Below are 57,671 nucleotides of genomic sequence, written 5' to 3' on the forward strand. Positions count from 1 at the left end.
CTGCGCGTGCGTGAACGCACGGCGGTTCGCGACCCAGTCGTGGTAGCGCAGGGGCTCCTCGTCGGCCAGCGGCACGACGACGACCCGGCGCAGCTCGCCACCACCGGCGGGACGCACGGTCAGCTCGACGGGCTTCCCGGCGGTGCCGACCAGCAGCGGTCCGGGCCCTGCCAGCTCGACCGGGCGGCCGTCGACCGCCACCAGCGCGTCCCCCGCCCGCACGGCCACGCCGGGAGCGGCCAGCGGCGAGCGCGCGTGCGGGTCGGAGGTCTCGCCCGGGATCACCCGCTGCACGACCCAGGAGCCGTCGACCCTGGCGAGGTCCGCGCCCAGCAGGCCCTGGCGGCGGGACGCGGGCACGTGCGGCGGCGAACCCCAGACGTACGCGTGGGAGGTGCCGAGCTCGCCCTGGACCTCCCACAGCAGGTCGACCAGCTCGTCGTGGCTGCCGACCTTCCCGACCAGCGGCCGGTAGCGGTCGAGCTCGCCCTGCCAGTCGATGCCGCCCATGTCGGTGCGCCAGAAGTGGTCGCGCATGAGCCGCCCGTTCTCGGCGTACATCTGCGCCCACTCCTGAGCGGGGTCCACCACGACCCGCACCCGCGAGAGGTCGATCTCCACGTGGTCGGCCGAGTCCTCGTCGGCCTTGCTGTCGGTCGGCACGACCCGCAGGTCACCGCGGTCCTCGACGACCATCCGCTTGCCGTCGCCGGACACCGCGAACGCCTCCGCGCTCTCGGCCAGGCACTCGGTCTTCTTCTTGGCGAAGTCGAACCGCTCCAGCACCGTGCGCGGCGGGCGGGAGTCGGGTGTGGCCAGGGTGTCGCCCAGCACGCCGAGCAACGGCCGGCGCAGCCACAGCAGGCCACCGCGGGCCGCCTTCAGCGACACGTACTCGGCGGCCTCGACGGGCACCGGCACCACGCGGTCCGCGAGGCCCTCGATGTCGACCTTGGTGACCGGGGTCTTCTCGTCGTCGTCCTCGGAGTCCTTGTCCTCGTCGCCGACCGGGCGCCCGGCGTGCGTCGGGGCGAACGGCGACGGCGTCGTGGCGGCCAGCGGCACGAGGTGCGGGCGGCAGCCGGTCGGGAACGACAGGTCGAACACGTGCGCGTCGTAGACCGGGTCGAACGTGCGGATCGACAGGAACGCGAGGTACTTGCCGTCCTCGGTGAAGGTCGGCGCGAAGTCGGCGAACCGCAGCGGCGTCACGTCCACGACGGACAGGTCCGTCGCGTTCACCATCTTGATGTGCCGCAACGGGTTCGGGCCGGGGTGCGACCACGCGAGCCACGCCGAGTCCGGCGAGAAGGCGAGGTTCGTGATGTGCGCGTTCGCCCCGTGGACGACCTCGCGCACCTCACCGGAAGTGATGTCCACCAACAGCAACCGGCCGTCGTGCGTGGCGACGCCGACGCGCGAGCCGTCCGGCGCGGCGGCGAGCGACATGACCCGGCCGAGCCGGCCGGAGGCGACGCGGCGCGCGGTGTTGCCCGGCTCGACGCCGCCGACGGGCGCGATCTCCAGGGCCTCCTCGCCCTCGACGTCCGTCACCCACACCACGTGACCGGTCTCGCCGAGCACCTTCGGCAGCCGCGCGCGGACGTCGGAGCGGTCCGTCAGCACGCGGACCGGGCCGTCGCGGTGCGTCACCCAGTGCACGGAGCCTCGGACCTCGACGGCCGACGCGCGCCCGGTGTGGTCGACGCTGAACGACTCGACGTTGCCGGACGCCTTGACGTGGCGCGGTTGCAGGCCGGTGCGCGGGCCGCCGAGCTTGATGTCGAGCTTGCGCAGCTCGGACAGGCCGTCGAGCAGCCACAGCTCGCCGGCCTGGTGGAAGATCACCCGCGAGCCGTCGGTGGAGGCGTTGCGGGCGTAGAACTCGCCGGACGTGTGGCGCTGGAGGTCGGAGCCGTCGGGCAGCACGGAGTACACGCTGCCGACGCCCTCGTGGTCGGACAGGAACGCGATGCGGCCGTCGACCCACATCGGGTTCGACAGCGACGACTTCAGGTCGGCGAGCACGCGGACGAAGTCGCCGGACCCCTCGGCGTCGACCCAGAGCTTGCCCGCGGTGCCACCGCGGTACCGCTTCCACCACGCCGGTTCCTGCATGTAGCTCGACGACGTGACGACCTGGCCGTCCGGGCCGAAGGAGACGTCGTTGACCCACCCGTACGGCAGCACCTCCGACGGCCCGCCGTCCAGCGGGACGGCGTGGGCCTGCTTGCGGTGCCGCGACATCTGCCCCGTCGACGACACGGCGACGACGCGGCCGTCGGGGGTCCAGCCGGACAACGCCGTCCGGACGACGCCCCAGTGCGTCAACCGGCGTGCGGGACCGCCGTCCACGGGCGCGACGCGGACCTCCGGCGCGCCGTCGATCCAGCTGGCCCAGGCCAGGTGTGTGCCGTCGGGGGAGAACCGCGGGGTGCGGACCGGCACCTGGTCGGCGGACGCGCGCCAGGCCCTCCCTCCGCCGACGGGGGCGAGCCACACGTCGTCCTCGGCCACGAACGTCACCAAGTCACCGCACAGGTGCGGATACCGCAGGTAAGTCACGTGATCGACGTTAGCCCACGCTCACCGGTTCAGGAGGGCCAAAAACGCCGCCAGTCTTCCGCCGCGAGCGAATCAAGACCTTCGGCCCGCGCCTTGGCCTCCGCCTCCCGCACGTGGGCGGCGAAACGGCGGCAGACCTGGCGGAGCTCCGTCTCGGGGTCCTCCCCCGCGAGCTTGGACAGCGCGGTCACGGCGAACAACGTCGTGCCCGAGTCGTCGCCCTCGGGCAGCAGGTCGACCGGGAGCCCGGCGCGCCGGGTGCGCTGCACCAGCTTCGCGGCCAGCGCGACGGCGGGCTGACCGAGCGCCACACCGTCCACACTGGACTCGCGCTTCTTCTCGACCTGCTTGAGCTCCTCCCAGCGGTGCTCCTGGGAGGTCGCGTCGTGCACCGCGGGGTCGTTGCCCTCGAAGACGTGCGGGTGCCGGCCGACGAGCTTCGCGACCAGCTCACCGGCGACGGCGTCGATGTCGAACGGGTCGTCGGCGTCCTCGGCGGCGACCCGTGCGTGGAACAGCACCTGCAGGAGCACGTCGCCGAGCTCCTCGCGCATCGCCGCCCGGTCGCCGTCCTCGATGGCCTCCAGCAGCTCGAAGGTCTCCTCGACGAGGTACTGGCGCAGCGAGTCGTGGTCCTGCTCCGCGTCCCACGGGCATCCGCCCGGCGAGCGCAGCCGGTGCATCACCGCGGCGGCGTCGAGCAGCCCGGCGCCCAGCGGCTCCGGCGTCGTGATCACCTCGGCGTCCGGCCAGCCTTCCGCCGAGCTCGCGACCACCACCGCGCCGTCCTCCACGACGGCGGGCACGGGCCCGTCGACGCCCAGCGCCGACCAGGCTTCCAGGGGCACGCCCTCGCCCGCGTAGACGGCCTTGGCCGTGCGCAGCGCGGGCAGGGCGGCAGCGGGCAGCACGGCTCCGAGCCGCTCGCTCAGGACGACGACGGTGATCAAGACTTGTTCTTCACCGTCGCCACGCCGACGAAACCGGCCCGCTCGCCGGCGTTGCCGACGACCTGGGCGTTGGTCGGGTCCCACACGCCGTAGCGGGGGTTGACCTCGATGTTCAGGTCCGCCGTCAGGAACTGCGCGATCCGCAGGCCGAACGCGGCGAGCAGCTGCGGGTCGATGCGCTCGAGCAGGTCCTCCTCGCCGGGCGTGGCCGAGACCTCGTTGCGCTCCTTGACCAGCGCGACCATCCAGCTGGACTGCTGCTCGTCGGCCGGGAAGGCGACGACGGTGCCGGGCTTCACGCCCCACAGCATCGTGTGCACCAGCGACGGGTTCTCGGTGACGCGGACCCGCTGGTTCGTCGCCGACGCCTGCTGGCCGCTGGTGGTGCGCGGCGCCTCCTGCACGAACCTCGACATCTTCGAGGAGTCGGCCACGACCTCGGCGGCCTTCTCCCTGGCCTCCTTCGGGTCCTTGACCTGGAAGAAGTCGATCACGACCTCGAGGGTGGAGAGGTTGCGGCGCGCGAGCTCGCCCATGACCAGCACGTCGCGCTGGCGGCGGTGGATCGTGGTCTCGTCCTGCTCGCTCTGCTTCGCGGCCTCGACCGGCCCGCCCTTCTCCTGCACCGCGTCGTACACCTTGGTCTCGTCGACCGTGATGTTCTCGCGCCGCGCGGCGGCCTCGGCGATCTTGTGCGTGATCTCGTCGGCCAGCACCAGCCGCGAGACGCCGTCGAGCTTGCCCTGGTCCTGCATCTGCTGGGCCGCGGGCTCCTTCTTGAGCACCTTCACGGTGCGGTCCTGGACGGTCTCCAGGGTGACCGCCTGGTCACCGACGATCGCGGCCGAACCGGCCTTCGCGGGCCCGGTGCCGCATCCGGTGGCCAACAGCGCCACAGCCACACCGACCAGCGAGAAACGCTTCAGAACAGTGCTCACGAGGATCTACCTTCTCACGCCGTGGTGACTCCGGTCACGGGAGTCCCCGCGAGGGAGTCGAGGAACGCACCGCACCAGTCCAGCAGCTCCTGGTCGCGCAGCTGCGGTGCACCCATCCGGCCGCCCGCCGCTCCCTCCGTCGGCCGGGGGACGGTGACCGTCCCGACGGCCTGCTTGTAGACGGCCTTCGGGAACAGGCGGCGCAGCCTGACCAGCTGCGAGTCGCGCAGGTCGAGCTTCGCGAACCGCAGGTTCTGGCCCATCGCGATCACCTCGGTGACCCCGTGGCGGCGGCAGGCGTGGCGCAGGCGGGCGACCCCCAGCAGGCGCTCGACCGGCTCCGGCGGCGTGCCGTAGCGGTCCTTGAGCTCGTCCCAGACGGACTGCAGCGCGGCCTCGTCGGAGGCGGCCGCGATCTTGCGGTAGGCCTCCAGCCGCAGCCGCTCGCCCGGCACGTACTCGTGCGGGATGTGCGCGTCGACCGGGAGGTCCACCCTGACCTCGGCGAGCTCCTCCTCGACCTCGCCGCCGTCGGCGCCCGCGTGCCTGCGGAACGCCTCGACGGCCTCGCCGACCAGCCGGACGTAGAGGTCGAAGCCGACGCCCGCGATGTGGCCGGACTGCTCGGCGCCGAGGATGTTGCCGGCGCCGCGGATCTCCAGGTCCTTCATCGCGACGGCCATGCCCGCGCCCAGCTCGGTGTTCTGCGCGATCGTCGCGAGCCGGTCGTGCGCGGTCTCGGTCAACGGCGTCTCGGGCGGGTAGAGGAAGTACGCGTAGCCGCGCTCGCGGCCACGGCCGACGCGGCCGCGCAGCTGGTGCAGCTGGGCGAGGCCGAGCAGGTCGCCGCGCTCGACGATCAGCGTGTTGGCGTTGGAGATGTCGAGACCGGTCTCGACGATCGTGGTGCAGACGAGGACGTCGAACTCGCGTTCCCAGAAGCCCTGGATGATCTTTTCGAGCTTGTCCTCGTTCATCTGGCCGTGCGCGGTGACGACGCGTGCCTCGGGGACGAGCTCGCGGATGCGGCGCGCGGCCTTCTCGATGCTCGACACCCTGTTGTGCACGAAGAACACCTGGCCGTCGCGCAGCAGCTCGCGGCGGATCGCGGCACCGACCTGCTTGTCGTCGTACGCGCCGACGTACGTGAGGATCGGGTGCCGTTCCTCCGGCGGGGTCAGGATCGTCGACATCTCGCGGATGCCGGCGAGCGACATCTCCAGCGTGCGCGGGATCGGCGTCGCGGACATGGTCAGCACGTCGACGTGCGTGCGCAGCGCCTTGATGTGCTCCTTGTGCTCCACGCCGAACCGCTGCTCCTCGTCGACGATCACGAGGCCGAGATCCTTGTACCGCACGTTCTTCTGCAGCAGCCGGTGCGTGCCGATCACGATGTCGACCTCGCCGTCCGCGAGGCCCGCGATGGTCTGCTCGGACTCCGCGGCGTCGGTGAAGCGGGACAGGCCCTTGATGTTCACCGGGAACTGGCGCATGCGCTCGGAGAACGTGTTGAGGTGCTGCTGGGCCAGCAGCGTCGTCGGCACCAGCACGGCGACCTGCTTGCCGTCCTGCACGGCCTTGAACGCGGCGCGGACCGCGATCTCCGTCTTGCCGTAGCCGACGTCACCGCAGATGACGCGGTCCATCGGCACGCCGCGCTCCATGTCGGCCTTGACCTCGTCGATCGCGGCCATCTGGTCCTGCGTCTCGGTGAACGCGAACGCGTCCTCCAGCTCGCGCTGCCAGGGCGTGTCCGCGGCGAACGCGTGGCCGGGGGCGCTCTGCCGTGCCGCGTAGAGCTGCACGAGCTCGGCCGCGATCTGCTTGACCGCCTTGCGCGCCTTGGACTTCGTGTTCTTCCAGTCGCTGCCGCCGAGCTTGTTGAGCGTGGGCAGCTCACCGCCGACGTACCGGCTGACCTCGTCGAGCTGGTCGGTCGGCACGAACAGCCGGTCGCCGGGCTGGCCGCGCTTGGACGACGCGTACTCCAGCACCAGGTACTCGCGGGTGGCAGAAGCGCCCGCGGCGTCTTTGGTCGTGCGCTGCACCATCTCCACGTACTTGCCGATGCCGTGCTGCTCGTGCACCACGAAGTCGCCGGCCTTGAGCGCGAGCGGGTCGACCGCGTTGCGCCGCTTGGACGGCATCTTGCGCATGTCCTTGGTGGACGTGCCGCCGCGGCCGCCGGTCAGGTCGGTCTCGGTGAGCACCACCAGCGCGAGGTCGGGCAGCACGAAGCCGTCCTCGAGCGCGCCGCGCACGACCGTGACCATGCCGGCCTTCGGCGCCTCGTCGAGGGACTCGACGCAGACCGCGGCGATCTCGGCCTCCTTGAGCCGCTCCTCGGCCCGGTGCGCGGTGCCGGCGCCCGGCACGACGAGCACCGCCGCGCCACCCGTCGCCGTGTGGGCCTTGAGGTCGGCGAACGCGCGCTCGACGTCGCCGGAGTAGGCCTCGACGGGCTTGACGTCGAGGTGCACGACGTCGTCGGCGTCCGTGGTCAGCTGGCTGAGCGTCCACCAGGGACGGTCGTTCGCCCTGGCGTGCCCGGAGATCTCGCCGATGCCCTGGTAGGCGCTGCGCCCGAGGTCGATCGGCGCCTTGCCGCCCGACGCGGCCGCCATCCACGAGGCCTCGAGGAACTCCTGGCCGGTGCGCACCAGGTCGGCCGCGCGGGCCCGGATCTTCTCCGGGTCGTTGAGCAGCACGTGCGTGCCGGGCTCGACGACGTCGACGAGCAGCTGCAGCTCGCCGGGGCACAGCGCGGGGATGAGCGCCTCCATGCCCTCGACCGCGATGCCGCCGGAGATCTTCTCCAGCATCTCCGCGAGGTGCGCGTCCGACTGGTGCTCCTGCGCCAGCTCGGCCGCGCGGTGCTTCACGTCGTCGGTCAGCAGCAGCTCGCGGCACGGCGGCGCGACGAACTGCTGCACCTCCTCCGGCAGCGAGCGCTGGTCCTGCACCGAGAACGGCCGGATCTCGCTGACCTCGTCGCCCCAGAACTCGACGCGGTAGGGGTGCTCCGCCGTGGGCGGGAAGATGTCGAGGATGCCGCCGCGCGTCGCGTACTCGCCGCGCTTCTCGACCATGTCGGCGCGGGTGTAGGCGTTCTCGGCCAGGCGCGTGACCAGCTCGACGAAGTCCTGCTCCTCGCCGACTTTCAAATGCACGGGCTTGAGGTCGCCGAGGCCCGGCGCCATCGGCTGGATGAGGCTGCGGACCGTGGTGACCAGCACCCTGATCGGGTTGCCCTCGGGGTGCTTGAGCCGGCGCAGCACCTGCAACCGCGCGCCGACCGTGTCCGCGCGCGGGCTGAGGCGCTCGTGCGGCAGCGTCTCCCAGCTCGGGAAGAACGCCACCCTGTCCGCGCCGATCAGGTCGCGCAGGACGTTCGTCAGCTCTTCGGCTTCCCTGCCCGTGGCCGTGACGGCCAGGACGGGCCTGACCGTGGACAGCGCGGCGGCCACCAGCGGGCGGGCGGCCAGCGGGCCGTCCAGCTCCAGCTCGGGGACACCGGCCGAGTCGATCAACGTGCGGAGGGCTTTGTCGGGAAGGACACCTTCGAGAAGGCCGAGCAGCGGCATGTGAGAAACCCCGGTCGAGTGCGGAACGCCAGCCGGATGCGGGACGCCGGACAGACCCCTGCCTGGGACGAGGGGTCTCACCACCCACCTTAGCCCGTTCCGCGATCCCTTATTGGGTGGCTTGAGCACTACCCGAGCCGTCACCCTCTGTGCGTGTCCATGAGAGAGATCAGGGCTGACTACGACGATCAGTCCATCGTGGTCTACCAGGCCTATTCACCGTCCATCGCCGGTCCCGCCGTCGCCGCCCAGCGGTTCGTGCCGCCGTTCAAGACGGAGCGGATGACGTGGATCAAGCCGTCGTTCCTCTGGATGATGTACCGCTGCGGTTACGCCCGGAAAGAAGGCCAGGAACGCGTCCTGGCCGTGCGGATCACCCGCGAGGGCTTCGACTGGGCGGTGGCCCACGCCGTCGAGAGCACCATCGGCGGCAAGCCGTCGGTGCGCGTGCAGTGGGACCCGGAGCGCGGCCTGGACCACGAGGCGTTGCCGCACCGGTCCATCCAGATCGGCCTGACGCGCGAGGCCGTGCAGAAATACGTCCACGAGTGGACGATCGGCATCACGGACGTGACGGCGCTGGCCCACGCGGTGCACGAGAAGGTGCGTCAGCGTGATCTGGACGGAGCGCGCGCGTTGCTGCCCGTGGAACGGCCTTACGGAACCACCACGGCACAAAACGCATAGTTGGGACATGCGCGCACTCGTTGCTGCAGGGTTGGTGCTGGTCGTCGCTGCCTGTTCGGCGCCGGAGCCGGGCGGCAACGCGCCGTCGAAGGCCCCCGCGCCCGAGGGGCTGGTGGTCGAGGAGGTCGCGGGCGGTTTGCAGCACGGGTGGGACATCGGGTTCCTGCCCGGCGGCTCGCTGCTCGTCACCGAACGGCCCGGCGGGATCAAGCTGGTGGCCAACGGCCAGGTCACTCCGGTCGACATCGCCCTCGACGACCTCCAGGCGCGCGGCGAGGGCGGCCTGATGGGACTCGTCGTGCACCCCGACGGCCGGCGGTTCACCGTGTGCTACAACACGTCGAAGGACGTGCGGCTGGTGACGTTCCGCCTCGACGGCACCAAGGCCGCCAAGACCAAGGACCTGCTCACCGGCATGCCGTCGAACTCGAGCGGCCGGCACTCCGGCTGCCGGCCGACGCTGGGGCCGGACGGCGCGATGTACGTCGCGACCGGCGACATCGCGCAGGCGCGCAACCCGCAGGACCGCACCAGCCTCGGCGGCAAGGTGCTGCGGATCGACCCCGAGACCGGCGAGGGCGCGGCGGGCAACCCGTTCATCGGCTCGGCCGACGCCAACGAGCGGCGGGTCTTCACCTACGGCCACCGCAACGTGCAGGGCGTCGTGTTCCGCCCGGACGGCGGCCAGGCGTTCTCCAGCGAGCACGGGCCGAGCGTCGACGACGAGGTCAACCTGCTGAAGGCCGGCGCCAACTACGGCTGGGACCCGTCCGAGGGCGGCACCCGCGGCGGCTACGACGAGAGCGTGCCGATGACGGACCTCCAGCGCTTCCCGGACGCCGTGCCCGCGGTGTGGTCGTCCGGCTCGCCCACCGAGGCGATCTGCCAGGCGGCGTTCTGGAACGGCAAGCTCGCGATCACCGCTCTCAAGGGCTCCAAGCTGCTGCTCTTCACGCTGGACCAGGACGGCGAGGTGCAGAACGTGAGCATCCCGGAGGAGCTGGACGACAAGTACGGACGTCTCCGTGCCGCCCGCACGGCGCCGGACGGGTCGCTCTACCTGACGACGTCGAACGGCAGCAACGACAAGCTGCTGAGGCTGACCGGGACGGTGTGAGAACCGGCCCGAGCCGTTCGACCCCTCGACGAACGGCTCGGACCACGGGTTCTACTGGGACTCATCGCTCGGACGTGCCCAGGCCGTTTCACACGTGGTGCTACTTCGGCCTTGTGCACTAACGCAGGGCGCGCATTGCGTGCAGACGCACTACGACGACAAGCCGCTCACGAACGGATGCGCAGCTTCGGCTTGTGGTCCATCGCCGAGAGGCCGTTCCACGCCAGGTTCACGAGGTGCGCGGCGACCTCGTCCTTCTTCGGCTTGCGCGCCTCGAGCCACCACTGCCCGGTCAGCGCGACCATCCCGACCAGGGCCTGCGCGTACAGCGCGGCCAGCCTGCGGTCGTAGCCCCGCTCGGCGAAGTGCAGCCCGAGGATGTGCTCGACCTGCGACGCGATGTCGTTCAGCAGCGACGAGAACGTGCCCGAGGCCGAGGCGACGGGCGAGTCCCGCACCAGGATCCGGAACCCGTCCGTCGAGCCCTCGATGTAGTCCAGCAACGCGCAGGCGGCTCGTTCCAGCAGCTCACGGGGGTGCGATCCGCCGTCCAGCGCGTCGACGATCATGTCCATCAGGCGCCGCATCTCGCGGTCCACGACGACGGCGTAGATGCCTTCCTTGCCGCCGAAGTGCTCGTAGACGACCGGCTTGGACACGCTCGCGCGGTGGGCGATCTCCTCGATCGCCGTCGCTTCGAAGCCCTTCTCGGCGAACAGGGCGCGGGAGACGTCCAGGAGCTGCTCTCGGCGTTCCTTGCCCGTCATCCTGACCCTGGCCACCGGGTCAGCCTACGCAGCGGGCCCACTTCCGGTGACCGCCTCGCTGTGTCGCCTGGAATCGAGACCTCGACCGGGCATCATCGGTGGATGGCCAGAGGCAAGATCACCCGGATCGCCGCGACCTCGTTGCTCGTCCTGCTCGTGCTGGTCACGGCGGCCCTGGGCGGCATCGGCTGGTACTACAGCGATGAGCTGCTCGAACCGGCGGAGGTGCCGCGGCGCCACCCCGAGACGGCGCTCGGGGTGGACGGCGGGAACGTCGTCCTCGCGGAGTCGCGGCTGACGACGCTCCGCGGCACGTTCGGGGTCGTCTGGCCCGGCGGCAGCGCGAAGGTCGGCGACGTCGCCTCGACCAAGAACGGCCGCGTGGAACGCCCTCTGATCGATGGCACCGCACCGCCCGAGGGCACGAAGGTGCGCATCGAGACCAACGTCTACCAAGGCAACCCGAAGACCGCGCTCGGCCTGGTCCACAGCGACGTCGCCGTGCCGTCGGAGCTCGGCGACATGCCCGCGTGGCTGGTCCCGGCGTCGAACCGGGACACGTGGGTCATCACCGTCCACGGGCGGGGCGCGTCGCGGGAGGAGGCGCTGCGCGTGGTCCCCCAGCTCCACGGCGCCGGGCTGACCGTCCTGCTGATCAGCTACCGCAACGACCCCGGCGCGCCGAAGTCCCCCGACGGCCTCTACCACCTCGGCGACACGGAGTGGCACGACGTCGAGGCCGCCATCCACTACGCGCAGGCCCGGGGCGCGAAGAGGGTGGTGCTCTACGGCTGGTCGATGGGCGGCGCGATCATCGGCCAGACGCTCGCGAGGTCCAGCTCCGCGTCCGTCGTGTCCGGCGTCGTGCTCGACTCCCCCGTCACGAACTGGACGCAGACGCTGGACCTGCAGGCGCAGAACCGCGGCGTGCCGACGTGGCTCACGCCCGTGGCCGAGCTCGTCTCCGGCTGGCGCGCCGGCATCGACTTCGACCGGTTCGACCTCGTCGCGAACCCGCCCGCGCTCAAGCCCCCGACGCTGGTCCTGCACGGCTCGGCGGACGGCACGGTGCCCGCCCGGTCCTCGCGCGACCTCGCGAGCGCCGCGGACAGGCTCGGGTGGCCGCTGCAGTACGTCGAGATCCCCGGCGCGGACCACACCTCGGCCTGGAATGTGGCGACCGACACGTACCGCGGCGCGCTCGGCGACTTCCTGACCAGGTCAGTCGGCGCCCGGCCGTGATCTTGAACTGAGCCGGATGAGTGGTGGTTGGACAAGAAGAGGACCACTCGTGACAACATGTGCGCGTGGGCGCGCGCCGGCTCGCCCGTTCCGCCATGGTGTAAAGGCAGCACCTCGGATTTTGGTTCCGATGGTCCAGGTTCGAATCCTGGTGGCGGAGCAGGGGCCTTGAGGGCACGGGGTCGCGGTCTCTGGGAGGTGTGAAGCTGCCCGAGGAAACGGTCGACGAGCAGGGCAACGTGGGCCACCGCCATCACGAGATGTCCGACGCGTGGCTGGTGGGTCGCGCGAGCGAACTCGTCGCCGTCGCCCAGAGCAGCCACCTCGCCGCGCAGCTCGACGCGGCTGCGGAGGTCGACCGCATCCTGGCCGAGGCGCAGGGTCGTGGCGAGCCCCGCATCGTCGCGCAGCTGCTCAGAGCCGCGGCCGTGGTCCGCCTGGTCACGCCGGGGCTCGTCGACATGTCCGACCCCCAGCTCGACGAGATGCTGAGCCACTGCCGCCGCCACGGCCTGATCGTGCTGGAGGCGGACGCGCGGGCGCTGCGCGGGCGCCGGTTCCTGCTCGGCAACGCCGAGGACAAGGCGCTGACCGAGATCGCGTCGGCGCTCGCGATGATGCTCGACGAGGAACCCGACGTCGACCCGGTCTTCGACAAGCGGATCTGGGACCAGCTGCTCGCCACGACGCTGCAGGACATCGCCCTGGTGCTGACCCAGCTCGGCGTCTACGAGATGGCGGACGACGTGCTGGCGGGCGCGAACAACGCGTTGCGCGAGAGCGGCCAGCCGCACCAGATCTACGTGCACCTGGTGAACCGGGCCCGGCTGCGGATCGGGTGGGGCCTGCGGCTCGAACGGGTGAACCTGCACGACGCCGCGCACGAGCAGTTCCGGGTCGCCTCCGGCCTGGCCGAGGCGGCCGAGGTGCCGTTCCGGCAGTCGCTGCACCCCGGCAGGCGCGACCTCGACGCCGCCGAGCAGGTGCCGATCCTCGGTGCCGCCCACGCGCTGACGAACCCGAGCGAGGACCACCTCGACCGGCTGTGGTCGTTGCGCGGCCTGTCGATGTACGCGCGGGAGCTGATCATCGTCGCGATCGCGCTGGCCCGGTGCCTGGTGAAGGCGAACCGGCTGGACGACGCGCTCAAGGTCCTCGACGACACGCGCACGCAGATGGAGCACGACACGTCGGAACCGTCGCTGGTGCTGTCGCTGGAGCGCGAGTACGCGCACCTGTGCGGTCCGCACACGACGTCGGCGTTGCAGGCCTACAACGCGGCCCTGGAGCTGGAGCTGTGGCAGATGCGGGAGTCCCGCGTGGCCACGTTGCAGACGCGCCGCGAGCACGAAAGGCTGACGCGCGCGCACGGTGCGATCGCCCAGCAGGCGTTGCAGGACCCGTTGACCGGGCTGCCGAACCGCCGCGCGCTCGACGACAAGATGGCCGAGCTCATCGCCGGTCAGGTGGAGCCGTTCTCCATCGCCCTGGTCGACCTCGACGGGTTCAAGGGCGTGAACGACCGGCATTCGCACGCCGAGGGTGATGACGTCCTCCGGGTGATTGCCAGCACACTCCGGCAGGCCCTGCGGGGTGACGACATGGTGGCCCGCTACGGCGGCGACGAGTTCGTCGTCCTGCTGCCGGGAGCACCCCTGCACGCCGCGGAAGCAGCGCTCGGGCGAGCCGTGGATGCGGTGGCGGGCTTGCCAATCGACCTCTCCCGGGGGGTCACGCTGTCGGTCGGCGTCATCTCCCTGCGCCCGCGCGAATCGGCGAACCAGGCCCTGTCGAGGGCCGACTCCGCGATGTACGTGGCGAAGCGCCAGGGTGGCTGCCAGGTAGCGGCTGTGGCGGGCGAGCCCTCCGCGGAGGCTTAGGCTGGTCCGCGGACTTCGAACCACCCAGCCTGTTAGGGAGAGCATTGATGCTCGAGGGCCCTGTCAGCACGGTCGTGCTCGCCGCCGGGGAAGGCACCCGCATGCGGTCGTCCACGCCCAAGGTGCTGCACCGGATCGCCGGACGCTCACTCGTCGAACACGCGGTGCGCGCGGCGGCGGGCACAGACCCCGACCACCTGGCCGTCGTCGTCGGCCACGGCCGCGAAGCAGTCACCGAGCATCTCGAAACCCTCGCCGGCGCGCTCGGCCGCAAGGTCACCGTCGCGGTGCAGGCCGAGCAGAAGGGCACCGGGCACGCCGTCGGCTGCGGCCTCGCCGAGCTGCCGCACGACCTCGGCGGCACGGTGATCGTGAGCTACGGCGACGTGCCGCTGCTCGACACGAAGACGTTCTCCGCGCTGCTGTCCGAGCACCGGACCGCCGGCAACGCGGTCACCGTGCTGACGGCCGTGGTGGACGACCCCACCGGGTACGGCCGGATCGTCCGCGACTCCGACGGCAGCGTGCAGCGGATCGTGGAGCAGAAGGACGCCTCGGCGGCCGAACAGCTCATCACCGAGATCAACTCCGGCGTGTACGCGTTCGACGCGGCGGTGCTGCGCGACGGGCTCTCGCGGTTGTCCACCGACAACGCGCAGGGCGAGCTCTACCTGACCGACGTCCTGGGCATCGCCCGCGGCGACGGCCTGCGGGTCGGCGCGCTGATCGCGTCCGACCCCTGGCTGGTCGAGGGCATCAACGACCGCGTGCAGCTCGCGGCCGTCGGCGCCGAGATGAACCGCCGCATCGTCGAGGGCCACCTGCGCTCCGGCGTCACGTTCGTCGACCCGTCCTCGGCGTGGATCGACGCCGACGTGACCATCGGGCAGGACGCGGTGGTCGAGCCGAACGTGCAGCTCCGCGCGGGCACCGTGATCGGGGCCGGGGCGACCGTCGGCCCCGACACCACGCTGTCCGGCGTGCGGGTCGGCGAGGGCGCCTCGGTCGTGCGGACCCACGGCAGCGACTCGGTGATCGGCGACGGCGCCTCGGTCGGCCCGTTCGCCTACCTCCGCCCCGGCACCTCCCTGGGCGTGAAGGGCAAGATCGGCACGTTCGTCGAGACGAAGAACTCGCAGATCGGCGACGGCTCGAAGGTCCCCCACCTGTCCTACATCGGCGACGCCACGATCGGCGATCACAGCAACATCGGTGCAGCATCGGTAACCGTCAACTACGACGGGGTGAACAAGCACCGCACGATCGTCGGATCCCACTGCCGCACCGGCTCGGACAACATGTTCGTGGCGCCGGTGACCGTGGGCGACGGCGCTTACACCGGCGCGGGCACCGTCCTGCGCCGCGACGTCCCGCCGGGCGCGCTCGCCGTGTCCGGAGGTCCCCAGCGCAACCTCGAAGGCTGGGTGCTCAGCCGTCGTGGGGGCACCGCCGCCGCCCAGGCGGCGGAGCAGGCCCTGGCGAAGCAGAATGCCGACGAGAAGACAGAGGAGGGGCGCTGACCGTGAACCCGCAGATGCCCGGCACACCGAAGAAGAACCTGATGCTCTTCGGCGGGCGTGCCTACCCGGAGCTGACGGAAGAGGTCGCGAAGCACCTCAACGTCACGGTGACCCCGCAGTCGGCCTACGACTTCGCGAACGGCGAGATCTTCGTCCGCTTCGAGGAGTCCGTGCGCGGCTGCGACGCCTTCGTCATCCAGTCGCACACCGCGCCCATCAACCAGTGGCTGATGGAACAGCTGATCATGGTCGACGCCCTGAAGCGCGCCTCGGCCAAGCGCATCACGGTGATCATGCCGTTCTACCCGTACAGCCGCCAGGACAAGAAGCACCGCGGCCGCGAGCCCATCTCCGCCCGCCTGGTCGCCGACCTGTTCAAGACCGCGGGCGCCGACCGCCTCGTCTCGGTCGACCTGCACACCGCCCAGATCCAGGGCTTCTTCGACGGCCCGGTCGACCACCTGTGGGCCATGCCGCTGCTCGCGGACCACATCCGCGGCAAGTACGCGGGTCACGAGATCACCGTCGTCTCCCCCGACTCGGGCCGCACCAAGCTGGCCGAGAAGTGGGCCGACACCCTCGGCGGCGCGCCGATCGCGTTCATCCACAAGACCCGCGACCCGCTGCGCCCGAACGAGGTGGTCTCGAACCGCGTCGTCGGCAAGGTCGAGGGCCGCCTGTGCATCGTGATCGACGACATGGTCGACACCGGCGGCACCATCGCGGGCGCCGTGAAGCAGCTGCTGAGCGAGGGCGCCTCCGACGTGGTCATCGCGGCCACGCACGGCATCCTGTCGGGCCCGGCCACGCAGCGCCTGCAGGACTCCGGCGCCCGCGAGGTCGTGTTCACCGACACGCTGCCGATCCCGGCGGAGAAGCGGTTCCCGAACATGACCGTGCTGTCGATCGCGCCGCTGCTCGCGCGCGTGATCCAGGAGGTGTTCGAGGACGGGTCCGTGACGTCGCTGTTCGACGGCAACGCCTGACCCCACCGGTGTCCCACGGGGGCCTTCCGCAGTCCGTTCCCGGACGTGGGAGGCCCCTTCCGGTTTCCGGGTGGCGAACCGGTCGACCCCCGTGAGCCCGTCCGGGCACCCCCCGATTGGCCTCCCCGTTGCACGCTCACCTACACTGGTCGGGTTGCCTCGGCGAGGGCGAGCTCCCCAGCTCGGCGTGATCGACGCGGTGGCTTGATGCCGCGCGTGTTGACCCTGTTTCCGCGCTGCTCGCCGCCGCAGGCCACCACCAAGCCTCAACCGCTGAGAACTTGTGCACCGCCCCGACGTACAAGGCCAGACTTATAAGGAGTACCCCACCGTGTCCGAGGTTCGTCTCGCCGCTGAGCAGCGCACCGAATTCGGCAAGGGCGCCGCCCGCCGTACCCGTCGCGCCGGCAAGATCCCCGCGGTGCTCTACGGCCACGGTTCCGACCCGAAGCACCTGGCCCTGCCGGCGCTCGAGTTCGCCCGTGTCGTCCGTGAGCACGGCCAGAACGCCGTCCTCACGCTGTCCCTGGACGGCGGCAGCGAGCTGGCGCTCACCAAGACCGTCACCACGCACCCCATCAAGAACTACATCGAGCACGTCGACCTGCTGCTCGTCCAGCGCGGCGAGAAGGTCACCGTCGAGGTGCCGCTGGTCATCTCGGGCGAGCCCGCTTCGGGCACGCTGCTGACGCAGGACCTGAGCACGATCCAGATCGAGTCCGACGCGATGAACATCCCGGAGCAGATCGAGCTGTCGATCGCCGGTGTCGGCGCGGGCACGCAGATCCACGCCAGCGACCTGACCCTGCCCGCCGGTGCTGTTCTCATCACCGACGCCGAGGCCTTGGTCGTCGCCGTGAACGAGGCGCCGTCCGCGGCGCAGCTCGAGGGTGACGAGGCCGCTCCGGCCGAGGCCACCGAGGAAAGCTGAGCCCCATCACGTCGGGCCGAAACGACGGCGCGCCGCCTCCTCACGAGGGGGGCGGCGCGCCGTTGCCGTACCTGCGCCCGGCCGACGTCCGGTCGAAGACCTTCCGGCGCAAGCGGCAGGGCTACGACCCCGGGCAGGTCAACGAGTTCCTGCAGATCATCGCCGACGCGCTGGCCGGGCGTCTGCGCCTGAACCCGGACCACATCCGCACCGTCCGGTTCGCGGCGGTCCCGAACGGCTACGACCCGCTGAGCGTCGACGGCGTCCTGCACCTGCTGGAGTTCCAGGTCCGCAACGGCATCGTGCCGCCGACGGGCCTGAACACCGGCGAGGACCTGAGAGCGCGCAAGCTGCCGAAGACCGGCACCGGCTACGATCGCGCCGAAGTCGACGCCTTCATCACCCGCGCCGCGGCCAACCTGGACGGCCGGGGCTCCATGACCTCCACCGAGGTCCGCAACACCCGGTTCAGCACCACGTCCGGCCTGCTGGGCAAGGGGTACCAGGTGCAGGCCGTGGACACGTTGCTGGACGATCTCGAGCAGGAGTTGCGGTTCCGTGGACGCTGACCTCGCCCTCATCGTCGGACTGGGCAACCCGGGCCCCAGGTACGAGGGCAACCGCCACAACATCGGCTTCCTGGTCCTCGACGAACTGGCCGCCCGCATGAACGGCAAGTTCAAGGCGCACAAGTCCGGCGCCGAGGTCGTCGAGGGCCGCCTGTCCGGCCACCGCGTCGTGCTGGCCAAGCCCCGCAGCTTCATGAACCTCTCCGGCGGCCCCGTCGCGAGCGCCGTGAAGTTCTTCAAGCCCACCACGATCCTCGTGGTCCACGACGAGCTGGACCTCCCGTTCGCCGCGCTGCGCATGAAGCTCGGCGGCGGCGACAACGGCCACAACGGACTCCGCTCGATCACGAAGTCCCTGGGCACCAGGGACTACCACCGCCTGCGCTTCGGCGTGGACCGCCCCTCCGGCCGCCAGGACCCCGCCGACTACGTCCTCAAGGACTTCTCCACCGTGGAGCGCAAGCAGCTCGCGCTGGAGATCGACCGGGCGGCGGACGCGGCCGAGGCCCTCGTGACCAAGGGCCTGGAAGCCGCGCAGAACGCCTTCCACTAGCGGTGCGACGGGCGTGGACGCGGTACGAGGACTCCCCTGCTCGCGGCTTCCGGCCGGACGACAGTCCCTCGACGACCGCGGTTGCTGCGCCCATCCGTCGGGCAACGCCCACTTCCGGGCCGTGCCGCGCAGGCACCGTCGCCCGCGCGGCTCGTCGCGAGAACGCGAGAGCCGCGCGAACGCCCTCCACCAGCGCTAGACCAGCCCCGCCGCCGCAGACCGCCGCAACTTCCCGGACGGCGTCTTCGGCAGCGTCCCCGGAGCTTGCACCACCACCGCGAACGGCCGCAGCCCCACGGCGTCCACCACCCGCGCGGTCACCTGCTTCACGAGGTCCTTCTCGGCCTCGGCGTCCCCGGCCAGCTTCGACTCCAGCACCACGGCGAACCGCTCGCGCTTGGTCCCGGCGTCCAGCCGCACCGCGACGGCGTTGCCCGCCCGCACGCCCTCCACGGAGCAGGCCGCACGCTCCACGTCGGTCGGGTAGATGTTCCGGCCGCCCATGATGATGACGTCCTTGCGGCGTCCGCAGACGACGACCTGGCCGTCCTCCACCAGGTACCCGAGGTCCCCGGTGGACAGCCAGCCCTCGGCGTCCTGAGTGGCCAGTGGGCCGTCCACGGTCAGGTAGCCGGGGGTCACCGCCTCGCCGCGGATCTGCAGCTCGCCGACGTCCCGCACGCCCAGGACGGCGCCGGTGTCCGACACGACCCGCAGTTCCAGGCCGGGCAGCGGCGGGCCGAGCAACGGGAACGCGCGACCGCCCTCGGTGGGCACCGCGCGGTGCGAGGCCTCCAGGGCGTCCGCGTCGACGACGTCCACGGACAGGCCGGTGAACAGGGGCGCGAAGGCCACGCCCAGGGTGGTCTCCGCCATGCCGTAGGCCGCGAGGATCGACTCCGGCCTCAGCCCGAACCTCGCGCCGGCGGTCACGAAGGCCTCGACGGCGGCCGGGTCGATCGGTTCCGCGCCGTTCAGGGCCAGGCGCATCGAGGACAGGTCGAACGAGTCGGACGACGAGGCCAGGCGGCGGGCGACGATGGCGTAGGCGAAGTTCGGGGCGGCGGTGATCGTGCCGCGGTAGCGCGTGATGAGGTCCGCCCACAGCGTCGGGCGGGACAGGAAGTCGACCGGGGTGACCTTCACCAGTTCCAGGCCGAACAGCATCGGCACGGTCAGGAAGCCGACCATCCCCATGTCGTGGAACAGGGGCAGCCACGACACCATGACGTCCGACTCGGGATCGAGAGCAGCTGCGACGCGCATGCCCTCGGCGTTCGCCATGAGGTTGCGGTGGGTGATGCGGACGGCTTTCGGATCCGCTGTCGATCCACTCGTCAACTGCAGCAGTGCCGTGGCATCCTCGGGGGTGGGAACAGGAGCGGCGATCGGCTCCGCGTCGAGCTCGGAGAGCAGCCGGTAGGGCACTCCGTGCTGGTCCAGGACGGAAGCCAGGGCGTCGAACGGGCTGCCGAGCAGGACCAGACGCGAGTCGATCATGGCGAGCACCCGCAGCGTGTCCTCGGCCCACTCGGCCAGGTCGGTGCGTGGTGTGGGTTGGTGCAACATCGTGACGCTGCCACCGCACAGCCATGCGGCCTGCACGGCTGGGGCGATCACGGCTGGTTCGGCGGCAAGCACGGCGACCGCGGTGCCCGGTGCCACGTCGAGCGCACCGGCCATCCGCCGGGCGCGTTCGTGCACCTCGGCCCAGGTCCGGCGAACGGGCGCGGCGGGTTCACCCGTCGTCATGCCCCGGTCCCGGCCGTTGGTGGCCGTCGCCAGCATCACATCCACGAACTGACTCATGTTCGCGATCGTAGTGGCGGCCTTTGGTCCATCAGGGCGAAACGTTGTGCCAGGCGAAACGCGATACTCCCCAGTACAGGTACGCAGGAGGAGGTCATTGGTGGATCGGGGCGGTCCCGGAGCGCAGCATCGTCTGCCCGCGCATCCGGCTCCTCTGCTCTCGGCGCAGGACGTGGCCCTGGTCGCGTTCCACCGTCCCCCGCGAGGTCAGCGCGGGTACGACGCGGCCGAGGTGGACTCGTTTCTCGACCGGGTCGAGAACACCATGAAGAGCAAGGACATCCTCACGCGCGAGGACGTGCTCAACGTCCGGTTCAGCACGGCGACCCGTGATCCGGGCTACGACGTGAACGAGGTCAACGTCTTCATGGAGCTCGTGGCGGACACGCTGCGGTCCACGCCGCAACGCGTGCAGGCCTCCGCGCCGGCCCAGGGCGCGCACGCCACGTCGCAGGCGATGAGACCCGCCGTCCGGTTGTCGCCGGACGACGTCGCCGCCGTGCGCTTCCACAAGCCCAGACCGGGCACCCGCGGCTACCACGAGGGGCAGATCGACGCGTTCCTCGACCGCATCGAGAACACCCTGCGGGGCAGGGACAACCTGACCGCGCAACAGGTGCAGGACGCCGTGTTCGGCGAGACCGCGCCCGGCACGTTCGGCTACGACTCCGAAGACGTCGACACGTTCCTCGACCTCGTGGTCCTGATGTTCGAGACGGCCCCGCCGCCCCAGGCGCCGCCGACGACGCAGCTCCCGCAGCAGCAGCAACGGCCGCAGCAGCGCCGCCCCCAGCCCGATCCGCGTCCGGCGCAGCAGTCGCGCTCCCCGCAACGCCCTCAGCAGCCCTCCGCTCCGCGCCCGCCCGCCCAGCAGCCCGCACTGCAGAAGGCCGTCGACGCGCCCGGGCTCACCGCGGCGGACATCCGCAACGTCGCGTTCCACCGCCCTCCGCGCGGCCGCCGCGGCTACCAGGAGTCCCAGGTGGACGCTTTCCTCGACCGCATCGAGGCGACGCTGCTCGGCCAGGACAACCTGACCGGCAAGGACGTCCGCGACGTCCGGTTCTCCCGTCCGCTCATCGGGCGGCGCGGGTACGACGAGACCGAGGTGGACGCGTTCCTCGGCCAGATCGAGCAGCAGCTCTCCGGGCCGGTGCGCAGCATGCCGACGATCAAGTCGTGGAAGGACCTGCGCCAGCTGCGGATCCCGCCGGCGGCCCCCGGCCAGCGCGGCTACCGCACCGCGCAGGTCGACAGGATGCTGGAGGAGATCGGCGTCGCGCTCGACGGCATGCTGGGGGCGACCGCCGACGAGGTCATGAAGGCACGCTTCAGCTACGCGCTGCTCTCCGGCCAGGGCTACGACACGTCGTTCATCGACGAGCTGCTGCCCCAGCTCGCCGACGAGCTCCGCCGCCGCGGCCGCTAGCCCTCGACGACCTCCGCCGCGACCATCCAGGCCGTCTCCACCTCGGACTGCTCCGCCAGCACGGTGCGGAGCTCCGCGTCGAGCTTGAGCAGCCGGTCGGGGTCGGTCGCGGCCTCGGCCAGGGCGGCGTGCAGCTCGGCTTCCTTCTTGTGCAGCACCTCGAGGCGCCTCTCCAGCCGTGCCAGCTCCTTGCGGGCGGCACGCTGGTCGGCGGCGTTCGAGGGAGCCTTCTCCGCCGCGGGGGCCGCCGCGGACTGCCTGTCGCGCACCGAGTCGCGGCGCTGCAGGTACTCCTCGATGCCGCCGGGCAGGTCGGTCAGGCCGCCGTCGCCGAACAGCGCCACGACCTTGTCGCAGACGCGCTCGACGAGGTACCTGTCGTGCGAGATCACGACGAGCGTGCCGGGCCACGAGTCGAGCAGGTCTTCCAGCTGCTGCAACGTGTCGATGTCGAGGTCGTTGGTCGGCTCGTCGAGCAGCAGCACGTTCGGCTCGGCCATCAGCAGCCGGCACAGCTGCAACCGCCGCCGCTCGCCGCCGGACAGGTCCGACACCGGCGTCCACTGCTTCTGCGACGAGAACCCGAACCGCTCGCCGAGCTGCGACGCCGACATCTCGTACTTGCCGAGCACGACGCGGCGGGCGACCTCCTCGATCGCCTCCAGCACGCGCATCGAGCCGTCGAGGTCGAGCAGCTCCTGCGAGAGGTGGGCGATCTTGACCGTGGCGCCCTGGATCCGCTTGCCCGACTCGGCTTCCCGCTCCCCGGCCAGCAGGCGCAGCAGCGTCGTCTTGCCGGAGCCGTTGACGCCGACGAGGCCGATCCGCTCGCCGGGGCCGATGCGCCACGTCAGGTCGCGCACCAGCACGCGGTCCGGAATGGACAGCGTGACGTCCTCGAGCTCGATCACCGTGCGGCCCAGGCGCTTCTTGGCGAACGCGACCAGCTCGACGGTGTCGCGCACCGGCGGCACGTCCGCGATCAGGGCCTCGGCTGCCTCGATGCGGTAGCGCGGCTTCGAGGTCCGCGCGGGCGCACCGCGGCGCAGCCACGCGAGTTCCTTGCGCGCCAGGTTCTGCCGCTTCTCCTCCGCGGCGTCCGCGAGCCGCTGCCGCTCGGCGCGCGCGAAGATCCAGTCGGCGTAGCCGCCCTCGTACTGCTCGACCTTGCCCTGCACCACTTCCCACGTGCGGTTGCAGACGGTGTCGAGGAACCACCGGTCGTGGGTGACGACGACGAGCGCGCACTTGCGCGCCAGCAGGTGCTCGGCGAGCCAGCGCACGCCTTCGACGTCGAGGTGGTTCGTCGGCTCGTCCAGCACGAGGAGCTCGAGGTCCTGGATCAGCGCGGCGGCCAGCGCGACGCGGCGCCGTTCGCCACCGGACATCCTGGAGACCACCGAGTCCAGGCCCAGCGCCGTGATCCCGAGTCCGTCCAAAATGGATCGGACACGGGCGTCGGACGCCCACTCGTGCTCCGCGTCGAAGCCGAGCGGGTCGATGACCGCGTTGCGCACGGTCGACCCCTCCGGCAGTTCGGTCCGCTGCGTCACGACCGCCATGCGCAGGTCGCGCGACCGCGACACCCGTCCGTCGTCGGCGGGCTCGACCCCGGCCAGCACCTCGAGCAGCGTCGTCTTGCCGCCGCCGTTCAGGCCGACGACGCCGATCCGCTCGCCCTCGTCGACGCCGAGCGACACGCGGTCGAGCAGCGGCCGGACGCCGAACGACTTCGACACGGACTCCAGGTTGACCAGGTTGGCCATCAAAACCTCACGACTAGTAAGAAACTGCCCGTTGAAGGCTACCTACCAGGGCCAAAGCCCCTGCTCACCAGCCTCGAACAGGGACAACGCCCGCGGTGCGCCCGCCGGGTCGCCGCGGTGGCGGTAGCGGTGCCTCGACACCGACGCCCACTCCGTGCCCTGCTCGCCCAGGTCCCACACGTGCAGTGGCACGTAGGCGGGCACCGCACCGCTCAGCTCCCCGTCCAGAGGCTGCGCCTCGGTGACCAGGAGAACCCTGTCGTGCCTCCGGAGGCGCTTGCGCACGACCTCCAGCAGGCGGCGCCGGCGGTCGTGGGGAAGCCCGTACCCCCGGAACCGCACGACCTCGGCCCGGTCGCACCGGCGCACCACCGCCTCGACGGTCTCCTCGAACCCGTACCGCTCGGCCGCGTGGAGGTCGACCAGCAGGAGCGTGTGGCCGGTGATCCGGGGCAGCGGCGAGGGTGCGGGCGGCCGGGGCACCGGCCGGCACTCCGCGGCCTTCGGGTCGTGGCGGCGGTCCAGGATCGCGCGGAACAGCGCGGACTGGCGTTCGTCGACCGGCTTCGGGTGCACGCGGTTCAGGACGTCGCCGAACCGCAGGCTGATGAAGACGTGGTCGTGGTCGCGCACCGACTCCTCGGTGTAGAGGCGGCGGACGGCGTCGCCGATCCCGCGCTTGAGCGGCTTGGGCAGTGCGCGGCCGTGCTTGTGGTGCCAGTAGTTCAGCAGCCAGGTGGGGTCGTTGGGCTCCGCGAGCACGGAGTCGACCACCTGGCGGGAGGTGCCGTGCAGGCCGGCGGCCAGGCGGGCCGCGACGAACTCGGCGGCGCCCGCGTGCGCGGTGCAGGCGAGTCCGGCGTCGTGGCGGGCCCAGCGCAGCAGGGCGGCGGTCCACGCGGGGTCCTCGACCGTGCTGCGGCGGACCAGGCCTGCGTAGTGGTCGAGGCGGTCGGGGTGGAGGTTCGGGTGGTTCCCGACCAGGTCCGACACGACCATCCGGAACAGCTCGTGCCGGAGCCGTCTGCCCACCTCGCCTCCCCGCGACAGGGCCACGCGCGCCCCGAGAATTCGAGATCGCCCCCGTTTGGAACGGGCGCTTCGCACCGGGGCGCGCGTGGCGCCACAGGATCTTAGGCGTGCACCTCGGGCGGAGTGGGCTTCGGTTCCTCGGCCGTGATCACGCGCGCTCCGGGCACCGGGCCGTGCGCCACGCGCACCGTCCGGCACACCCCCGCGCCGGCGAGCTCGGCGGCCACCCGGACGGCCGTGTCGCCGTCCTCGCACAGGAACGCCGTCGTGGGGCCCGAGCCGGACACGATGCCGGCCAGCGCGCCCGCGTCGACGCCCGCGCGGAGCGTGCGGCGCAGGTTGGGCCGCAACGAGACCGCGGCGGCCTGCAGGTCGTTGCCGAGCAGCAGCGCGAGCTGGCGCGGGTCTCCCGAGGACAGCCCCTCCAGCACGGCCTCGACCGGGCCGACGCGCGGCGGATCCCCCTCCGCGCGCAGGCGGTCCAGCTCGTCGAAGACGTCCGGAGTGGACAGTCCACGGCGGTCGAACGCCAGCACCCAGTGGAACTGGTGGCGGGCGAGCACCGGCACGATCCGCTCGCCGCGGCCGGTGCCGAGCGCGGTGCCGCCGTAGAGGGCGAACGGGACGTCCGCGCCGAGCTTCCCGGCCAGTTCGGCCAGCTCGTCGCGGCTGATGTCGAGGCGCCACAACGACGACAGGCCCACGAGCGTCGCGGCGGCGTCCGCGCTGCCCCCCGCCATGCCTCCCGCGACCGGGATGGCCTTGCGGATGACCACGCGGACCTTCGGGTCGTCCGGGTCCTTGCCCACGTGCGCGGCGAGCAGCTGGACCGCGCGCCAGGCGAGGTTCGAGGCCCCGGTGGGCACCTGGTCGGCGCCCTCCCCGTGGACCTCGACGCCTGGCTCGTCGGCGACCGCGACCGTGACCTCGTCGACCAGCGACAGCGCCTGGAAGATCGTCACCAGGTCGTGGTAGCCGTCCGGGCGCACGTCACCGACGGCCAGGTGCAGGTTGACCTTGGCCGGGACGCGGACCGTGACCGGGGGTGGAACGACTGCGAGCACCACGTCAGCCTACGGGCGTTCTGGGGTCCCGGACTCCTCCCCCGGTCGGCAGCACCGTCAGACCGGGATGACCGAGCCGCTGTAGGTCTGCTTGATGTAGTCCTTGACCTGCTGCGACGCCAGGAGCTCCGCCAGGTCCCTGACGCGCTTGTCGTCCTTGAGCTCGGTCCGCGTCACCAGGCCGTTGGCGTTGGGGTTGCCCTCGGCCTTCTCCAGCGCGAGCGAGTCGGTGGCGGGCTTCAGGCCCGCGTCGATGGCGTAGTTGCCGTTGATGACCGAGGCGTCGGTGTCCTCCAGCGAACGCGGCAGCTGAGCGGCCTCCAGCGGCACGAACTGCAGGTTCTTGGGGTTCTCCGCGATGTCGCGCACGGTCGGCTGGTCGACGGCCTTGAGCTTGATCAGGCCGTTCGCCTCCAGCAGCTTCAGGCCGCGGGCCTCGTTCGTGGCGTCGTTGGCGACGGCGATCTTGGCGCCGTTCTGCAGCTCGTCGAGCTTCTTGGCCTTCTTGGAGTAGAGGCCGAGCGGCTCGACGTGGACCGGCTGGACCCACTCGACCTCCGCGCCGCTCTCCTTGGTGAACGTCTCCAGGTACGGGACGGTCTGGAAGTAGTTGGCGTCGAGCGACCCGTCGACCAGCGCCGTGTTCGGCTGCACGTAGTCGGTGAACTCGACGACCTCGATCTTGAGACCCTTCGACGAGGCGAGGTTGTCGGCCACGTACTCGAGGATCTGGGCGTGCGGGACCGGCGAGACGCCGACCTTCAGCGTGTCCGAGGCGGACGAGCCACCACCGGACGAGCAAGCAGACAAAGCCGCCACACCGGACAAAGCAACTGCGATCAGGGCAGCACGAATACGCATGACGTTCCTTTTGAGAATCGCTACGGGTCTAGACGGAGGCGTGCCGGCGCCGGTCGGACGCACGGGCGGCACGGGTGAAACCGAGCTGGATCACGGTGGTGAGCACGGCGAGCCACGCCACGGTGCTCCACAGGATCCGGTCGTTGAAGCGCTGGTAGCCCTCGCGGATCGCGAGGTCGCCGAGGCCACCGCCCCCGATCACGCCCGCCATCGCCGAGTACCCGATGAGGGCGATCACGGTGACGCCGATGGCGTTGATCAGCGCGGGCATCGACTCGCGGATCAGCACGCTGCGCACGATCTTCAACGTCGAGGCGCCCGTGGTGATCGCGGCCTCGACCACGGTCACGTGCACCTCGGACAGGATGTTCTGCACCAGCCGCCCGACGAACGGGATCGCTCCCACGGCCAGCGGCACGATGACCGCCGTGCTGCCGATGGAACCGCCGACGATCAGCCGGGTGACCGACGTGAGCGCGACGAGCAGCACGATGAACGGCATCGAGCGACCGAGGTCGGTGACGAAGCTCAGAACCCTGTGCACCGCGGCGTTCGGCCGCAGCCCGCCCTTGGCGGTGAGCTGCAGCCAGACACCTACGGGAACTCCCAGCAGTGTTGCGATGACGGTGGAGACGCCGACCATGTACAGCGTTTCCCCGGTGGCCTCGACGAGGTACGCGACGACGTCGGACCAGGGTGTTGCAGACCTCACGCAGCTACTCCCTGCGGCCCCTTCAGGGACCTCTGCACAGCGCCTCCGGCCTCGCCGATCCACTCGAGAGCGGAGTCGGAACGTTCGCCGTTCAGCCCCAGGCGGAAGCGCGCGACCGGGGTCTCCCCGAGACGCGTCAGGCCACCGCCGACGATGTTGAGCTCGACCCCGAACCGGTGCGCGGCCTCGGGCAGCAGCGCGCCGACCGCGGCGAACCCGACGAGCACGACGTCCGCGACGCGGTCGTAGCTGCTCTCGTTGATCGGGTTCAGGTCGACGGCGGGCAGCAGGGCGCTGCTCGTGCGGCTGACCGGGTCGTTGACCAGGTCGAGCACCTTGCCGTGTTCGACGACGCGGCCCTGCTCCAGCACGGCGACGTCGTCGCAGATCTTCCGGACCACGCCCATGTCGTGCGTGACGACGAGCACGGTCACACCGAGCTCAGCGCGCGCACGGTCGAGCACCGTCAGCACTGAACCGGTGGTCTCCGGGTCCAGGGCGGACGTGGGCTCGTCGGCGAGGAGCACGGACGGGTTGGCGGCGAGGGCACGCGCCACGGCGATGCGCTGGCGCTGCCCGCCGGACAGCTGGTCGGGGTACGCGCCGGCCTTGTCGGTCAGCCCGACGAGGTCCAGCAGCTCACCGACACGGGTGCGCCGCTGCGGCCCCGGCACACCGGCGGACTCGAGCGGAAGCGCGATGTTGCCGGCCGCGGTGCGCTGGCGGAGCAGCGAATCCCCCTGCGGCACAACGCCGATCTGGCGACGGGCGGCACGCAGCGCCGACCCGTCGAGGCTCGTGATGTCGGTGCCGTCGACGCGGATCGCCCCGGAGTCGGGACGCTCCAGCAGCGCGACGCAGCGGGCGAGCGTCGACTTGCCGGCACCACTGGGGCCGACGACGCCGAGCACGGTGCCGGCCTCGACGTCGAGGGTCACGCCGTTGAGGGCGCTGACGCCCTGGAAGGACTTGGTGAGGTTTTCGACAGTGATCACTTCTGCTCCACGGCTGCGCGCGACGGCACCTCGTCCGCTGGTGTTCGCGGACGTGCGCGGTCGAAGTTTGCTGCTCAGGTGTGTGCGCCACTCCGCGATCGAGTGCGCGTCAGAGGACTTTGAGAAGGCGCCCTAGACGAGGTGGCGACGACATGCAGAAGCGGTGCGACGGCACTGGTCGACAACTCGACGGCGCGTCAGCATTCGCACGGTACCCATGGTGCTCCTCCATCGGTCCTGGCGTTAGCACCTGCCCGCATCCAGCGGGTGGTTGCTGCGACGTCGTAGAGCCAGGTCTCTCAGTCGCTCCGGATGGCAAGTAGCAGTCAACCGGACGGACGTTCGGTTGCGCAAGCCAGAATCCGATTCGTTCGACAGATCACACTGTTGGCCGAAGGATCCCCGGCCTAGACCTCGGCGATCCGGATGAAGTCGATCACCGTCAGCTGCTCGCCCCGGAGCTGCGGGTCGACACCCGCCTTGGCGAGCACCTCGTCGACGTTCGCGGTGTGCCCGCGGAGGGCGGCCCGGAGGGTCTTGCGACGTTGCGCGAACGCGGCGTCGACGACCGCGAAGAGCTTCTTGCGATCCACAGTGGACAACGGCTTTTCGTGGCGCTGGAACCACACCAGCCCGGAGTCGACGTTGGGCGCGGGCCAGAACACGTTCTTGCCGATCGCGCCGGCCTTCTTCGCCTCGGCGTACCAGGCGAGCTTCACGCTGGGGACGCCGTAGATCTTGCTCCCGGGCTTCGCGGCCATGCGGTCGGCCACCTCCGCCTGGACCATGACAAGACCCTTCCGGAGGCTCGGGAGTTCGGCCAGGAGGTGTAGGACCACCGGGACCGCGACGTTGTACGGGAGGTTGGCGACGATCGCGGTGGGTTGCACCGGCAGGTCCTCTTGGGTGACTTTCATGGCGTCCCTGAGGACCACGTGCAACTTGCTCGCGTTCTCCGGGTCCATCTCCGCGACGGTCCGGGGAAGCCTCCGCGCCAGCGGCGGGTCGATCTCCACCGCGACGACCTGGCTGGCGCTGGGGAGCAGGGCGAGGGTGAGGCTGCCCAGGCCCGGACCGACCTCGAGGACGACGTCGTCCTCGGCCAGGCCGGCCGCCGCGACGATCTTGCGGACCGTGTTGGGGTCGTGCACGAAGTTCTGGCCCAGCTTCTTGGTCGGGCGGATGTCCAGTTCGGCGGCTAGACGGCGGACTTCGGCGGGTCCCAGCAGGCTCACCCGGGCATTCTCTCAGGCTGCTGGTCCGGGGCTTGGTCACCCCTCACCGGGGCGAGTGGGAGGGTGCTCCACGGGGCGGCTTGGCGCGCGGGTCGGCTCGGCGCCATCGCGGCCGGCGGAAGGCCGGCTCGCCTTCGACTCCGCCCCGCCGTTCCACCATCCCGGGACTGTCAGACCCGCCGAGTACGGTCGGTCGCGGGGGACGCCGAATTCGAGGGGACCCTTGCGCGAGCCTGCCCGCGCCAAGCCCTTCGCACCGCCAACCCCGCACAAGGCACGGGTGCTCGCCCAACTCCGGCTCCCGCCTCACCGCCTCCAGCGCGGCCGCTCACCGCCGTCAGCCGCAGCCGAGGTGCCCGCGGCCGGAAACCCGCACACGGCACAGGTGGGCGGAACCGCGAAGGCCGCCCTGGCGAACCAGGACGGCCTTCGTGCGGGGGACGGGGAGGCGACGCGGGTCTACGGCAGGCCGAGCTTGGCGCGGCAGCCCGGCCACGCCGAGTACGTGCCGCCGCGGCCGTCGCGGAGCTTGGTGGCGATGGCGATCTGCTGTTCGCGCGTCGCCTGGTGCGGGTAGGCGGCGAAGGCCGCGCCGCCGTAGGCGTCCCAGGTGCTCTTGTTGAACTGCAGGCCGCCGTAGTAGCCGTTGCCGGTGTTGATGGCCCAGTTGCCGCCCGCTTCGCACTTGGCGAGGCGGTCCCAGACCTCGCCGCCGGGGAGGGGCTTGGTGCCCACGACGATCTTCTTGGGTTTCGGCTCCTTGGTGACCTTGCTGCCCAGCTTCTCGCGGCTGATCTCCTTGCCGTTCTTCACGGTCACGCGGTACTGGGAGATCTGCTCGCCGGCGGCGCCGGGGTCGACGACCTTCTGCTCGCCCGCGTTCATGTTCGGGTCGTTGGTCTTCTCGACCGGCGCGGCGACCGGCTCGTTCACGTTGATGACCGTGACGCCGGTGCGGGAGATGTAGACCTCGGCGCCGGTGGCGAGCTTCACGTCGGCACCGGACGAGACGGCGTCCTCGGGGCCGAGGGAGAGGTTCTCGGACTTCAGCAGCTCGTCGACGGTGAGGGCGGTGGTCTTGACCTCGCGGACCGGGTTCGCGCCGTCGAACAGCTTGATGGTCTTGCTGGTCTTGACCTCGAGGTTCATGCCCTCGAGCGGCACGTCCTGCGAGCCGGGCGCGGACATCCACGCGCCTTCGAGGTTCACGCCGAGCTGCTTGGCGGCTTCCTCGACGGTGACGGAGCGGACCCAGTCCTCGCGGGCCTGGCCGTCGACGCTCATCTTGAGCAGGCGGCCGCGGTCGAGGCTGATCTTGCCGCCGTCGGAGATCGGGGCGTTCAGCGACGGGGACAGGGCGTCGTGCTCACCGACGACGATGCCTTCTTCCGCCAGGACCTCGCCGACCGTGCCCTCGTAGGAGTGGACGGTCTGCAGCGCGCCGTCGACCTCGACGGTCAGCGACTTGTCCATCGCCATCGCGGTCACGCCGCCGCCGGAGATCGACACGAGGACCGCGGCGACCGCGCCCTTGAGGAAGCGGCGCTTCCAGTTCGTGGCGGCCTTGACGAGCAGCTGCGGGTCGCTCTTCTCCTCTTCCTCCGACGGGAGGACGAGGGGCGGCATGATCGTCGTCTCGGCGTTGATGAGACGGATCAGCTCGTCGACGTCGACGTTGGCCGAGGCGAGCAGGTCGTCCGCGTCCGGTCCGAGCACCTCGAGCACGTCCGCGGGCGTGATGGTCAGCGCACCGGCGGGAAAGCTCGGGTGGGGATCGACGACGCCAACCGCGGTGCCCCCGACCGGCGTGAACCAGTCGGTGTCCTCGTTGAAGTCGTAAGGAGCGGCAGTTCTGTCGCTACCGGACATCAGGGTCGATACCTCCATTGCGGAAGCTGTGAGGCCACCGCACAGTTGGCGTTGACAAGATCATTCGAGTTGGAGCTCGAAGGTTCCCGGCAACTCCTCCTACGTGGTCTCGCTGCTTGTCGCTTCTGGCTTCGGTCCCGCCCCGACTGCGGGCGTGCTCCGAACCGACAACGTCGGTTCAGGTGGCACGGTCACGGGACAGTAACGGGGCAAAGCACGTTGCGCAAACACCCCTACCGATGTTGTGACCTCAGTCACCCATGGAGGTAGGAACCCTGTACTCCGTTTGCTCCAAGTCATTTTTCAGCGGTCGAAGCCGAACACTCGTTGAGCAGTACGGGTGACGGCGGTGCAGAGTTCAGAAAGATCTTCGCCACGGAGAGTGGCAAGATCCCGAACTGTGTAATTCACACAATAGGGTTCGTTCGGACGGCCCCGGTACGGGTGCGGCGTCAGGAACGGCGCGTCCGTCTCGACCAGCAGCTGGTCCTGCGGCACCAGCACCGCCGCCTCCCGCAGCGCGCGGGCGTTCCTGAACGTCACCGGGCCGGCGAACGACAGGACGTACCCCGCGTCGACGCACCGCCGGGCGAAGTCCGCGTCGCCGGAGAAGCAGTGGAAGACCACAGTGGACGGTGCGCCCTCGGCGTCGAGGATCTCGAGGATGTCCTCGTGCGCGTCCCGGTCGTGGATCATCAACGGCTTCCCGACGCGCTTGGAAAGGTCGATGTGCCAACGGAAGGCCTCGTGCTGGGCGGCCGGCGGCGAGTAGTCCCAGTAGTAGTCGAGACCGGTCTCGCCGATCGCCACCACGCGCGGCAGGACGGCCAGCCGCTCCAGTTCCGCCTTCTCCGCGTCGCCGAACGACGAGGTGCGCGTCGGGTGCACGGCCACCGCGGCGTAGACCCGCGGGTCCCAAGTGGACGCTTCGGCGGCCCACGTGGCGGCGGCCAAGTCGTCCGCCACGGTGACCACGTGCGAGACCCCGGCGGCGTTCGCGCGGTCGAGCAGCACCGCCACGTCTTCCGGTGAGGTGGCGCCGCACGCGTCGAGGTGCGTGTGGGCGTCGATCACCGGTGCCGGAAGGGCTTCCGGCACCGGCGGTCGTTCCTTCTTCTCCGCCACTAGTCGGTCACGATCGGAGCCCACTCGGGCCCGACCTCGCCGAGCTTCGCGTCGAGCTTCGCGAACAGCGGCGACGGCTTCTGCAGCGGGCGACCGACCTCGATCGGCGTGGACTCCCACTTGGCCTGCTCGCCGGCGTAGTCACCGGTCAGCACCGGGTACGAGCGCTCGGGGACGTCCAGGTCGGCGACCTCGGTCATCTCCGGCTGTGCGGCCCACACGCCCGTGCCGCCCAACGCCTCGTGCACCTTCTGCGCCGAGTGCGGCAGGAACGGCGTCATGAGCGTGTTCGCGTCCTGGACCACCTGCAGCGCCGTGTGCAGCACCGAGTCGCGGCGCTCCGGGTCGTCCTTGAGCTTCCACGGCTCCTGGTCGGACAGGTACTTGTTCGCCAGCGAGATCACGCGCATGGCCTCGCCGGAGGCCTGCTTGAACCGGGAGCGGCGCAGGTGCGCGCCGACCGTGCCGAACGCCGCCTTGGACTGCGCGAGCAGCTCGTGGTCGGCGGGCGTCAGGGCCGTGGCCTTCGGGATGGCGCCGACGTTCTTGTGCGCCATGGAGATCGAGCGGTTGACCAGGTTGCCCCACTCGTTCGCCAGCTCGTAGTTCGTCCGGCGGACGAACTCCTCCCAGGTGAAGTCGGTGTCCTGGTTCTCGGGACCCGCGACGGAGATGAAGTACCGCAGCGCGTCCGGCCCGAACTCCTCCAGGAAGTCGCCGACGTAGATCACGGTGCCGCGCGAGGTGGAGAACTTCGAGCCGCTCATCGTCAGGTACTCCGACGACACGACCTCGGTCGGCAGGTTCAGCGTGCCGAACCGGCCGGGCTCGCCGCCCTTGTCGCCCGCGCCGTTCTGCCCGAGCAGCAGCGACGGCCAGATCAGCGAGTGGAAGACGATGTTGTCCTTGCCCATGAAGTAGTAGCCCTGGGCGTCACCGGTCCAGAACTCCTTCCAGGCGTCGTCGTCGCCGGAACGGCGGGCCCACTCCACCGAGGCGCTCAGGTACCCGATGACCGCGTCGAACCACACGTAGAACCGCTTCATCGGCTGGTCGCTCCACCCGTCGAGCGGGATCGGCACACCCCAGTCGAGGTCGCGGGTGATGGCGCGCGGCCGCAGGTCCTTGATGAGGTTCTGCGAGAACTTGAGCACGTTCGGGCGCCACTCGGTGCGCGTGGACATCCACGAGCCGAGCGAGTCGATGAACGAGGGCAGGTCGAGGAACAGGTGCTCGGTCTCGATGAACTTCGGGACCTCGCCGTTGATCCTCGAGCGCGGGTTCTTCAGGTCGACCGGGTCGAGCTGGTTGCCGCAGTTGTCGCACTGGTCGCCGCGCGCGCCGTCGTAGCCGCAGATCGGGCAGGTGCCCTCGATGTAGCGGTCGGGCAGCGTGCGGCCGGTCGACGGGCTGATGGCACCCATCTCCGTCTTGGGGACGACGTAGCCGTTCTTCCACAGCGCGGAGAACAGGGCCTGCACGACCTGGTAGTGGTTGCCGGTGGTCGTGCGGGTGAAGAGGTCGTAGGACAGGCCGAGGCCCTGGAGGTCGGAGGCGATGACGCGGTTGTACTTGTCGGCGAGCTCGCGGGCGGTGAGCCCTTCCTTCTCGGCCTGCACCTGGATGGGCGTGCCGTGCTCGTCCGTGCCGCTGACCATGAGCACCCGGTGTCCGGACATTCGCATGTAGCGGGAGAAGACGTCGGACGGGACACCGAAACCGGAGACGTGACCGATGTGCCTGGGGCCGTTGGCGTAAGGCCAGGCCACCGCGGTCAGTACGGAGGCACTCATGCGCATAGCCTACGGAGGCGGTGCCAGGCGGTTTCCACCGAGTGGGAGAAGCTCCCGGCGCGCGCGTCAGCTCGACCTGACCGCCGCGTCGTAGAGGGTCTTCTTGCTGATCCCGGCCGCCTCCGCGACCTCGGCGGCGGCCGACTTCATCCGCTCACCGTCCGCGACGCGCTGCTTCACCTCGGCGACGAGCGCGTCGAGGTCGGGCTTCTCCTGCGCGGGCGCGGGACCCAGCACGACGGTGATCTCGCCGCGTGCGCCTTCCACGGCCCACTCGGCGAGCTCGCCCAGCGTGCCGCGGACGACCTCCTCGTACTTCTTCGTGAGCTCGCGGCACACGGCGGCGCGGCGGTCGGGACCGAGCACCTCGACGGCGTCCCGGAGGGTGTCCGCGAGCCGGTGGGGGGCCTCGAAGAAGACGACGGTGCGCTGCTCGGTGGCCAGCGGGGCGAACCAGCGCCTGCGCTCGCCGGACTTGCGCGGCGGGAAGCCGTCGAACGCGAACCGGTCGCTCGGCAGGCCGGACAGGGCGAGCGCCGTCGTCACCGCGGACGGCCCCGGCAGGCACGTGACCGTGATGTCCTGCTCGACGCACGCGGCGACGAGCCGGTAGCCGGGATCGGAAACCGACGGCATCCCGGCGTCCGTCACGAGCAGCACGGTCTCGCCGCCGTGCAGCGACTCGATCAGCCCCGGAAGGCGCCCGACCTCGTTCTGGTCGTAGAAGCTGATCACCCGCCCGGACGGCTTGACCTGCAGCGCGGCGGCCAGGCTGTGCAGCCGGCGGGTGTCCTCCGCGGCGATCACGTCGGCGGTCTCGAGGGCCTCGACCAGCCGTGCGGAGGCGTCGCGGATGTCGCCGAGCGGGGTGGCCGCCAGAACAAGACGGCCTGAACCGGATACAGGACTCACAGGCTTCACCCTACGATCGGCGACGTGACAGTCCTCGTGCAGCCAGGAGAGGCGCCCGTCGTCGTCGAGGAGCCGCGCACGGATCGTGCGGCCGCACTCGACCCGCCTCCGTCCGGAGACCGGATGCGCGGGTGGCTCATGACGGCCGTCGTGACGCTGATCGGTGCCGTCGTGCGCTTCTGGAACGTCGGCTATCCGACGGACAAGGGCACGCCGATCTTCGACGAGAAGCACTACGTGCCGCAGACGGCACAGGTGCTGCGCAACGGCGGCTACGAGGACAACCCGGGCTACGAGCTGATCGTGCACCCGCCGCTGTCGAAGCAGCTGATGGCGATCGGCCAGGAGCTCTTCGGCTACGACGGCCTCGGCTGGCGGTTCGCCTCGGCGCTCGCCGGTGCGATCACCATCCTGCTGATCGTCCGCATCGCGCGCCGCCTGACCCGGTCCGACCTGCTCGGCGCGCTGGCGGGCGTCCTGCTCATCGCGGACGGCGTCTCGCACGTCCAGTCGCGGATGGGCATGCTCGACATCTTCCTGGCGCTGTTCGTCGTGGCCGCGTTCGGCTGTCTGGTGGTCGACCGCGAACAGGTGCGGGCGCGGCTGGCCGTCGCCGTGCGCGAGGGCTTCGTCAACAACTCGGCGTTCGGGCCGTGGCTCGGCTTCCGCTGGTGGCGCTTCGGCGCGGGCGTGTGCCTCGGTCTGGCGTGCGGCATCAAGTGGTCGGGCATCTGGTACATCGCGGCCTTCGGCCTGCTGACGGTCGTCTGGAGCGCGCTGGCGCGCCGGGCCGCGGGCGTCGAGGAGCCGTGGCTGGGCGCCCTGGTCAAGGACGTGCTGCCGTCGCTCGGCGGCCTGGTCGCGATCCCGGTGCTCGTCTACGTCACGACGTGGTTCCCGTGGATGGCCAGCGAGACCGGCATCGACCGGCACGTGGTCGGCAGCAAGGTCCAGGACGTCGGCTACATCCCGGACGTCCTGCAGTCGCTCTGGTACAACGCGAAGAACGTCTACAAGTTCCACGTCGAGCTGGTCACCTCGGAGACCAACAGGCACCCGTGGGAGTCCAAGCCGTGGACGTGGCCGATGGGCCTGCGTCCGATGCTCTACTACTACGACAACACCGTCACCGGCTGCGGCGCTGCGTCGTGCCTCGGCGCGATCATGCTGATCGGCACGCCCGCCATGTGGTGGCTCGCGTTCCCGGTGATCGGCTGGGCGATCTTCCGCACCGTCGGCCGGATGGACTGGCGCTACGCCGGCGTCCTGGTCGGCTACGCGGCGGGCCTGCTGCCGTGGTTCCTGAACCTCGACCGGCAGATGTACTTCTTCTACGTCACGCCGATGGCGCCCTTCCTCGTGCTGCTGATCGTGCTGGCGCTGGGCGAGGTCCTCGGCCGTTCGTCCGCGGGCGCCGAACGCCGCGGCACGGGTCTGCTGGCCGTGGCGCTGTACGTCGGCATCGTCGTGGCGAACTTCGTGTGGCTGTGGCCGATCCTGAACGGCAACCCGATCACGCCGGAGATGTGGCAGCAGCAGCTGTGGCTGCCCAGCTGGCGCTGATCTCCAGCGCCCTCTCCCTGGTCAGGTCGCCCTCGAGCCTGAAGGTGACCTGACCTCGCTGCCACAGCAGGGTCTGCCCGGCCTTCCGGTGTGGCCCCGTCGCCGTGGTGCCGGACGAGTTCGCGGGAAAGCCCTTGCCCGTGTGGGTCGTGGGACTGGTCGTCGCGGGCGCCGTCGGGGTTCTTGCTGTTGCGCAAGCGGATTCGGCCATCCGGACCGAGGTGAGTGGTGAGGCGATCGGCGGAAACCGCCTCACCACTCTTCGCTGGGCATCCCGTGAGATGCCGGGGCTTTCCGGGCAGACCACGGCTTAGGTCGTTGAACGGTGAACCGCCGTTACGGGCCGGTCCCACGTTCACCCGGTCCGCCTAGACCCCTTGCGGGACGGGCGGCGACACGTCGGCGGGGCCTCCCGCGCCTGCACCGGCTCGGGCCGAACCGGAGCACGACGTCGGGTGCGATCTTGCCGTCGACCGCGGCGTGCGAGCCTCCACCGCGTCCCGCACCGAGAGCTCCTCGGCACCGTTGATGCCCCAGGTCGGGATCAGGCGTGCGGCGTGCCAGCTCTCTTCAGCGGTCATCGGGTTCCCCTCGCATGGCGGCGTTGCGGTCAGGAGGCAACGCTGTCGTCGTTGACCCTTTGACGACCGTCAGCCACCGCGCGAGGTCTTCACCCGTTCGCCTACATCGGCATGTGCTTCGTGGGAGGCGGTCCCGGCTTGGTGATCATCTTCGTCACCGGGCCCTCCTTGCTCATCCCCTGCTGGTCGAGGAACTGCGCGAGCTGGCCCCGCACCTGCGCGAGCGTCGGACGGCGGTTCGGTTCCGGGTCCATCGCCGCGAGGAGCAGGCGGGCGTGCGCGCTGTTCTGCGGCAGCTTGGTGATCGGCTCGCCCTGGGCCGCGGCCATCAGCGAGGAGATCGGGTTCTCCCGCGAACCGCGCGGCGGGTGGCCCGTCAGGGCGTAGGAGACCGTCGCGGCCAGCTGCCAGGAGTCCGAGGCCGGCGAGGCCGTCTCGCCCCGCGCCGTTTCCGGGGCGAGGAAGTCCGGGGTGCCGACCATCATGCCCGTGGCCGTGAGGGTGCTGTCGCCCTTGGAGCGGGCGATGCCGAAGTCGATCAGGTGCGCGGTGCCCTGGCCGTCGACGATCACGTTGGACGGCTTCACGTCGCGGTGCAGCACGCCCCGGTCGTGGGCCGCCGCCAGCGCGTCGGCCATGTTCAGCCAGAGGCGGGCGGCGAGCTTGTCGTCGATCAGGCCGTTCTTCAGGACCGTCTCGGACAGCGAGGCGCCCTCGATGTACTCCATGACCAGGGCGAGGCCGTCCGGGTCCTGGACGATGTCGAACACGCGCACGCAGTTCGGGTGGCGGACCGCGGCGAGCGCGCGGGCCTCGCGGAGCATGCGCGCCTCGGTCTCGTTGTCCGGGGCGTGCGCGAGCTTCACCGCGACCGTGCGGTCGAGCTGCTCGTCGACGGCCAGCCAGACCGTGCCGAAACCGCCGGAGCCGAGCTGGCGGACGCGGCGGAAGCGGCCGTTGCCGGGGTTCCAGACCTTGCCCGACTTCTGCACCGGCGCGGGCGACTCGGCGTTGGCCGCACCCGGTCCGAACGGCAGCGGCCCCGGCGTGTCCGCGAGCACCGCCGGGTTCGACGGCTGCGGCGGCGCCGGTTGCGGCAGCACCTCGGCGACGCGGGTCGGCGGGTACTGCTTGGGCGGCTGGTTCTGGGGCTGGGGCTGCGGGTGCGTCACGGGACGCATCGGCCGGTTCATCGGCGCCGGCTGGTACTTCGGCACGTTCGCCGGCTGGTACGGCGGCGGCTTCTGCGACGGGGTGTGCGGCGGCTGGTGCTGCGCGGCCGTGATCGGCTTCGTCGGCGCCTTCTTCTGCGGGAGCTGGGGCTGCGGCGTGCGCGCCACCGGCTGCGGTGGCGGCGAGCTCTGCGGGTTCCGGTCCTGGGACCGGTCGCGGCCGGGGCGGTTCAGCATGGCGGTAGTCAACCCGAAAATCCGCACGACGATTGACCCGATTATCGCAATCGGCAGGAACCCGAGGAGCACGTGCCCGACCAACGTCACGGGGAACGCAGACGTCGTCACGAGCAGTACCAGGAACATCGGCCAGAAGACCCGGCGCGGCCAGTTCGGCCCGAGCCGGAACGCCGACCCCGACTGCAGCATGACGAACAGCAGGCACAGCAGCGCCAGCACGACGGTGATGCACGCGGCGACCAGGAACACCGGCTCCGCCAGCGGCTGCCGGACCACGCCGACGATCGACGGCGCCCCGTCCACCAGGTAGCTGCCCTGCGAGAACGTCCCGAAGCAGGTGGCCTCGTCCAGCGACGCGGACCCCGCGATGGTGCGCCCGCCCAGCCCCTGCACGGTCCCGCGCATGACGAGCCACGGCAGCACCAGGCAGCTGGCGACGCCGAGCACGGTGAAGATCGCACCCGTCACCGGACCGTAGGAGTTGCCCACGACCCGGCGCACCGCGATGGACAGCAGCGCCCCGATCGTCGGGAACAAGCCGAGAACCGCGCCGAGCGCCGTCGTGGTCCACACCCAGTCACCGGGGCAGACACTCGCGCCCACGAAGCCGTGCAGCCACGTGAGCAAGGACTCCGCGAGCCCCACGACGTACACCACCCCTTCCGAGATCACCCCCAGCCTAGGCGCCCTGTCAGCCTACGGTGCGTGATCGGTCTGCGGTGGACGCCACAGCAACCCTTTCCTTGATCACTGCGTTGTACCTCCGTCCCGCCCGTGTACGGCCTCCTGGCACTAACACGTTGCTGTGGACGGCTCCGTTGACCGAAGTCGCCCGGGCTGCACGATTCGTTATCGAAGGCAGCACGGGCGAACGCGGGGAAGAGGACGTCAGCCGGCGAGAACCCGGTGGTCGGAGAAGGTGCGCGAACTGCCCCGCCCCACCGATCCGCCGGACGACTCCACGGCCGGGTCGGGTGCCACCGGCAGGTCGCCGAGGCCCGCGAGGAACTCGACGGTCCACAGGTGCTGCGCCGCCGGATCGCGCTCCGTGCGGGAGTCGCCGAGTCCGTAGGTGGCGACGAGGGTGTTCCGGTGGTCGCGCATCTCGACGGTGATCTGCGAGCCGAGCAGGCCCTTCTCACCGGGTGCGCAGGCCAGTTCCAGGCGGGTGCGGACCCACTGCGGCTCGGTGGCCGGGTCCGCTTCGAGCTCTTCGGAGATCGCGGTGCAGGCGGTGCCGTGGGCGCGCATGGTCAGGGACGCCCGGAAGACGACGAGCTCACCGGCGGTGCAGCCGGTGAGAACGCGCGCTTCCACGGCTGTCTCCGTGCTGGAGACGACAGGACGGGCGGCCGTGCACCGGGCGGCGGGGACGGCCGTGGACGCCGCTGCTCCGCTGGAGGTGACGGCCAAGAGTAATAACGCGGCGACCACAGGTCTCATGAAGAGAAAGCTATTTGTGGCGGCCGCGTTGTTCACCGAACTTCACCCCATAGATGGGTGAGCGCGAAAATCAGTGGTCGTGGTGGTCGTGTTCCGGCGCGAACGGCTGGTAGACGTAGAACATCGTCACCGGCTCATCGCCCGCGATGGTCTCGTGGTCGACGCCCGGAGGCACGAACGCGTAGGAGCCCGCCGTCGCCTCGATGCCGCCGATGCTCACCGTGCCGTCGATGACCCACGTGTGCTGCGTCGCCGACGGGTGGTTGTGGCCGGCGTCGCGCGCGCCCGGTGCCATCTGGATCAGGCCGACGATGGTGTCGCCGTTGGGCGACTTCCACAGCAGCTTGTTCTGCAACCGTTCATCGCCGTGCAGCGGGAACGACTTCAACTGGGCGAGGGCCTCAGCGGACAGGACTGTCACTTCGTCCTGCGGCGCGTCGCTCATGGGCACAGCCTTTCGGGAGCCGAACGGGCTTACGGCCGTTATATAGACGAACGGACCGCCCGCATTACGGCGGGCGGCCCGGTTGGTTCAGGTCAGCTGCACTTCGCGTCGGCGTTGAAGAGCAGGAACGTCACGAGCTTGCCGTTGGCGAAGTGGAAGCTCAGGACGGTTCCGGGCTGGTCGGGCACCGGCACGTCCCAGGTCTTCTCGTCCCGCTGCCGCACGGTCGGGTACGCCGCTTTGACGTCGTCGACCGTCGCCCCCGCGGCGATGCCCTTGGCCGACTTCACCCCGGGAGGCGGCAGCAGCAGGCGGATCCTGTCGCCCGCGAACAGCACGCCACCGTTGGCCTCGCGCGCCTCGGCCCGCTCGGCGCCGCGCTGCGCGGACGCCGCCGCCAGCTCGGCGGCCCTGGCACCTGCCTCGGCGGACGCGGCCGCCTTGGCCGCGTGCGCCGCGAAGGCCGCGGCTCCCGCGTTCGCGTTCGGCATCGGGCCGACCGCCGCCTCGGCCTCGTCGGCGGCCTTCTGCGCGGCCTCCAACTGCTGCTCCGCGGCCGTTTCGTCAGCCGACTCCTTGGCGTCGCGCGCCGGCGCGCCCTGGTACCGGTAGTCCTCGCACGTGCCGGACCTGCCCGCGCCGGTGGCGGCGAGCTCACCGGAGGCGAGCGCGTCCTGTTTGGACATGCCGGGCTTCAGCTTCCCGAAGCCCGTGACGTCGAACGTCTTCTCCTGCACGACTGGCTGCTGGTCGCCCTGCCCGGTCACCGGCACCGGCGAGCAGCCGGCGGCGGTAAGGGCCACCGCCACGACGAACAGCGCTTTCGATCCCCCAAGGTTGTTCACGCGTCGGAACGTACCGACGGGAGGGAGCGGGGCGAATCGAGTTTCCCGGCGCACGCGACCGGTGTGAAAGCGCACTGCCGCCCGGACAACGCAGAAGGCCGCCCACTCCAAAGTGGACGTCCTTCTTGCTCTGTGGACCTGACTGCACAGCATGAGAACTCTTTTGTGGCTGTCAGGGGCCTGAGCTGCTGATCCCACCGGCAGGCTCCCGCGTCAGCGGCGCATACCACCCCGTTCCGCCTGGGACTTCGCCGTCCGATGACGGATCGGACGGGTGATCGACGGTCAGACGACTCGAGGTGAACGGCACGCCGCCCACCTCGGGTAGCTCGTCACAGCGTGGAGTTCAGCAGAACGGTGAGCAGGGCCGACAGCACCAGCATCGTCAGGCGTCCCGCGACCACCCAGGAACTCGATCTGGGTGTTGCCGAAGCGCATGACCGGCTCCCACCCCAGCCGCCCCCGCTCGCGTCACCGCCCCGTGGTGCGGTCGGTGACCTGGTGGCGCTTGCGTCCCGCCAGGCCCGCAAGGCCCAGCAGACCGAGGAGGCCCAGCAAGCCCCAGTTGCCGCTGTCGTTGTCGTCGTTGTTGTCCTGAGCCGTCACCACCGTCGTGCCGCGCGGCGTGGCCTCGTCGGCGAGCGCGGAGGCCGCCGGAAGTCCCGCCAACGCCGTGCCGAGAACGAGTACAGCAATGAGCCGCTTCGCGGTGTCCATGTCGTCTCCTCTGGGCGATCGATGTCCAGAGATCCTGGTTACCGCCGAAAAGATCGTCCATGTGCTGATCGGCGAAGACCACTCATTCGAGTGGAGCGCTCGGCACCCAGCACTTTTCGGAACCCCGCGCCGACCTCCCACACCGGATGCGGGCAGCAAGATGGCTCCTGCGGTCCGAGTTCGCGCTTACCGCGCGCCTCCGGTCGCAAGGCCGTCCGACGACGATGACGGGTACCACCACCTCGGCACAACAACTAAGAAGCGGCACCCGATGAATCGGGTGCCGCTTCTTAGTATGTTGTGCAATTTGTGGAGCTGAGGGGAATCGAACCCCTGACCTTCTCGATGCGAACGAGACGCGCTACCAACTGTGCTACAGCCCCTTGCGGTCTTACGAAGAGAACTATAGCAGTCCCCGAGGGGGTGTTTTCACCACCCCCTCCTAGGCGCCGACGGCCCCCCGGTACCGCAGCGACTCCAGGCCGTCCAGCTCGACGAAGACCGGGTCCTCGTCGTCGGAGTCGACCGGGATCGTGCCCGGACGCACGTGGTGTTCGTAGCGCGGCAACGGCGGCAGAGCGGGCTTGTCCTCGACGACCTCGACCTGGGTGGTCTCGGCCTCCGCGACGGCCTGCGCGGGCTCGGCGACGGCAGCACCGCCGTCGACGTCACCGGCGGTCGCGGCGACGGCGATCGGGGCCTGCTGCTGCTGCTGCTGCGGGCCCGTCGCACGGCGGCGGCGCACCTGCTGCAGGCGGGCGAGCCGGCGTGCGCGGATCTCCTCCTCGATCCGCACCTGCCGGCGCAGGTAGATCAGGTAGCCCACGAGCACCACGTCGAGCGCGGCGTGGCCGTACCAGATCTTCGCGTGGAAGACCCCGGCGGCGATCCCGGTCGCCACGGCGGCGATCAGCAGGAACGCCACCACCCTGCGGCGGAGCGCGTACTTCGCCTGCGCCACCAGCGCGGCGGTCTCGGGGTCGTAGCCACCGCGGCCGCGCCGGAACGGGCGTTCGACGTACTCCTCCTCGTCGAAGTAGTCGTCGTCGATGTCGTGGATGTCGTCGTACTCGGCGTCGGGCATGGCGTCGTACTCCTCCCCCACGCTGCGCGCACTCTCCTGGCGCTTGCGGGCCATCATGGGGACGAGGACCACCAGCCACGCCACGACCAGCGCAACGATGATCAGCGAACTCGGCATTCCCCGTTCACCTCCCCCGGCCCACGCGTGGTGCTGTCACCACGCTAGTCACAACAGTCACACCTGTGTCGGAGGCACGCCGCACGCGGTGCGTACGAAAGTGTGGTGTATCACCCACTTTTGGGTGAAGTGATTACGACGAACGGAAGCATCCGTCAGGGAAGACGGGCCTCTCCGCGTGCGACCAAACGGCGCACCAGACCATCCGGGACTTCTTCGACCGTCAGCGCGAAGCAGAGGTGGTCGCGCCACTGTCCGGCAACATCCAGATAACGCTTGAAGAGGCCTTCTTCGCGATACCCGGACTTCGTCAGCACACGGATCGAGGCCGCGTTCTCGGGGCGCACGGTGGCTTCGAGGCGGTGCAGGCCCGCACCGCGGAAGGCGTGGTCGGTGAGCAACGCCACGGCGGCCGTCGCCACGCCGCCGCCCGCCCGGTCCGCGGCCACCCAGTAGCCGATCCACGCGGACAGCAGCGAGCCGCGCACGATGTTGCCGACGGTGATCTGACCCGCGACCTCGCCGTCGACGAGGATCATGAACGGCAGCGTGGTGCCGCGCCGGGCCATCGAGCGCAACGACGACCACTGGGCGGGCCAGGACAGCGTCGCGTTGCGCTCGTCCCAGCCCTCCTGCGCCGTGGGCTCCCACCGCTCCAGGTAGGCGCGGTCGCGGATGCGCAACTTCGACCAGTTCGAGCCGTCGAACAACCGCGGACCGCGCAGCTCAACGGTTCCCGCGCGCACCTGGAGAGGTCCCAGCCGGACGGGCCAGCCGGGGTGCCTGCCCAGGTCCGCGAAAGCGCTCATCCACGCTGCGCCAGGAAGCTCACCAGCACCTCTTCACCGACGGAGACCTCCGTGACGTCCTCGTCGACCATGATCAGGCAGTTGGCCTCGGCCAGTGACGCGAGCAGGTGCGACCCGGACGTGCCGAGCGGCTGCACCAGGTACTCGCCGTTGTCCGCGTCGCGCAGCAGCTGGCCGCGCAGGAAGCCCCGGCGGCCCTTCGTCGACTGCAGCGGGGACAGCAGCCGCGCGGAGACCGCGCGGCGGTACGGGTTCTTCTTGCCCAGCGCCGCCCTGATCAGCGGCCTGACCAGCACCTCGAACACCACGAGCGCGCTCATCGGGTTCGCGGGCAGCAGGAACGTCGGCACGGCGTCCGGGCCCAGCCGCCCGAAGCCCTGCGCGGAGCCGGGGTGCATGGCGACGCGGGTGACGTCCATGTCGCCGAGGTCGGCCAGCGCGGCCCTGACCTCGTCCCCGGCCGAGCCGCCGACGCCGCCCGCGATCACGACGATCTCCGACAGCAGCAGCCGGCCCTCGACCACCTCGCGCAGCCGGCGCGGGTCGGCCGACATGATGCCGACCCGGCTGACCTCGGCCCCCGCGTCCCGCGCGGCGGCGGCCAGGGCGTACGAGTTCACGTCGTAGACCTGGCCCTGCCCGGGCGTGCGGTCGACGTCGACGAGCTCCTCGCCGAGCGAGATGACCGACACGCGCGGACGGGGGTGGACGAGCACCTTGTTGCGCCCGACCGCGGCCAGCAGACCCACCTGGGCGGCACCGATGGAGGCACCGCGGCGCACGGCGACGTCGCCGGTCTGCACGTCCTCGCCGGTGCGGCGGACGAACCCGGCGGACGGCACGCTGCGGCTGACCGTCACCTTGGCCTGGTGGCCGTCGGTGTACCCGAGCGGCACGACGGCGTCGGCCAGCGTCGGCAGCGGAGCGCCCGTCGCGATCCGCACCGCCTGGCCCGGCTGCAGCCTGCGCGGCTGCCGGGAGCCCGCCGGGATCTCCCCGACGACCGGCAGCTGCACGGGGCTCGCGTTCGCACCGGACACGTCGACGCTGCGCACCGCGTAACCGTCCACGGCGGCCTGGTCGAAGCCGGGCAACGCGCGTTCCGCGACGACCTCCTCGGCGCAGAGCAGGCCCTGCGACTCGGAGATCGCCACTCGCACCGGTGCGGGCCGCACGGCGGCCGCGATCACCCTGGCGAGCTGCTCGTCCACTGACCTCATCTGATTTGGTCCTCGCGCTCAGGAGTTGTCGAGGCGTTCCCGCAACCACTCGCGCAGATCGGGTCCGTACTCCGGGGTGTTGAGTGCGAAGTCAACCGCAGCCCGCAGGAATCCGGCGGGATTGCCGAGGTCGTGTCGCCCGCCGCGGTGGACGACGACGTGCACGGGGTGCCCCTCGTTGATCAGCAGCGCGATGGCGTCGGTGAGCTGCAGCTCGCCACCCGCGCCGGGCGTGATGCGCTTGAGGGCGTCGAAGATCGCCCGGTCGAGCAGGTACCGGCCGGCCGCGGCGAACGTCGACGGCGCTTCCTCGGGCTTCGGCTTCTCGACCATGCCGACGACCTGCTTGACGTCGTCGCTGCCGGTGTCGCGGACGTCGAACACGCCGTAGGCGGAGATCTGCTCGCGCGGGATGTCGAACGCCAGCAGGACGCTGCCGCCCTTCTCCTGGCGGACCTCCGCCATCTTCTTCAGCGCGCCGGTCGGCAGGATGATGTCGTCGGGCAGCAGCACCGCGACGGCCTCGTCCTCACCGGTCAGGTTGCCCTCGGCGCAGCCCACGGCGTGACCGAGCCCGAGGGCCTGGTCCTGGATCGCGGTCTCGGCCTTGATCAGCCGGGGCGCGCGCTGGATCTTCTCGACCAGGTCGGTCTTGCCCTTGTCGGTCAGCGACTGCTCGAGGTCGGGGTTCTCGTCGAAGTAGCCCGCCACCGACGCCTTGGTCGGCGAGGTCACGATGACCAGCTTCTTCGCGCCGGCCTCCGCCGCTTCCCGCGCCACGTACTCGATGGCGGGGGTGTCGACCAGCGGCAGCAGTTCCTTCGGCACGGCTTTGGTCGTGGGGAGGAAACGGGTGCCCAGACCGGCCGCGGGCACGATAGCGGTGTGGAAGGCGCTGCTCATGGGCTGCGATGCTAACGACATACCGAGGGATACCCACCATGACGTCCGCTCTTCGCGACCGGAAGGCCGCGTTGCGTTCACTGTTGCTGGCCGCGCGCAGTTCGTTGCCCGCCGACGTCCGCGCCGCCGAGGCCGCCGCGCTGGCCGCGCACGTCGCCGCCCTCGACGTCGCCCCTGACCGGACCGTGTGCGCGTTCCTGCCGGTCGGATCGGAGCCCGGTGACGCCTCGTGGCTCGGCGGGCTGCGGTGCCGGGTGCTGCTGCCGGTCGTCACGGGGGCCTCGCCGCTCGACTGGGCCGAGCACACCGGGACGGGTGGTCTCGCGCCGGCGGCGTGGGGGCTGCTGGAGCCGACCGGGCCCCGGCTCGGCGCCTCGGCGATCGCTGGAGCGTCGCTCGTGCTCGTGCCCGCGCTGGCCGTGTCGGTGGACGGGGTGCGGCTCGGGAAGGGACAGGGGCACTACGACCGCTCGTTGCCGCTGGTCACAGCCCCGCTGGTGGCCGTGGTGAGGGACTGCGAGGTGCTGGACGAGGTGCCCGCGGAACCCCATGACGTGCGGATGAACGGCGTGTTGACGCCCTCGGCGGGACTGCGGTGGCTGTGATGTTGACCTGGGGTGTTTGCGCTCCGGGAAGGTGCTGGGCGAAAATCGTGTTGGCACTCACAACGGTCGAGTGCCAGATCTAGGAGCGAACCCAGTGCCTACGTACCAGTACGCCTGCACCGCGTGTGAGCACCGGTTCGAGGCGGTGCAGTCGTTCAGCGACGCCTCCCTCACCGAGTGCCCGGAGTGCTCGGGCAAGCTGCGCAAGCTCTTCGGCGCCGTCGGTGTCGTGTTCAAGGGCAGCGGTTTCTACCGCACGGACAGCCGTTCCGGCTCGGCCAAGAGCACGTCGTCGTCCACGACGCCCTCCTCGACGTCGACGTCGACCTCGGCGTCCTCCTCGGACTCGAAGCCCTCGACGAGCGCTCCGGCGGCCGCGGCCTCCTGAAGATCGCGAGTTGTCCACAACTTGCGGCTGAGCCCCGTTCGACCTGCCCCTGACCGCCCTACGGTCAGGGGCATGACCCTTTCCAGCACCGCCGTCGACCGGATCCGCTCCCTGGCCCGCCGCCGTCCTCCCGCCGCGTCGCGCCGCCTGCTGGCCCTGGGGCTGGTGCTCGCAGCCCTGGTGACGGCCTTCTGGCCGGACGTGGGCCATCCCGCCGTGGTCGCCTCGCGAGATCTACCCGCCGGGGCCGCGCTCACGGCCGCGGACGTCCGCGTCGTATCGCTGGCGGAGCCGTTGCCCGGCTCGTTCTCCGGTGCCGGGGCCGTGGTGGGCCGTGCGCTGTCGTCGCCGGCGCGGGCGGGGGTCCCGCTGACGGACTTCGACCTCGCCGACGCTGCGGGCGACCAGGCGTCGGTGGCCGTGCGCGTGGCCGACCAGGGCCTCGCCGGCGTGGTGCGGATCGGCGGCAGGGTCGACGTGGTGTCGGCGTCGGGCGAGGTGCTCGCCGAGAACGCGTCGGTGCGGGAGACGCGCGGTCAGGTCGTCGTGGTCACGTTGCCGAGACTTAATGCGACTCGTGTGGCCGCGATGTCACTGGACCACCCATTAGCGGTTACTCTCCGCTGATGCTGAAGGGATTCAAAGACTTCCTGATGCGCGGGAACGTCGTCGACCTGGCCGTGGCCGTGGTCATCGGCACTGCGTTCACCGCGATCGTCACCGCGTTCACCACGAGCCTCATCAAGCCGCTCATCGCCTCGCTCGGCAGCGCCGAGACGAAGGGGCTGGGCTTCTACCTCCGCTCCGGCAAGGAGGACACCTACCTCGACTTCAGCAACGTCATCAACGCCGCGATCAACTTCCTGATCGTCGCCGCGGTCGTCTACTTCGTCCTGGTGCTGCCGATCAAGAAGATCCAGGACCGCCGCAAGAGGGGCGAGGAGGCGGGCCCGGCCGAGCCGACGAGCGTCGAGCTGCTGATCGAGATCCGCGACCTGCTGGCGAACCAGCAGGACAACCAGCCGCAGACCACCCTGGTGCAGGACCGCCGCGGCCCCGCGATCTGACCTCCGACCGTCCCCGCCGAGACGAAGCGCGCAGCCGCCGCCCGAGCTGCGGTGCCGCGCGCTTTGTCCTGGCCCGACGGCTTGAGGTTGGGCCGGGGGCTCGTCGAGGGCTCGCCGCCGTGGTGGGGCGAGGCATGCGAGGTGTGAGCATTGCCGGACGGGCCGCGGGCGGGTGATGTGCCGCGGCTCCGCGCTTTGTCCTGGCACGACGGCCAGAGGTCCGACACGAGCCCGTCGGAGGCTCACCGAGGCACGTTGTGCGGCCGCAAGTAGACGGCGTGCGGCGATCGACAGGCCTAAGGCGTCCCATGAAGCCCGGCTAACCGCTCACCAACGCCAGACAGCTCCACAGAGCCGTAGGCAGCACCCGGCATCACACCGAGCCACAACCAGCCCGGCGCGACCAGCGCACGGCTGCTCAGCCGCCGTGGTGCGGTGGCCTGTTCTCGCGGTACCAGGCCTCGCGGTCGTCCGCCGAAGCCCCGCCGCCGCGCTCGTCCGACGTCGTCTCCGGCAGCACGTCGCCGAACACCTCGGCCAGCCGGCGACGGCGCGCTGCGGCGTCGTCGTCGGCCGGCTTCGGCGACTCACTCTTCGTCAAGACCGCTCAGCTGCTCGATGACGTAGGGCACCAACGCCGACAGCGTCGCCATGCCGTCGCGGACCGCGGAGCGCGAGCCCGCGAGGTTCACGACGAGCGTGCTGCCGGAGACGCCGGCGAGGCCGCGCGAGATGCCCGCGTCGACCGCGCCCGCGGCGAGGCCGGAGGCGCGGAGTGCCTCCGCGATGCCGTGGAGCGGGCGGTCGAGCACGCCCTGCGTGGCGTCGGGGGTGACGTCGCGCGGGGACACGCCGGTGCCACCCACGGTGACCACGAGGTCGACGCCGCCGATGACGGCCGTGTTGAGCGCGGCCCGGATGTCGACCACCTCACCCTCGACCGCGACGGTGCCGTCGACGATGAAGCCCACTTCTTCGAGAAGCTCGGTGACGAGAGGCCCGGAGTTGTCGTCCTGCTCACCGTGCGCCACCCGGTCGTCCACGATCACGACCAAAGCGCGGCCAAGGCGCTGCGCGCTGCGTTCCATACCGATCACCGTAGCGGGAGTCGGACTTCGAAGCGGCAGCCAGGACCGTGGTTCTGCGCGTGGATCCGGCCGTGGTGCGCCTCGACGAGGCCGCGCGCGATGGAAAGGCCCAGTCCGGCGCCGGACGGGTTGCGCGCGGACGAGCCGCGGAACCCCACGTCGAACACCTGGGGCAGCACGTCTTCGGGGATTCCGCCGCACGCGTCGTCCACGCGCACCACGGCTTCCGGTCCGTCCACACCGACTTGGACGGCGATCGCGCCGCCCTCCGGTGTGTGGCGGATGGCGTTGGACACAAGGTTGCGCACGACACGCATCAGTTCCGGGTCGGAGCCCCGCACGACGGGCCACGTGCGGGCGTCCGCGCGCAGCTCGACGCCCTTCAGCCCCGCGACCGGGCGGGAGGCGGCGACCACGTCGCTGACCACGTCGGCCAGGGCGACGTCGTGCATCGGCAGGTTCAGCGCGCCGGCGGTGATCCGGGAGAGCTGGAAGAGGTCGTCCACGAGCTTCGAGAGGTGGTCGGCCTCCTGCGCGATCTGCTTGGCGTAGACGGCGACCTCGCCCGGATCGGACACGACGCCGTCCTCCAGCGCCTCGGTCATCGCCCGGATGCCGGCCAACGGCGTCCGCAGGTCGTGCGAGATCCACGCCACCAGCTGGCGGCGGGCCGCCTCCGCCTCGCGCTCCCACATGGTGCGGCGCGCGACCGCCCGGCCCAGCATGATCGAGAACGGCACGGTGACCAGGCCGACCAGCGCGCACACGACCAGCGCGGCGCCCATCATCGGCGTGAACATGAAGCCGCTGACCACGAGCACGCCGGCGATGGTCGCGACCACCGGCACGATGACCATGACGGTCATCGCGGTGGTCAGCGAGACGCGGCTCAGCCTGTCGAACACGGGTCGTACCGGTAGCCGACGCCCCACACCGTGCTCAGCCGGCGCGGCTTCGCGGGGTCTTCCTCGATCTTCTCGCGCAACCGTCGCACGTGGACGGTCACGGTCGACTGGTCGCCGAACTGCCAGCCCCACACCCGCTCCAGCAGCTCGGCGCGGCCGAACGCCTTGCCGGCGTTGCCGATCAAGAACGCCAGCAGGTCGAACTCGCGGGTGGTCAGCTGCAGCGGCCGGTCGTTCACCGTGGCGGTGTGCGCGGCGACGTCCAGCACCAGGTCGCCGTCCCGCACGACCCGCGGCTCGTAGGACCGGTGGGACCGGCGCAGCACCGACGAGACGCGCAACGCGAGCTCGCGCGGGCTGAACGGCTTCGTCACGTAGTCGTCCGCGCCGATCTGCAGCCCGGCGATGCGGTCTTCCTCCTCGCCGAGCGCCGTCAGCATGACGACGGGCGTGCTGCCGCGTTCCCGGATCCGCCGGCACACCTCGAGGCCGTCGATGCCCGGCAGCATGAGGTCCAGCACCACGATGTCCGGCTCGTGCGCGACCATCAGCCGCAGCGCCTGCTCCCCGTCACCGGCGAGCTCCACCTCGTACCCGGCGTGTTCGAGGTAGCGGCGCACGACATCGCGCACCGTCGTGTCGTCCTCGACGACCAGCACCCGCTCCACCACGGCACCACGTTAACGCCAGGAACGCCGGACGGGCCCACGACGTCATGAGGACGTAAGGAGAGGCCCGGACCTGTGTGCGGGGCAGGTGCTCACAGGTCCGGGCCTCTCCGGGGTCGTCACGCTCGGGTCGGGAGGGCGGCGGCGGATGCCCCGGACCCGAGCGTCCCCCGACCTACCCCACCTCGACGCCGTCGAGGGTGGCTTCCACCGTCCTGTTGTCGGACAGCGTGATGGTGACCTTGTCGCCGGGCGCCTTGGACCGGACGGCGGCCACGAGCGTGTCCGACTCGTCGATGCGGCGGTCGCCGAACCTGGTGATCACGTCCCCGGCCTTCAGCCCGGCCTTCTCGGCCGCGCCGCCGGAGGTGATCTCGGAGATCCGGGCGCCCTGCTCGGTCGACTCGACCTTGACGCCGAGCACGGTCTGCCTGGGCTTGCCGGTCTTCACGATCTCGTCGATCGTGCGGCGCGCCTGGTCCATCGGGATGGCGAAGCCGATGCCGACGGACCCGGCCTGGCCTCCCGCGGAGTTCGGGCTGTAGATCGCCGAGTTGATGCCGACGACCTGGCCCTGCATGTTCACCAGCGGGCCGCCGGAGTTGCCGGGGTTGATCGCGGCGTCGGTCTGGATGGCGTTCAGGACGGTCGCCTGCGAGTTGCGGGCGTCGCCGCCGGCGGAGACCGGGCGGTTCAGCGAGCTCACGATGCCGGAGGTGACGGTGCCGGACAGCTCGAACGGCGACCCGATCGCGACGACGCCCTGGCCGATCTTCAGGTCGGCGGAGTTGCCGAGCTGCACGACCGGCGCACCCGAGATGCCCTCGGCCTGGATGACGGCGATGTCCGAGCTGGGGTCGCGGCCGAGGATCTTCGCGGTGGCGGTCTTGCCGTCCTGGAACACGACCTTGATCGTGCCGCCGGCCGCCGCGCCCTCGATGACGTGGTTGTTCGTCACGACCTGGCCGTTGCTGGAGATCACGAAGCCCGAGCCCTCGCCGGCGCCGGACCGCGTGACGACCTGGATCTGCACGACCGACGGCAGCAGCCTGTTCGCCACGTCCTCGACCGAGCCGGCCGGGGCGTTGCTCGTCTGGGACGCCGGGCGGGGCGCGTCGAGCGAGCTGACCGCGGACGAGTCGTTCGCGAAGTTGTAGCCCAGGTAGCCGCCGAGGCCACCGGAGAGCCCGCCGACGAGCAGCACGAGGGCGGCGACGCCCGCCACGACCTTCCCGCGGCCCTTGGGGCGCGGTGCGGCGGGCGGGGGCTGGAAGCCGGGCGGGAGGTAGTACTGACCCGTCTGCGGGCCCGCGAACGGGCCGGAGGGCGGTCCGGCGGGGTGCTCCGCGCCGAACTGCGCGGTCGTGGCGCCGGGGCCGAACGGGTGAGGTTGGCCGGACCCGGGAGGAGGGAGCTGCCGGCCGGGTCCGGACCCGCCGAGCTGCGCCTGGCCCGCGTCAGGTGAGGGCACCTGCGGCTGGGCCGGGGTGAAGGAGGCAGGAACGTCGCCCAGGCCCGCCGGGGCGCTCTGTGCCCCGGCCTGGCCGGATCCCCCCTGCAAAGGATCCGGCCGGCCGGGACCCGGCTGCGACGGGCCCTGCTCCCGCGCGCCGGAGTCCGTCTGACCGGCGCTCGGCTGCACGGAGTCGGGCTCGTCCGGCTGCTGCGCTGGCTGGTTGCTCTCGGTCATGCCCATAGTTTCGGATGTCGTCCTGAGAGAACCCTTAAACCAGCCTGGGAGCTACTTGTGTGTTGCCCGGAGCCGTTCCGCGATCTGCTCCGGCGTCACGTCGTTGATCCACACGGCCTCGCCGGACTCGGAGCCCGCGAGGTACTTGAGCTTGTCCTTCGTCCGCAGGACGGAGAAGACCTGCAGGTGCAGCCACATCTCCTCGCGACCGGTGTTCACCGGCGCCTGGTGCCAGGCCGCGATGTAGGGCAGCGGCCGGTCGTAGAGCGCGTCGAGCCGGTGCAGCACCTTCAGGTAGAGCGATGCGAAGTCGTCACGCTCCACTGAGGCCAGCGCGGCGACGTCGGGCACCTGGCGGCGCGGCGCCAGCAGGACCTCGACGGGCCAGCGGGCGGCCGCGGGCACGAACGCCACCCAGTGCTCGGACTGCTCCACCACGCGCGCGCCCGCGCGCAGCTCGGCCTCCAGCAGGTCGCCGAACAACGGGCGGCCGTGCTCGGCGTAGTAGTCCTTGGCGGCGGACAGCATGCGTTCGGTGCGCGGCGTGACGAACGGGTACGCGTAGATCTGGCCGTGCGGGTGCGAGAGCGTCACGCCGATCTCTTCGCCGCGGTTCTCGAACGGGAAGACCTGCTCGACCCCTGGCAACGTTGACAAGAAGGCGACGCGGTCCGCCCAAGCGTCGACGACGGTGCGCACGCGCGACTCGGAGAGCTCGCCGAACGACTTCGTGTGGTCCGACGTGAAGCACACGACCTCGCAGCGCCCGCGGCCCGGCGCGCGCACGAACAGCTCCTCACCGTCCACAGTGGACGGCACGTCCGGCACGTTCTGCGCCAGCGAGGGGAAGCGGTTCTCGAACACGACGACGTCGTAGTCGGACTCGGGGACCTCGGTGGGCCTGCCCGGTGTCGACGGGCAGAGCGGGCAGAGGTCCGCGGGCGGCTTGTAGGTCCGCGTCTGACGATGGGCCGCCATGGCGACCCACTCGCGGGTCAGCGGGTCCAGCCGCACCTCGGACATCGGCTGGGTCTCGGGGAGGTCCCGGGAGTCCACCGCCACCCGCGGCGGCGCATCGGCGCTGTCGTCGAAGTAGATGATCTCCCGGCCGTCCGCCAGCTTCCCCGCGGTACGCCTCACGCCAACTCCTCGCCACTTCCTGGAACATGAGCCAACACCAACTCGCCGACCTGTTCGCTGAGGATCGCCCGCGCGTCGTCCGGCAAACCTTCGTCCGTCACCAGGACGTGCGCCTCGTCGAGGTCGGCGATCGTGGAAATGCCCACGGTGCCCCACTTCTCGTGGTCCGCGACCACCACCACGCGTCCGGCGGCGTCGACGAGCGCGCGGTCCGTCTCGCTCTCGTTGAGGTTCGGGGTGGTGAAGCCGGAGCGCTCGGCCATGCCGTGCACGCCCAGGAACACCACGTCGAGGTGCAGTGACCGCAGCGCTTGCACGGCCACGGGGCCGACGAGCGCGTCGGACGGCGTGCGCACGCCACCGGTCAGCACGACCGTGCGGTCGGTGCGCCCGCTCTGCTGCAGCACGTCGGCGACGCGGATGGAGTTCGTGACGACGGTCAGGTCCGGGATGTCGTCGAGGAACCGGGCCAATGTCCACGTCGTCGTGCCGGCGGACAGACCGATGGCGGTACCGGGGCGCACGAGGCCCGCGGCGGCGGCCGCGATCGCCTCCTTCTCGGGCAGCTGGCGGACCGACTTGGCCTCGAACCCGGGCTCGTCGGTCGAGCGCCCGACGACGGACGTCGCCCCGCCGTACACCTTCTCCACCAGGCCGCGCGCGGCCAGCACGTCGAGGTCGCGGCGCACGGTCATGTCCGAGACGCCGAGCCGGACGACCAGGTCGCTGACGCGCACCGCCCCCGTCCGCCGGACCTCTTCGATGATTACCGCCTGCCGCTGACGTGCCAGCACCTCACACCTCTTCCCTGAGGACGACCACGTCCCCGGCGCGCACGGTGAGGCGTCCGGAGACCTGCGTGCCGGACAACACGTCGACACCGGACGCCTCGATCTGCGCATCGGTGCCGGTGTGGTTCACGGCGAAGAGGAACGATACGTCGCCCTTGCGCCGCACGAGCTCAATCGGCGAACGCGACACCGCGACGCCCGCTTCGGAAAGCGCGTTTTCCACCGTTCGGCTCAGGCCGCCCTCGTCGAGGTCGCACGCCACGTACCACGCGACACCGCCGCCGAACGCGTTGCGCGTCACCGCCGGCACTCCCGGCAACGGTCCGTCCTCGTAGGAGACGACGATGTCGGCGGTGCGGGTGTGCAGGTGCTCCGTCCACAACGACGCGGTCGAGCCGTCGGTCAGCGTGACCGTCTCGTCCTCGCGCAGCGGGTGGAACTCCTCCGACCAGACCCCGAGCACGTCGCGGAACGCGCCGGGGTAGCCGCCGAGCCGCACGCGCGTGTGCTGGTCGGCGACACCGGACAGGTAGGTGACGAGGACGTGCCCGCCGCCCGCGACGTAGTCCGCGATCACGGCGGCGTGCGCGTCCGACACCGCGTAGAACGCCGGCACGACCACGAGCGAGTACGCCGAGAGGTTCGTGCCCGGCGCGACGAAGTCGACGGTGACGCCGGCCTGCCACAGGGCCTTGTAGTAGCCGAGGACGTGCCGGTAGTGGTCGAAGTCGTTGGTCGGGTGCGCGTCCTGGCGCAGCGCCCACCCGGACTGGAAGTCGTAGAGCACGGCGACCGAAGCGTCCACAGTGGAGCCCACGACCTCGGTGAGCCTGCCGCACTCGGCGCCGACCTCGCAGACCTCGCGGTACACCTTGGTCTCCGTGCCGGCGTGCGGCACCATCGCCGAGTGGTAGCGCTCGCTGCCGCCGCGCGACTGCCGCCACTGGAAGAACAGCGTGCCGTCCGCGCCGCGGGCGATGTTCTGGAACGAGTGCCGCCGCATCTCCCCCGGCAGCTTCGCGATGTTGCGTCGCTGCCAGTTCACCGCGGACGTCGAGTTCTCCATGAGCAGCCACGGTTTGCCGCCCGCGAGCCCGCGCACCAGGTCGGCGGACATGGCCAGCTCGACGTGCCGGTCGGGCGACTGGGCCTCGGTGTAGTGGTCGTTCGAGACGAAGTCGACCTCGCGGGCCCACTTCCAGTAGTCGAGGTCGCCGAACGTCCAGTTCGCCATGAAGTTCGTGGTGATCGGGACGTCCGGGGTGATCATGCGCAGGACGTCGCGCTCGGCCTTGTACAGCTCGAGGATCGCGTCGTCGGAGAACCTGTCGTAGTCGAGCACGTGCGCCGGGTTCTGGAAGGTCGGCGTGACGCGCGGCGGCAGCACCTGCGCGAAGTCGGTGTAGCCCTGGCTCCAGAACGCCGTGGACCACGCGTCGTTGAGCTGGTCGAGCGTGTAGCGGCTCGCCAGCCACTCGCGGAACGAGGCGGCGCACGTGTCGCAGTAGCAGCGCTTCACGTGGCACGCGTACTCGTTGCCGACGTGCCACGCGGCGAGTGCCGGGTGGTCGCGGTAGTGCGAGGCCATCTCGGCGGCGAGCGCGGTCGCCCGGTCGCGGTAGATCGGCGACGACGGGCAGTACGCCTGCCGCGAGCCGTGCGAGAGCCGCACGCCGTCCGCGCGGACCGGCAGCATCTCGGGGTACTCGGTGGTGAGCCACGGCGGGGGCGCGGCGGTCGCGGTCGCGAGGTCGACGCGGATGCCGCCGGCGTGCAGCAGGTCCATCACGCGGTCGAGCCAGTCGAAGCGGTACTCGCCCTTGCTCACCTCGATCTTCGCCCAGCTGAAGATCCCCACGCTGACCAGGTTCACCCCGGCCCTGCGCATGAGCTCGACGTCCTCGGACCAGACGTGTTCGGGCCACTGCTCGGGGTTGTAGTCAGCCCCCCAGGCGAGGCCAGGCAGGTGGGTCGGCCAAGTCGTCACGGGCGCAAGAGTGGCCGACGACAACCCCCAACGTCAACACAAGCAAACACGACTTCGTGTGGGGTTCGTGTGCGGTTGGACCGGGAAAAGTACCGGAAACTCCCAGAAGCCGACTGCGCACGGGTTTAACAGCTCCGTAACGGGGCTTGACATGGTGTATGACTGCGACCACATTGTGCGCAACTTTGTTGGAGTCCTGTTCGGTTCGCACGCGAGTGTCACCTGTAGGAGCGATGATGGTTCTGCACACGCCTGGTTCCACTCCGTTACCGCACTTCGGTCGGCGAGCGATGCTGCGGATCATGCTGGCCGGTGCCGGCGTGGCCGCGACCGGTGGTCTCGCGGCCTGTGGCGGCGGTTCCGGCTCGGGCGGTGACTCCAAGGTCGTCACGTTCGGCAACAACCTGTCCGACCAGGTGCCGAAGGACGCGATCACGGCCGCCCTCAAGGGCTTCGAGGGCCAGTCCGGCGGCCTGTCGGTCACGATCAACACCAAGCAGCACGAGCAGTACCAGGAGCAGATCAACAACTACCTGCAGGGCAAGCCGGACGACGTGCTCGCGTGGTTCGCCGGCTACCGCATGCGGTTCTTCGCCGACCAGGGCCTCACCGGCGACCTCAGCGACCTGTGGGGCAAGGTCGGCGGCAACTACTCCGACGCGCTCAAGCAGGCGTCGACGGGCTCGGACGGCAAGCAGTACTTCGTGCCGTTCACGCAGTACCCGTGGGGCATGTTCTACCGCAAGAGCGTCTGGCAGGAGCGCGGCTACGCGATCCCGAAGACCCTCGACGAGCTCGTCGCGCTCGCCACGAAGATGAAGTCCGACGGCCTGATCCCGATCGCCTTCGCGCAGAAGCAGGGCTGGCCGGGCATGGGCACGTTCGACCAGCTCAACTTCCGCATCAACGGCTACCGGTTCCACGTCGACCTGCTGGCCGGCAAGGAGGACTGGCAGGACAAGAAGGTCAAGGACGTCTTCGACACCTGGAAGCGGCTGCTGCCGTTCCACCAGGAGAACGCGCTCGGCCGCGAGTGGCAGGAAGCCGCGCAGACGTTGCAGCAGAAGAAGTCCGGCATGTACCTGCTGGGCTCGTTCCTCGGCCAGCAGTTCCCGGACGCCGAGAAGGACGACCTCGACTTCTTCCCGTTCCCGGAGATCAACCCGGAGCACGGCACCGACACGGTCGAGGCGCCGATCGACGGCTACATGATGGCGAAGAAGCCCGGCAACTCCGAGGGCGCGCTCAAGCTGCTCGAGTACCTGTCGACCGCCGAGCCGCAGCTCACCTACCTGAAGTCCGACTCGTCCGT

The 57,671-nt window shown here is 70.7% G+C and carries 51 protein-coding genes, 2 tRNA genes and 1 riboswitch (2 of these 54 only partly in view); of the genes, 17 read left to right on the forward strand and 36 right to left on the reverse strand.

Features of this window, described 5'->3' with window-relative positions; translation table 11 throughout:
- The 4 genes in view from V1227_RS24500 to mfd are tightly spaced (at most 29 nt apart) and all read right to left on the reverse strand, a layout consistent with a single transcriptional unit that may run on beyond the window.
- Window positions 1-2,565 carry the 5' portion of a S41 family peptidase gene (locus V1227_RS24500; RefSeq protein ID WP_329787851.1) on the reverse strand. It extends 606 nt beyond the left edge of the window, so the window shows 2,565 of its 3,171 coding nt (coding positions 1-2,565); its start codon is at window positions 2,563-2,565; its stop codon lies beyond the left edge, outside the window.
- A gap of 29 nt (window positions 2,566-2,594) precedes the next feature.
- Window positions 2,595-3,515, reverse strand: a complete 921-nt coding sequence (locus V1227_RS24505) for a MazG family protein (RefSeq protein ID WP_329787852.1) — start codon at window positions 3,513-3,515, stop codon at window positions 2,595-2,597.
- Complete coding sequence (locus V1227_RS24510) at window positions 3,512-4,453, reverse strand: hypothetical protein (protein ID WP_329787853.1); 942 nt, start codon at window positions 4,451-4,453, stop codon at window positions 3,512-3,514. Before V1227_RS24510 ends, V1227_RS24505 begins: the two co-directional genes overlap by 4 nt.
- A gap of 14 nt (window positions 4,454-4,467) precedes the next feature.
- Window positions 4,468-8,037 carry a transcription-repair coupling factor gene (gene mfd / locus V1227_RS24515; protein WP_329787854.1) on the reverse strand — a complete coding sequence of 1,190 codons (3,570 nt, stop codon included), beginning with the start codon at window positions 8,035-8,037 and terminating at the stop codon, window positions 4,468-4,470.
- A gap of 159 nt (window positions 8,038-8,196) precedes the next feature.
- On the opposite strand from mfd, the gene V1227_RS24520 reads away from it, so the two are divergent.
- On the forward strand, window positions 8,197-8,724 hold the full coding sequence (locus V1227_RS24520) for a DUF4291 domain-containing protein (protein WP_329794098.1): 528 nt from the start codon (window positions 8,197-8,199) through the stop codon (window positions 8,722-8,724).
- Between the two features lie 7 nt (window positions 8,725-8,731).
- The gene (locus tag V1227_RS24525; protein WP_329787855.1) at window positions 8,732-9,841 is read left to right on the forward strand and encodes a PQQ-dependent sugar dehydrogenase; all 1,110 of its coding nucleotides are present in this window, start codon (window positions 8,732-8,734) and stop codon (window positions 9,839-9,841) included.
- Window positions 9,842-10,008: 167 nt separating this feature from the next.
- On the opposite strand, the gene V1227_RS24530 is transcribed toward V1227_RS24525, so the two are convergent.
- Entirely contained in the window at window positions 10,009-10,608 is a 600-nt protein-coding gene (locus V1227_RS24530) for a TetR/AcrR family transcriptional regulator (RefSeq protein WP_329794099.1), read from the reverse strand.
- Between the two features lie 102 nt (window positions 10,609-10,710).
- On the opposite strand from V1227_RS24530, the gene V1227_RS24535 reads away from it, so the two are divergent.
- From V1227_RS24535 to pth, 8 genes are all read left to right on the forward strand, one after another.
- Window positions 10,711-11,850: an alpha/beta hydrolase family protein gene (locus V1227_RS24535; RefSeq protein ID WP_329787856.1), complete on the forward strand. Its 1,140-nt coding sequence runs from the start codon at window positions 10,711-10,713 to the stop codon at window positions 11,848-11,850.
- Between the two features lie 89 nt (window positions 11,851-11,939).
- Window positions 11,940-12,010, forward strand: a tRNA-Gln gene (locus tag V1227_RS24540).
- Between the two features lie 40 nt (window positions 12,011-12,050).
- The gene (locus tag V1227_RS24545) at window positions 12,051-13,730 is read left to right on the forward strand and encodes a GGDEF domain-containing protein (protein ID WP_329787857.1); all 1,680 of its coding nucleotides are present in this window, start codon (window positions 12,051-12,053) and stop codon (window positions 13,728-13,730) included.
- A 47-nt stretch (window positions 13,731-13,777) separates the two neighbouring features.
- A complete protein-coding gene (glmU, locus tag V1227_RS24550) occupies window positions 13,778-15,250 on the forward strand; it encodes a bifunctional UDP-N-acetylglucosamine diphosphorylase/glucosamine-1-phosphate N-acetyltransferase GlmU (protein WP_329787858.1) in 1,473 nt (490 codons plus the stop codon).
- Window positions 15,251-15,264: 14 nt separating this feature from the next.
- Entirely contained in the window at window positions 15,265-16,236 is a 972-nt protein-coding gene (locus tag V1227_RS24555; protein ID WP_236221099.1) for a ribose-phosphate diphosphokinase, read from the forward strand.
- 331 nt (window positions 16,237-16,567) lie between these two features.
- Window positions 16,568-17,167, forward strand: coding sequence for a 50S ribosomal protein L25/general stress protein Ctc (locus V1227_RS24560; protein ID WP_329787859.1), 600 nt, complete (start codon window positions 16,568-16,570; stop codon window positions 17,165-17,167).
- 62 nt (window positions 17,168-17,229) lie between these two features.
- Entirely contained in the window at window positions 17,230-17,736 is a 507-nt protein-coding gene (locus V1227_RS24565; RefSeq protein ID WP_236220450.1) for a DivIVA domain-containing protein, read from the forward strand.
- Window positions 17,726-18,289 (forward strand): aminoacyl-tRNA hydrolase, encoded by a 564-nt coding sequence (pth, locus tag V1227_RS24570; protein WP_329787860.1) that lies wholly within the window; start codon window positions 17,726-17,728, stop codon window positions 18,287-18,289. The genes V1227_RS24565 and pth overlap by 11 nt, the downstream gene beginning before the upstream one ends.
- 195 nt (window positions 18,290-18,484) lie before the next feature.
- On the opposite strand, the gene V1227_RS24575 is transcribed toward pth, so the two are convergent.
- Complete coding sequence (locus tag V1227_RS24575) at window positions 18,485-20,098, reverse strand: fatty acyl-AMP ligase (protein ID WP_329787861.1); 1,614 nt, start codon at window positions 20,096-20,098, stop codon at window positions 18,485-18,487.
- A gap of 100 nt (window positions 20,099-20,198) precedes the next feature.
- Between V1227_RS24575 and V1227_RS24580 the strand changes: the two genes are divergently transcribed.
- Window positions 20,199-21,527: a DivIVA domain-containing protein gene (locus V1227_RS24580; RefSeq protein ID WP_329787862.1), complete on the forward strand. Its 1,329-nt coding sequence runs from the start codon at window positions 20,199-20,201 to the stop codon at window positions 21,525-21,527.
- On the opposite strand, the gene V1227_RS24585 is transcribed toward V1227_RS24580, so the two are convergent.
- The 11 genes from V1227_RS24585 to rsmI form a co-directional block, all read right to left on the reverse strand.
- Window positions 21,524-23,293, reverse strand: a complete 1,770-nt coding sequence (locus V1227_RS24585) for an ABC-F family ATP-binding cassette domain-containing protein (protein WP_329787863.1) — start codon at window positions 23,291-23,293, stop codon at window positions 21,524-21,526. The two genes, V1227_RS24580 and V1227_RS24585, sit on opposite strands and share 4 nt — an antisense overlap.
- Window positions 23,294-23,335: 42 nt before the next feature.
- Window positions 23,336-24,325 carry a hypothetical protein gene (locus tag V1227_RS24590; RefSeq protein ID WP_329787864.1) on the reverse strand — a complete coding sequence of 330 codons (990 nt, stop codon included), beginning with the start codon at window positions 24,323-24,325 and terminating at the stop codon, window positions 23,336-23,338.
- A gap of 101 nt (window positions 24,326-24,426) precedes the next feature.
- Window positions 24,427-25,389, reverse strand: coding sequence for a 4-(cytidine 5'-diphospho)-2-C-methyl-D-erythritol kinase (locus tag V1227_RS24595; RefSeq protein ID WP_329787865.1), 963 nt, complete (start codon window positions 25,387-25,389; stop codon window positions 24,427-24,429).
- A 57-nt stretch (window positions 25,390-25,446) separates the two neighbouring features.
- A complete protein-coding gene (locus V1227_RS24600) occupies window positions 25,447-26,250 on the reverse strand; it encodes a MetQ/NlpA family ABC transporter substrate-binding protein (RefSeq protein ID WP_329787866.1) in 804 nt (267 codons plus the stop codon).
- 28 nt (window positions 26,251-26,278) lie between these two features.
- On the reverse strand, window positions 26,279-26,962 hold the full coding sequence (locus V1227_RS24605; RefSeq protein WP_090097274.1) for a methionine ABC transporter permease: 684 nt from the start codon (window positions 26,960-26,962) through the stop codon (window positions 26,279-26,281).
- Window positions 26,959-27,957 carry a methionine ABC transporter ATP-binding protein gene (locus V1227_RS24610; protein ID WP_329787867.1) on the reverse strand — a complete coding sequence of 333 codons (999 nt, stop codon included), beginning with the start codon at window positions 27,955-27,957 and terminating at the stop codon, window positions 26,959-26,961. Before V1227_RS24610 ends, V1227_RS24605 begins: the two co-directional genes overlap by 4 nt.
- 225 nt (window positions 27,958-28,182) lie before the next feature.
- Window positions 28,183-28,276: riboswitch (SAM riboswitch) on the reverse strand.
- 88 nt (window positions 28,277-28,364) lie between these two features.
- On the reverse strand, window positions 28,365-29,192 hold the full coding sequence (gene rsmA / locus V1227_RS24615; protein WP_329787868.1) for a 16S rRNA (adenine(1518)-N(6)/adenine(1519)-N(6))-dimethyltransferase RsmA: 828 nt from the start codon (window positions 29,190-29,192) through the stop codon (window positions 28,365-28,367).
- A gap of 459 nt (window positions 29,193-29,651) precedes the next feature.
- On the reverse strand, window positions 29,652-31,061 hold the full coding sequence (locus V1227_RS24620) for a transglycosylase family protein (RefSeq protein ID WP_329787869.1): 1,410 nt from the start codon (window positions 31,059-31,061) through the stop codon (window positions 29,652-29,654).
- 303 nt (window positions 31,062-31,364) lie between these two features.
- Entirely contained in the window at window positions 31,365-32,186 is an 822-nt protein-coding gene (locus tag V1227_RS24625; RefSeq protein WP_329787870.1) for a TatD family hydrolase, read from the reverse strand.
- Window positions 32,186-33,979: a methionine--tRNA ligase gene (gene metG, locus V1227_RS24630; RefSeq protein ID WP_329787871.1), complete on the reverse strand. Its 1,794-nt coding sequence runs from the start codon at window positions 33,977-33,979 to the stop codon at window positions 32,186-32,188. Before metG ends, V1227_RS24625 begins: the two co-directional genes overlap by 1 nt.
- Before the next feature lie 66 nt (window positions 33,980-34,045).
- On the reverse strand, window positions 34,046-34,891 hold the full coding sequence (gene rsmI, locus V1227_RS24635) for a 16S rRNA (cytidine(1402)-2'-O)-methyltransferase (RefSeq protein WP_236220462.1): 846 nt from the start codon (window positions 34,889-34,891) through the stop codon (window positions 34,046-34,048).
- A 24-nt stretch (window positions 34,892-34,915) separates the two neighbouring features.
- Here rsmI and V1227_RS24640 point away from each other — a divergent pair, with 24 nt between their 5' ends.
- Complete coding sequence (locus tag V1227_RS24640) at window positions 34,916-36,454, forward strand: dolichyl-phosphate-mannose--protein mannosyltransferase (RefSeq protein WP_329787872.1); 1,539 nt, start codon at window positions 34,916-34,918, stop codon at window positions 36,452-36,454.
- Window positions 36,455-36,822: 368 nt separating this feature from the next.
- Here V1227_RS24640 and V1227_RS24645 read toward each other — a convergent pair whose 3' ends face one another.
- The 11 genes from V1227_RS24645 to V1227_RS24695 form a co-directional block, all read right to left on the reverse strand.
- Window positions 36,823-37,035, reverse strand: coding sequence for a hypothetical protein (locus V1227_RS24645; protein WP_329787873.1), 213 nt, complete (start codon window positions 37,033-37,035; stop codon window positions 36,823-36,825).
- A gap of 101 nt (window positions 37,036-37,136) precedes the next feature.
- Window positions 37,137-39,119, reverse strand: a complete 1,983-nt coding sequence (locus V1227_RS24650; protein ID WP_329787874.1) for a serine/threonine-protein kinase — start codon at window positions 39,117-39,119, stop codon at window positions 37,137-37,139.
- Between the two features lie 216 nt (window positions 39,120-39,335).
- The gene (locus V1227_RS24655; protein ID WP_329787875.1) at window positions 39,336-39,764 is read right to left on the reverse strand and encodes a hypothetical protein; all 429 of its coding nucleotides are present in this window, start codon (window positions 39,762-39,764) and stop codon (window positions 39,336-39,338) included.
- 196 nt (window positions 39,765-39,960) lie between these two features.
- Window positions 39,961-40,335, reverse strand: coding sequence for a cupin domain-containing protein (locus V1227_RS24660; RefSeq protein ID WP_329787876.1), 375 nt, complete (start codon window positions 40,333-40,335; stop codon window positions 39,961-39,963).
- A gap of 92 nt (window positions 40,336-40,427) precedes the next feature.
- Entirely contained in the window at window positions 40,428-41,180 is a 753-nt protein-coding gene (locus V1227_RS24665; RefSeq protein WP_329787877.1) for a hypothetical protein, read from the reverse strand.
- Between the two features lie 471 nt (window positions 41,181-41,651).
- Window positions 41,652-41,897 carry a WGxxGxxG family protein gene (locus V1227_RS24670; protein ID WP_329787878.1) on the reverse strand — a complete coding sequence of 82 codons (246 nt, stop codon included), beginning with the start codon at window positions 41,895-41,897 and terminating at the stop codon, window positions 41,652-41,654.
- Window positions 41,898-42,207: 310 nt separating this feature from the next.
- A tRNA-Ala gene (locus V1227_RS24675) sits at window positions 42,208-42,280 on the reverse strand.
- A 59-nt stretch (window positions 42,281-42,339) separates the two neighbouring features.
- Complete coding sequence (gene sepX, locus V1227_RS24680) at window positions 42,340-43,098, reverse strand: divisome protein SepX/GlpR (protein WP_329787879.1); 759 nt, start codon at window positions 43,096-43,098, stop codon at window positions 42,340-42,342.
- 155 nt (window positions 43,099-43,253) lie between these two features.
- A complete protein-coding gene (locus tag V1227_RS24685; RefSeq protein ID WP_329787880.1) occupies window positions 43,254-43,907 on the reverse strand; it encodes a GNAT family N-acetyltransferase in 654 nt (217 codons plus the stop codon).
- Window positions 43,904-45,127, reverse strand: coding sequence for a molybdotransferase-like divisome protein Glp (gene glp / locus V1227_RS24690; RefSeq protein WP_329787881.1), 1,224 nt, complete (start codon window positions 45,125-45,127; stop codon window positions 43,904-43,906). The genes V1227_RS24685 and glp overlap by 4 nt, the downstream gene beginning before the upstream one ends.
- Window positions 45,128-45,145: 18 nt before the next feature.
- A complete protein-coding gene (locus tag V1227_RS24695) occupies window positions 45,146-46,030 on the reverse strand; it encodes a UTP--glucose-1-phosphate uridylyltransferase (RefSeq protein ID WP_329787882.1) in 885 nt (294 codons plus the stop codon).
- A 38-nt stretch (window positions 46,031-46,068) separates the two neighbouring features.
- Between V1227_RS24695 and V1227_RS24700 the strand changes: the two genes are divergently transcribed.
- The 4 genes from V1227_RS24700 to mscL all read left to right on the forward strand — a co-directional run bounded on the left by V1227_RS24700 (window position 46,069) and on the right by mscL (window position 48,090).
- Window positions 46,069-46,635, forward strand: coding sequence for a 5-formyltetrahydrofolate cyclo-ligase (locus V1227_RS24700; protein ID WP_329787883.1), 567 nt, complete (start codon window positions 46,069-46,071; stop codon window positions 46,633-46,635).
- Window positions 46,636-46,729: 94 nt separating this feature from the next.
- On the forward strand, window positions 46,730-47,023 hold the full coding sequence (locus V1227_RS24705) for an FmdB family zinc ribbon protein (RefSeq protein ID WP_329787884.1): 294 nt from the start codon (window positions 46,730-46,732) through the stop codon (window positions 47,021-47,023).
- A 72-nt stretch (window positions 47,024-47,095) separates the two neighbouring features.
- Window positions 47,096-47,650 (forward strand): SAF domain-containing protein, encoded by a 555-nt coding sequence (locus V1227_RS24710; protein WP_329787885.1) that lies wholly within the window; start codon window positions 47,096-47,098, stop codon window positions 47,648-47,650.
- Complete coding sequence (mscL, locus tag V1227_RS24715) at window positions 47,650-48,090, forward strand: large-conductance mechanosensitive channel protein MscL (protein ID WP_329787887.1); 441 nt, start codon at window positions 47,650-47,652, stop codon at window positions 48,088-48,090. The genes V1227_RS24710 and mscL overlap by 1 nt, the downstream gene beginning before the upstream one ends.
- A 418-nt stretch (window positions 48,091-48,508) precedes the next feature.
- Here mscL and V1227_RS24720 read toward each other — a convergent pair whose 3' ends face one another.
- The 8 genes from V1227_RS24720 to V1227_RS24755 form a co-directional block, all read right to left on the reverse strand.
- Complete coding sequence (locus V1227_RS24720; RefSeq protein ID WP_329787888.1) at window positions 48,509-48,691, reverse strand: hypothetical protein; 183 nt, start codon at window positions 48,689-48,691, stop codon at window positions 48,509-48,511.
- The gene (locus V1227_RS24725) at window positions 48,678-49,178 is read right to left on the reverse strand and encodes a MogA/MoaB family molybdenum cofactor biosynthesis protein (RefSeq protein WP_090097306.1); all 501 of its coding nucleotides are present in this window, start codon (window positions 49,176-49,178) and stop codon (window positions 48,678-48,680) included. Before V1227_RS24725 ends, V1227_RS24720 begins: the two co-directional genes overlap by 14 nt.
- 5 nt (window positions 49,179-49,183) lie before the next feature.
- Window positions 49,184-50,044, reverse strand: a complete 861-nt coding sequence (locus tag V1227_RS24730) for a sensor histidine kinase (RefSeq protein ID WP_329794100.1) — start codon at window positions 50,042-50,044, stop codon at window positions 49,184-49,186.
- 23 nt (window positions 50,045-50,067) lie between these two features.
- Entirely contained in the window at window positions 50,068-50,754 is a 687-nt protein-coding gene (locus tag V1227_RS24735; protein WP_329787889.1) for a response regulator transcription factor, read from the reverse strand.
- Window positions 50,755-50,926: 172 nt separating this feature from the next.
- The gene (locus tag V1227_RS24740; protein ID WP_329787890.1) at window positions 50,927-52,441 is read right to left on the reverse strand and encodes a S1C family serine protease; all 1,515 of its coding nucleotides are present in this window, start codon (window positions 52,439-52,441) and stop codon (window positions 50,927-50,929) included.
- Window positions 52,442-52,492: 51 nt separating this feature from the next.
- On the reverse strand, window positions 52,493-53,581 hold the full coding sequence (gene galT, locus V1227_RS24745; RefSeq protein WP_329787891.1) for a galactose-1-phosphate uridylyltransferase: 1,089 nt from the start codon (window positions 53,579-53,581) through the stop codon (window positions 52,493-52,495).
- Window positions 53,578-54,375, reverse strand: a complete 798-nt coding sequence (locus V1227_RS24750) for a DeoR/GlpR family DNA-binding transcription regulator (RefSeq protein ID WP_065914902.1) — start codon at window positions 54,373-54,375, stop codon at window positions 53,578-53,580. The genes galT and V1227_RS24750 overlap by 4 nt, the downstream gene beginning before the upstream one ends.
- A 1-nt stretch (window position 54,376) precedes the next feature.
- Window positions 54,377-56,359, reverse strand: a complete 1,983-nt coding sequence (locus V1227_RS24755) for a beta-galactosidase (RefSeq protein WP_329787892.1) — start codon at window positions 56,357-56,359, stop codon at window positions 54,377-54,379.
- A 290-nt stretch (window positions 56,360-56,649) separates the two neighbouring features.
- Here V1227_RS24755 and V1227_RS24760 point away from each other — a divergent pair, with 290 nt between their 5' ends.
- Window positions 56,650-57,671, forward strand: the 5' portion of a protein-coding gene (locus tag V1227_RS24760) for an ABC transporter substrate-binding protein (RefSeq protein WP_329787893.1). It continues 232 nt past the right edge of the window; 1,022 of the gene's 1,254 nt are visible here — the first part of the coding sequence; it begins with the start codon at window positions 56,650-56,652; its stop codon lies beyond the right edge, outside the window.

The organism is Lentzea sp. DG1S-22 (assembly GCF_036321065.1).
Lineage (GTDB): Bacteria > Actinomycetota > Actinomycetes > Mycobacteriales > Pseudonocardiaceae > Lentzea > Lentzea jiangxiensis.

What these genes read in the sequence shown, in the direction of transcription:
- mfd (WP_329787854.1), bottom strand. Translation starts at nt 8,037, where the DNA reads ATGCCGCTGCTCGGCCTTCTCGAAGGTGTCCTTCCCGACAAAGCCCTC.
- V1227_RS24520 (WP_329794098.1), top strand. Translation starts at nt 8,197, where the DNA reads ATGAGAGAGATCAGGGCTGACTACGACGATCAGTCCATCGTGGTCTAC.
- V1227_RS24525 (WP_329787855.1), top strand. Translation starts at nt 8,732, where the DNA reads ATGCGCGCACTCGTTGCTGCAGGGTTGGTGCTGGTCGTCGCTGCCTGT.
- V1227_RS24530 (WP_329794099.1), bottom strand. Translation starts at nt 10,608, where the DNA reads ATGACGGGCAAGGAACGCCGAGAGCAGCTCCTGGACGTCTCCCGCGCC.
- V1227_RS24535 (WP_329787856.1), top strand. Translation starts at nt 10,711, where the DNA reads ATGGCCAGAGGCAAGATCACCCGGATCGCCGCGACCTCGTTGCTCGTC.
- glmU (WP_329787858.1), top strand. Translation starts at nt 13,778, where the DNA reads ATGCTCGAGGGCCCTGTCAGCACGGTCGTGCTCGCCGCCGGGGAAGGC.
- V1227_RS24555 (WP_236221099.1), top strand. Translation starts at nt 15,265, where the DNA reads ATGCCCGGCACACCGAAGAAGAACCTGATGCTCTTCGGCGGGCGTGCC.
- V1227_RS24575 (WP_329787861.1), bottom strand. Translation starts at nt 20,098, where the DNA reads ATGAGTCAGTTCGTGGATGTGATGCTGGCGACGGCCACCAACGGCCGG.
- V1227_RS24585 (WP_329787863.1), bottom strand. Translation starts at nt 23,293, where the DNA reads ATGGCCAACCTGGTCAACCTGGAGTCCGTGTCGAAGTCGTTCGGCGTC.
- V1227_RS24600 (WP_329787866.1), bottom strand. Translation starts at nt 26,250, where the DNA reads ATGCGTATTCGTGCTGCCCTGATCGCAGTTGCTTTGTCCGGTGTGGCG.
- V1227_RS24620 (WP_329787869.1), bottom strand. Translation starts at nt 31,061, where the DNA reads ATGTCCGGTAGCGACAGAACTGCCGCTCCTTACGACTTCAACGAGGAC.
- metG (WP_329787871.1), bottom strand. Translation starts at nt 33,979, where the DNA reads ATGAGTGCCTCCGTACTGACCGCGGTGGCCTGGCCTTACGCCAACGGC.
- V1227_RS24645 (WP_329787873.1), bottom strand. Translation starts at nt 37,035, where the DNA reads ATGACCGCTGAAGAGAGCTGGCACGCCGCACGCCTGATCCCGACCTGG.
- V1227_RS24660 (WP_329787876.1), bottom strand. Translation starts at nt 40,335, where the DNA reads ATGAGCGACGCGCCGCAGGACGAAGTGACAGTCCTGTCCGCTGAGGCC.
- V1227_RS24670 (WP_329787878.1), bottom strand. Translation starts at nt 41,897, where the DNA reads ATGGACACCGCGAAGCGGCTCATTGCTGTACTCGTTCTCGGCACGGCG.
- sepX (WP_329787879.1), bottom strand. Translation starts at nt 43,098, where the DNA reads ATGCCGAGTTCGCTGATCATCGTTGCGCTGGTCGTGGCGTGGCTGGTG.
- V1227_RS24685 (WP_329787880.1), bottom strand. Translation starts at nt 43,907, where the DNA reads ATGAGCGCTTTCGCGGACCTGGGCAGGCACCCCGGCTGGCCCGTCCGG.
- glp (WP_329787881.1), bottom strand. Translation starts at nt 45,127, where the DNA reads ATGAGGTCAGTGGACGAGCAGCTCGCCAGGGTGATCGCGGCCGCCGTG.
- V1227_RS24695 (WP_329787882.1), bottom strand. Translation starts at nt 46,030, where the DNA reads ATGAGCAGCGCCTTCCACACCGCTATCGTGCCCGCGGCCGGTCTGGGC.
- V1227_RS24700 (WP_329787883.1), top strand. Translation starts at nt 46,069, where the DNA reads ATGACGTCCGCTCTTCGCGACCGGAAGGCCGCGTTGCGTTCACTGTTG.
- V1227_RS24710 (WP_329787885.1), top strand. Translation starts at nt 47,096, where the DNA reads ATGACCCTTTCCAGCACCGCCGTCGACCGGATCCGCTCCCTGGCCCGC.
- mscL (WP_329787887.1), top strand. Translation starts at nt 47,650, where the DNA reads ATGCTGAAGGGATTCAAAGACTTCCTGATGCGCGGGAACGTCGTCGAC.
- V1227_RS24725 (WP_090097306.1), bottom strand. Translation starts at nt 49,178, where the DNA reads ATGGAACGCAGCGCGCAGCGCCTTGGCCGCGCTTTGGTCGTGATCGTG.
- V1227_RS24730 (WP_329794100.1), bottom strand. Translation starts at nt 50,044, where the DNA reads ATGACCGTCATGGTCATCGTGCCGGTGGTCGCGACCATCGCCGGCGTG.
- V1227_RS24740 (WP_329787890.1), bottom strand. Translation starts at nt 52,441, where the DNA reads ATGACCGAGAGCAACCAGCCAGCGCAGCAGCCGGACGAGCCCGACTCC.